Origin of the sequence: Frankia sp. Hr75.2 (genome assembly GCF_949319125.1) — a bacterium.
GTDB lineage: Bacteria > Actinomycetota > Actinomycetes > Frankiales > Frankiaceae > Parafrankia > Parafrankia soli.
Map to the genome: position 1 here is coordinate 1 of NZ_CASGGV010000110.1, position 57,671 is coordinate 57,671.

44 protein-coding genes (1 of these 44 running past the window's edge) are annotated in these 57,671 nt (G+C 71.7%); 19 read left to right on the forward strand and 25 right to left on the reverse strand.

Annotation, left to right across the window (positions count from 1 at the left end; genetic code table 11):
• Positions 1-258: 258 nt before the first annotated feature.
• Positions 259-870: a TetR/AcrR family transcriptional regulator gene (locus AC559T_RS09420; protein ID WP_306769299.1), complete on the reverse strand. Its 612-nt coding sequence runs from the start codon at positions 868-870 to the stop codon at positions 259-261.
• Positions 871-1,070: 200 nt separating this feature from the next.
• Between AC559T_RS09420 and AC559T_RS09425 the strand changes: the two genes are divergently transcribed.
• Positions 1,071-1,376, forward strand: a complete 306-nt coding sequence (locus tag AC559T_RS09425) for a hypothetical protein (RefSeq protein WP_112105945.1) — start codon at positions 1,071-1,073, stop codon at positions 1,374-1,376.
• A 388-nt stretch (positions 1,377-1,764) separates the two neighbouring features.
• Here the strand turns inward: AC559T_RS09425 and AC559T_RS09430 are convergent, their stop codons facing one another.
• From AC559T_RS09430 to AC559T_RS09440, 3 genes are read right to left on the reverse strand one after another with little or no spacing between them, the layout of a single operon-like run.
• Complete coding sequence (locus AC559T_RS09430) at positions 1,765-2,094, reverse strand: HepT-like ribonuclease domain-containing protein (protein WP_112105946.1); 330 nt, start codon at positions 2,092-2,094, stop codon at positions 1,765-1,767.
• Positions 2,091-2,372, reverse strand: coding sequence for a nucleotidyltransferase family protein (locus AC559T_RS09435; RefSeq protein WP_112105947.1), 282 nt, complete (start codon positions 2,370-2,372; stop codon positions 2,091-2,093). The genes AC559T_RS09430 and AC559T_RS09435 overlap by 4 nt, the downstream gene beginning before the upstream one ends.
• A gap of 32 nt (positions 2,373-2,404) precedes the next feature.
• Positions 2,405-2,620 (reverse strand): hypothetical protein, encoded by a 216-nt coding sequence (locus AC559T_RS09440; RefSeq protein ID WP_498868486.1) that lies wholly within the window; start codon positions 2,618-2,620, stop codon positions 2,405-2,407.
• Between the two features lie 862 nt (positions 2,621-3,482).
• Between AC559T_RS09440 and AC559T_RS09445 the strand changes: the two genes are divergently transcribed.
• From AC559T_RS09445 to AC559T_RS09475, 7 genes are all read left to right on the forward strand, one after another.
• Positions 3,483-3,950, forward strand: a complete 468-nt coding sequence (locus tag AC559T_RS09445) for a GNAT family N-acetyltransferase (RefSeq protein WP_112105948.1) — start codon at positions 3,483-3,485, stop codon at positions 3,948-3,950.
• Positions 3,951-4,121: 171 nt separating this feature from the next.
• The gene (locus tag AC559T_RS09450) at positions 4,122-6,146 is read left to right on the forward strand and encodes a prolyl oligopeptidase family serine peptidase (RefSeq protein WP_498868487.1); all 2,025 of its coding nucleotides are present in this window, start codon (positions 4,122-4,124) and stop codon (positions 6,144-6,146) included.
• Between the two features lie 47 nt (positions 6,147-6,193).
• Positions 6,194-6,373 carry a hypothetical protein gene (locus tag AC559T_RS09455; protein ID WP_071061112.1) on the forward strand — a complete coding sequence of 60 codons (180 nt, stop codon included), beginning with the start codon at positions 6,194-6,196 and terminating at the stop codon, positions 6,371-6,373.
• A gap of 84 nt (positions 6,374-6,457) precedes the next feature.
• Positions 6,458-7,138 carry a class I SAM-dependent methyltransferase gene (locus AC559T_RS09460; RefSeq protein WP_131627764.1) on the forward strand — a complete coding sequence of 227 codons (681 nt, stop codon included), beginning with the start codon at positions 6,458-6,460 and terminating at the stop codon, positions 7,136-7,138.
• Positions 7,139-7,725: 587 nt separating this feature from the next.
• Positions 7,726-8,574, forward strand: coding sequence for a YhjD/YihY/BrkB family envelope integrity protein (locus tag AC559T_RS09465; protein ID WP_243657752.1), 849 nt, complete (start codon positions 7,726-7,728; stop codon positions 8,572-8,574).
• Positions 8,571-10,223 (forward strand): MFS transporter, encoded by a 1,653-nt coding sequence (locus AC559T_RS09470; RefSeq protein WP_498868488.1) that lies wholly within the window; start codon positions 8,571-8,573, stop codon positions 10,221-10,223. Before AC559T_RS09465 ends, AC559T_RS09470 begins: the two co-directional genes overlap by 4 nt.
• A gap of 283 nt (positions 10,224-10,506) precedes the next feature.
• Positions 10,507-13,371, forward strand: a complete 2,865-nt coding sequence (locus AC559T_RS09475) for a patatin-like protein (protein ID WP_498868489.1) — start codon at positions 10,507-10,509, stop codon at positions 13,369-13,371.
• Between the two features lie 382 nt (positions 13,372-13,753).
• Here AC559T_RS09475 and AC559T_RS09480 read toward each other — a convergent pair whose 3' ends face one another.
• Positions 13,754-15,322 carry an ABC transporter substrate-binding protein gene (locus AC559T_RS09480; RefSeq protein ID WP_498868490.1) on the reverse strand — a complete coding sequence of 523 codons (1,569 nt, stop codon included), beginning with the start codon at positions 15,320-15,322 and terminating at the stop codon, positions 13,754-13,756.
• An 801-nt stretch (positions 15,323-16,123) separates the two neighbouring features.
• Between AC559T_RS09480 and AC559T_RS09485 the strand changes: the two genes are divergently transcribed.
• From AC559T_RS09485 to AC559T_RS09495, 3 genes are all read left to right on the forward strand, one after another.
• Positions 16,124-17,113 (forward strand): expansin EXLX1 family cellulose-binding protein, encoded by a 990-nt coding sequence (locus tag AC559T_RS09485; RefSeq protein ID WP_498868491.1) that lies wholly within the window; start codon positions 16,124-16,126, stop codon positions 17,111-17,113.
• 928 nt (positions 17,114-18,041) lie between these two features.
• Positions 18,042-19,454 (forward strand): family 2B encapsulin nanocompartment shell protein, encoded by a 1,413-nt coding sequence (locus tag AC559T_RS09490; RefSeq protein WP_498868492.1) that lies wholly within the window; start codon positions 18,042-18,044, stop codon positions 19,452-19,454.
• A 62-nt stretch (positions 19,455-19,516) separates the two neighbouring features.
• Positions 19,517-21,769: a family 2 encapsulin nanocompartment cargo protein terpene cyclase gene (locus AC559T_RS09495; RefSeq protein WP_112105958.1), complete on the forward strand. Its 2,253-nt coding sequence runs from the start codon at positions 19,517-19,519 to the stop codon at positions 21,767-21,769.
• A gap of 113 nt (positions 21,770-21,882) precedes the next feature.
• On the opposite strand, the gene AC559T_RS09500 is transcribed toward AC559T_RS09495, so the two are convergent.
• From AC559T_RS09500 to AC559T_RS09510, 3 genes are all read right to left on the reverse strand, one after another.
• Complete coding sequence (locus AC559T_RS09500) at positions 21,883-22,722, reverse strand: SDR family NAD(P)-dependent oxidoreductase (RefSeq protein ID WP_368951859.1); 840 nt, start codon at positions 22,720-22,722, stop codon at positions 21,883-21,885.
• Between the two features lie 60 nt (positions 22,723-22,782).
• A complete protein-coding gene (locus AC559T_RS09505) occupies positions 22,783-24,009 on the reverse strand; it encodes an ABC transporter substrate-binding protein (RefSeq protein WP_498868493.1) in 1,227 nt (408 codons plus the stop codon).
• A gap of 171 nt (positions 24,010-24,180) precedes the next feature.
• Positions 24,181-24,948, reverse strand: coding sequence for an ABC transporter ATP-binding protein (locus AC559T_RS09510; protein ID WP_112105960.1), 768 nt, complete (start codon positions 24,946-24,948; stop codon positions 24,181-24,183).
• Between the two features lie 224 nt (positions 24,949-25,172).
• On the opposite strand from AC559T_RS09510, the gene AC559T_RS09515 reads away from it, so the two are divergent.
• The gene (locus AC559T_RS09515; protein WP_498868494.1) at positions 25,173-27,848 is read left to right on the forward strand and encodes an ABC transporter permease subunit; all 2,676 of its coding nucleotides are present in this window, start codon (positions 25,173-25,175) and stop codon (positions 27,846-27,848) included.
• Between the two features lie 45 nt (positions 27,849-27,893).
• Here the strand turns inward: AC559T_RS09515 and AC559T_RS09520 are convergent, their stop codons facing one another.
• Positions 27,894-28,874 (reverse strand): hypothetical protein, encoded by a 981-nt coding sequence (locus AC559T_RS09520; RefSeq protein ID WP_498868495.1) that lies wholly within the window; start codon positions 28,872-28,874, stop codon positions 27,894-27,896.
• 184 nt (positions 28,875-29,058) lie between these two features.
• On the opposite strand from AC559T_RS09520, the gene AC559T_RS09525 reads away from it, so the two are divergent.
• A complete protein-coding gene (locus AC559T_RS09525) occupies positions 29,059-29,862 on the forward strand; it encodes a class I SAM-dependent methyltransferase (protein ID WP_498868496.1) in 804 nt (267 codons plus the stop codon).
• Between the two features lie 82 nt (positions 29,863-29,944).
• Here AC559T_RS09525 and AC559T_RS09530 read toward each other — a convergent pair whose 3' ends face one another.
• The 4 genes from AC559T_RS09530 to AC559T_RS09545 all read right to left on the reverse strand — a co-directional run bounded on the left by AC559T_RS09530 (position 29,945) and on the right by AC559T_RS09545 (position 34,381).
• On the reverse strand, positions 29,945-31,108 hold the full coding sequence (locus AC559T_RS09530; protein ID WP_498868497.1) for a glycosyltransferase: 1,164 nt from the start codon (positions 31,106-31,108) through the stop codon (positions 29,945-29,947).
• Positions 31,109-31,302: 194 nt separating this feature from the next.
• Positions 31,303-32,223 (reverse strand): NHL domain-containing protein, encoded by a 921-nt coding sequence (locus tag AC559T_RS09535; protein WP_498868498.1) that lies wholly within the window; start codon positions 32,221-32,223, stop codon positions 31,303-31,305.
• A gap of 308 nt (positions 32,224-32,531) precedes the next feature.
• Entirely contained in the window at positions 32,532-33,185 is a 654-nt protein-coding gene (locus AC559T_RS09540) for a serine/threonine-protein kinase (protein WP_498868499.1), read from the reverse strand.
• A 35-nt stretch (positions 33,186-33,220) separates the two neighbouring features.
• Complete coding sequence (locus tag AC559T_RS09545) at positions 33,221-34,381, reverse strand: alkaline phosphatase PhoX (RefSeq protein ID WP_198541218.1); 1,161 nt, start codon at positions 34,379-34,381, stop codon at positions 33,221-33,223.
• Positions 34,382-34,958: 577 nt separating this feature from the next.
• Here AC559T_RS09545 and idi point away from each other — a divergent pair.
• Positions 34,959-35,609: an isopentenyl-diphosphate Delta-isomerase gene (gene idi / locus AC559T_RS09550; RefSeq protein ID WP_071061146.1), complete on the forward strand. Its 651-nt coding sequence runs from the start codon at positions 34,959-34,961 to the stop codon at positions 35,607-35,609.
• Between the two features lie 54 nt (positions 35,610-35,663).
• Here idi and AC559T_RS09555 read toward each other — a convergent pair whose 3' ends face one another.
• Positions 35,664-35,957, reverse strand: a complete 294-nt coding sequence (locus tag AC559T_RS09555; protein ID WP_498868500.1) for a hypothetical protein — start codon at positions 35,955-35,957, stop codon at positions 35,664-35,666.
• A 440-nt stretch (positions 35,958-36,397) separates the two neighbouring features.
• On the opposite strand from AC559T_RS09555, the gene AC559T_RS09560 reads away from it, so the two are divergent.
• Positions 36,398-37,594, forward strand: coding sequence for an acyl-CoA dehydrogenase family protein (locus AC559T_RS09560; RefSeq protein ID WP_112105966.1), 1,197 nt, complete (start codon positions 36,398-36,400; stop codon positions 37,592-37,594).
• Between the two features lie 24 nt (positions 37,595-37,618).
• Positions 37,619-38,785: an acyl-CoA dehydrogenase family protein gene (locus AC559T_RS09565; RefSeq protein ID WP_071061152.1), complete on the forward strand. Its 1,167-nt coding sequence runs from the start codon at positions 37,619-37,621 to the stop codon at positions 38,783-38,785.
• A 60-nt stretch (positions 38,786-38,845) separates the two neighbouring features.
• On the opposite strand, the gene AC559T_RS09570 is transcribed toward AC559T_RS09565, so the two are convergent.
• On the reverse strand, positions 38,846-39,925 hold the full coding sequence (locus AC559T_RS09570) for an acetamidase/formamidase family protein (protein ID WP_498868501.1): 1,080 nt from the start codon (positions 39,923-39,925) through the stop codon (positions 38,846-38,848).
• 173 nt (positions 39,926-40,098) lie between these two features.
• Complete coding sequence (locus AC559T_RS09575; RefSeq protein WP_498868502.1) at positions 40,099-40,794, reverse strand: GOLPH3/VPS74 family protein; 696 nt, start codon at positions 40,792-40,794, stop codon at positions 40,099-40,101.
• A gap of 75 nt (positions 40,795-40,869) precedes the next feature.
• On the opposite strand from AC559T_RS09575, the gene AC559T_RS09580 reads away from it, so the two are divergent.
• Positions 40,870-41,700 (forward strand): hypothetical protein, encoded by an 831-nt coding sequence (locus AC559T_RS09580; RefSeq protein WP_112105968.1) that lies wholly within the window; start codon positions 40,870-40,872, stop codon positions 41,698-41,700.
• 44 nt (positions 41,701-41,744) lie between these two features.
• Here AC559T_RS09580 and AC559T_RS09585 read toward each other — a convergent pair whose 3' ends face one another.
• From AC559T_RS09585 to AC559T_RS09605, 5 genes are all read right to left on the reverse strand, one after another.
• Positions 41,745-42,530: an FAD-binding oxidoreductase gene (locus AC559T_RS09585; protein ID WP_498868503.1), complete on the reverse strand. Its 786-nt coding sequence runs from the start codon at positions 42,528-42,530 to the stop codon at positions 41,745-41,747.
• Positions 42,500-43,099 carry a sulfite oxidase-like oxidoreductase gene (locus tag AC559T_RS09590; protein WP_498868504.1) on the reverse strand — a complete coding sequence of 200 codons (600 nt, stop codon included), beginning with the start codon at positions 43,097-43,099 and terminating at the stop codon, positions 42,500-42,502. The genes AC559T_RS09585 and AC559T_RS09590 overlap by 31 nt, the downstream gene beginning before the upstream one ends.
• 63 nt (positions 43,100-43,162) lie before the next feature.
• Complete coding sequence (locus AC559T_RS09595; RefSeq protein ID WP_498868505.1) at positions 43,163-43,684, reverse strand: NUDIX hydrolase; 522 nt, start codon at positions 43,682-43,684, stop codon at positions 43,163-43,165.
• A 357-nt stretch (positions 43,685-44,041) separates the two neighbouring features.
• On the reverse strand, positions 44,042-45,406 hold the full coding sequence (locus AC559T_RS09600) for an ABC transporter substrate-binding protein (RefSeq protein WP_498868506.1): 1,365 nt from the start codon (positions 45,404-45,406) through the stop codon (positions 44,042-44,044).
• 71 nt (positions 45,407-45,477) lie between these two features.
• Positions 45,478-48,630, reverse strand: a complete 3,153-nt coding sequence (locus AC559T_RS09605; RefSeq protein ID WP_498868507.1) for an FAD-binding and (Fe-S)-binding domain-containing protein — start codon at positions 48,628-48,630, stop codon at positions 45,478-45,480.
• A 424-nt stretch (positions 48,631-49,054) separates the two neighbouring features.
• On the opposite strand from AC559T_RS09605, the gene AC559T_RS09610 reads away from it, so the two are divergent.
• Positions 49,055-51,145 carry an ABC transporter ATP-binding protein gene (locus AC559T_RS09610; protein ID WP_498868508.1) on the forward strand — a complete coding sequence of 697 codons (2,091 nt, stop codon included), beginning with the start codon at positions 49,055-49,057 and terminating at the stop codon, positions 51,143-51,145.
• Here AC559T_RS09610 and AC559T_RS09615 read toward each other — a convergent pair.
• From AC559T_RS09615 to AC559T_RS09630, 4 genes are all read right to left on the reverse strand, one after another.
• On the reverse strand, positions 51,129-53,735 hold the full coding sequence (locus AC559T_RS09615) for a HelD family protein (RefSeq protein WP_498868509.1): 2,607 nt from the start codon (positions 53,733-53,735) through the stop codon (positions 51,129-51,131). The two genes, AC559T_RS09610 and AC559T_RS09615, sit on opposite strands and share 17 nt — an antisense overlap.
• A 379-nt stretch (positions 53,736-54,114) precedes the next feature.
• Positions 54,115-54,702: a type 1 glutamine amidotransferase domain-containing protein gene (locus AC559T_RS09620; protein WP_112105993.1), complete on the reverse strand. Its 588-nt coding sequence runs from the start codon at positions 54,700-54,702 to the stop codon at positions 54,115-54,117.
• 78 nt (positions 54,703-54,780) lie between these two features.
• Positions 54,781-55,443 carry an HhH-GDP family DNA glycosylase gene (locus AC559T_RS09625; protein WP_071066595.1) on the reverse strand — a complete coding sequence of 221 codons (663 nt, stop codon included), beginning with the start codon at positions 55,441-55,443 and terminating at the stop codon, positions 54,781-54,783.
• Positions 55,444-55,561: 118 nt separating this feature from the next.
• A complete protein-coding gene (locus AC559T_RS09630; protein WP_112105975.1) occupies positions 55,562-56,542 on the reverse strand; it encodes an alpha/beta fold hydrolase in 981 nt (326 codons plus the stop codon).
• Positions 56,543-56,704: 162 nt separating this feature from the next.
• On the opposite strand from AC559T_RS09630, the gene AC559T_RS09635 reads away from it, so the two are divergent.
• Positions 56,705-57,671, forward strand: the 5' portion of a protein-coding gene (locus AC559T_RS09635; RefSeq protein ID WP_498868510.1) for an acyl-CoA dehydrogenase family protein. Its footprint extends 248 nt past the window's final position; only the first 967 of its 1,215 coding nucleotides appear in the window; it begins with the start codon at positions 56,705-56,707; its stop codon lies off the right edge, out of view.

A 57,671-nucleotide genomic window follows, 5' to 3' on the forward strand; every position in this document is an offset into this window, starting at 1 on the left:
GACCGGCCCCGCAAGACCCTCGGCTGGAAGACCCCCACCGAAGCGATGAACAACCAGCTACTCTCACTTCAACAACCCGGTGTTGCGAGGACCGGTTGAATTCGGTTCGACTCCTGCCATCGGACCGGTTGACCCCACTGCCGGGCCAACTAAACGGGCCTGGAGCCAATTCGATTGCCGGACAGGCAGGATCCCCGCGGCGGGGTGTGCGGGGTCTTGGAATACCTTCTGGTCGCGCTGGACGAGCGGCCGGCCGGTTCATCGAACGCGATCTCCGTCCGCTTCGACCTGATGGAGCCGTGCGAAGACCGACATGAGACGGAGCAGTCGGTCCGTCAGCTCCTCGGGATCGAGGGGGTCCTCGCCGTCGATCAACCAGTCGTTGATGACCGCGCCCGTCCCACCCGTGAAAAACGCCGCCAGGTCCGCAACCATGTCCTCGCCCAGCTCGCCGAACAGCGTCCGCACGGCCGGTCTTTGGAATGGGTTGAACAAGCTGTTCAGCGCACTGGTCATGGCGAACGCGCACGATCCGGTCAACATCGCACGGTAGAACGACCGGTGCCGCGCGAAATGTCGTGCCGCCGCCACCGCCCGCGTCCGGCCGGCCTCGGTGTGGTCCTCGAGCTGCGGAAAAAGTTCCTGTCTGACCAAATCGACCGCAGCTTCTACAAGAAGCGACTCGCGATCACCGAACTGCAGGTAGACCAGCTGCCGGCTGACGTTCGCGGCCTCGGCAAGCTCGGTGGCCGAGACGGCCGTCGTGCCGCGCTCGGTCACCAGGCGCACCGCTGCCGCGAACAGGGCTGAACGTGAGCGCAGCACCCTCCGGTCTCGGGGGCGGGGTTCCCGCGAGGGCTCGGACAGCACGTCGCGATGGTATACAGTTGTCAAAAATTGGACAAGTGTTAACCACTGACGCCCGCGGGAGTGTCCGACGATGCGGAGGGCAGCGCCCCTCCTCCCGGCCGTCGACCGGAAGGTGTCAAGTCAACTGAGCCAGTTGGCTGTTGCTTGGCTGGTCGGGCTGCCACTGTGGGGCGGTGGGGAACCGACCGTCGCGGAATCGGGTGCTTGGCGACCGGCTGTGGGATGACGAGGGGCGGGAGTGGCGCCATGCCACCGGTCAGTGGGCCGATGTCGACGAGGTGGAGCGGTGCCTTGCCGATGCGCGGGTTGTCCTGCTCCACGGTTTCGGGCGCCCCTTGCAGTGGCTCACTCGGGACGACGCGGTGCGTCGTTGGGAGCAGATGCGGCACCATTTCGAGACTCCGGGTCAGTACGGCGCGCGGGGCGACGACCAGGACCTCACCTACGCGGCCGTGGTGTGGCGCCGTGGCGATGAGCAGCTTCTGGGCTTCGAGTCGTTCTGCTGAGGGTCAACGCGTGGGAGGGTGCGGCAGCCAGGCTGGCAGCCAAGTCGGCGGACGACGACGGACGAGCGTGGACGTCCACGGAATCCGGACCGTGTGTGACCTGCACAAGTGGACGTCGGCGGACGTCCACGAACAAGCATCCGATGATCTCTTAAGCCGCGGGTTCGGGGTTCAAGTCCCTGGCGGCGCACCCGTAAGCCCTGGTCAGGGCGCCTTTCACAAGATCAATTATCTCGATTCTTTCGAGATCGTCCCGCACTTTGCGAACAGCCGTGAGCGTATTTTTCGTACCCCATCACGGTTGTCCCTTGCGCGGGGTCAGTGCTGGGCCGGCGGGCCAGATCCGAGGAAGGCTGCGAGGGAAGCGCCGCCGGAAGAGCTGCTCGAGTCAGTCGCCCAGCCAGGATTCTACGGTGACAGCAAGCCCGGGGATCTCGACGGTGACCGCGGTCCACAACAGGTCCGTGTCCACCGAGAAGTAGCCGTGTACGAGATGGTTGCGCATGCCGGCGATCGCAGCCCAGGGCACCTCGGGGTGGTGTGTGCGGAAGGAGTCCGACAGCCGCGCTGCGGCTTCCCCGATTATTCCTACCCATCTGATCAGAGCAGCGGACAGAACAACGTCCTTGTCGAGTTCCTCGCGTGAGGCGGGGAGGTGCGCGCTGATCAGTTCCGCATGTTCGACGATATCGCGGAGGCGCTCATCGTCGGACCTCACAGTGCGACGGCCTCGGCCAGGACCCGCGGACGGAGCCGGGGTCGTAGCCCAGCGACTGTCGTGACGTCGACGTGGACATTGAGCGTCGCCTCGGTGTCGCTGATGAAGCCACCCAGATCGAACAGACCTCGTCCTGGAGCGAGATCGACAAGGAGGTCGACGTCGCTCGCGTCGTCTGCTTCGGCGCGGGCGACGGAGCCGAAGACACGGATGTTGCTCACACCGTAGCGTCGCGCGATCGCGTAGACGTCCGCGCGACGACGACGCAGTTCGCTCATCGTCACCCTCCGGTGACGATCTACGTCTGGCGTCACGGCAACCTCCTCGAGGCGGGCGACAGCTGACTGGAACGGGCTGCGAGGTCGCCTTTGCCGCTGGACAGGGTGCCGACGAACTCCGGCAACGGCCACTCGTCGCTTCCGTCCACGGTTGGGGTGCGCTCTCGGAGGAGAGCCAGGACCGGTGCCACCTGGGACTCGGGCAGCCGGTCGATCAGCCGGTGCAACTCGTCTCGCAAGGCGCCCACAGAGCACAGGATACGGCCGTGGGCGGCAGTCGACCCACTAGATCCACTGGTGGAACTCTTTGTGGACTTGGCGGATGGACGCGGACGCCGCAGGAGATCTCGAACGACCCCGCAGCCAAGGAGCCTGGCATCAGGTCTCGGCTCACGTCGGCCGGGCACCGGTGTACCCACCGCTGTACCCGAGCAGACGGACGTCAGTGGACACCGGCGGGCACGGACCGGCGCTGAAGCCCAGGTTGTACCGACCAGGTAGACGTCGGTGGACGTCCGTGGACGAAGCGCCCGCTTCTCTTAATCCGCGGGTTCGGGGTTCAAGTCGCGGCGCACCCGTAGCTACCAGCGGTTTCATCTATTTGGATGGAGCCGCTGTTTTCATTGTGGCAGCCACGGGTGCGCAACGCATCAATCCCCTTCTACTTCCTCGTTCCGGTCATTGTTGCTGTCGGTGGCCGGCGCCGCGGTGCCCCACAGAGGGCCACGCCCATTCGGTCGGCCGCGTCGCAGGTAGGGGCCGCGCGACCGCCTGCGCGTGGCGCTGGTGCGCCATGCCCGCCAGCGAGTTGGTCGGCTACTTCACACCCGGCTCGGTCCGCTGGGCCAGATCCTGGGCGACGTGGACGAGCCGAGCCGACCCGCACGCAGGTCGTCGACACCGTACGCACCGCGTTCGGCGGGTACGTGCACGGCGCCGAGGTCCGCTTCACCGCGGCCTGCTGGCTGTTCAGCGCCCGAGCGTCGGTCGGGTCGGAGACGCCGACCACGCCAGTCGAGCTCGGCTGGCAGCGGGACGACGGCCTCGCGGAATACGGTCTCGCCGGAAATGAGGTGCGCTCTCGGCCCGGGAACTGGCAGTCTCGCGGTCATGGATGTGCCGGCCGGATTCGAGATCGACGACGACCCCGAGCGGATCGACCGCGACGCGGTGTGGGCCGCCCTGTCGACCGAGGTCTACTGGGACCTGTGGCGCGAGCGCTCGCATGTCGAGGCGCAGCTGGACAGTGCCTGGCGGGTCGTCGGTGCTTACGAGGTGGCCACCGGTCGGCAGGTCGGCTTCGCCAGGGCGATCTCCGACGGCGTCTCGTTCGCCTACCTCGCCGACGTGGTGGTGACCGGTAGCGCCCGTGGCCACGGGCTAGGGAAGGCCCTGGTCACGACCATGATCGAGGACGGTCCCGGGGTCGAGTTCGAATGGCTGCTGCACACCAAGGACGCCCACACGCTGTACGAGCGGTTCGGCTTCCGGATTCCCGAGCGCACCGTCATGGAGCGGGGGAGCCCCCGCGAGCCGGACTTCGAGGCGGCGCCGCCTCCCGATTCCGTGCGGCGATAAGTGGGGCCGTTCAAGACCCGTTCAACCAGATCGGGCCGCTCCGTCGTGGTACACGCACCGTGACGATCAGACCTGCGCTGACCGCGCTGCGGTTGCGGCACCTGGCGCCCCGCGGTGTGGAGTGCCGTCGGGCCCACCGAACTGTGCCCCGTGATCAGGCAGACTTGAGGGATGGCCGACGATGATCCGCACTGCTGGCTCGAGGACGTCGCCGGGGAGGCCGCCCTCGCCTGGGTGAGGGAACACAACGCCGAGACGTTCGCAGAGCTCACCCAGTCCGCCGAGTTCGCCGGGCTGCGCGCGGAGATCCGCGAGGTGCTCGACTCGGATGACCAGATTCCCTACCCGGTCACCAGGGGCGAGTACCTCTACAACTTCTGGCGCGACGCGGGTCATCCGCGTGGCCTGTGGCGACGCACCTCGCTGGCGTCGTATCGCGATGCCGCCCCGGACTGGGAGGTCGTGCTCGACGTCGACGCGCTCGCCGCCCGCGAGGGCGAGAACTGGGTGTGGCACGGCGCACGGGTGCTGCGACCCGAATACCGGCTGGCTCTGGTCGAGCTGTCCCGTGGCGGCGCGGACGCCTCCGTCATCCGTGAGTTCGACCTGGTCACCAAGTCCTTCGTGGAGGATGGCTTCTTCCTGCCCGAAGCCAAAAGCTCGGTCGGTTGGATCGATGAGGACCGGATCTATGTCGGTACCGATTTCGGCGAAGGATCGTTGACCACTTCCGGCTACCCCCGCGTGATCCGGGAATGGCGGCGCGGCACTCCGCTCGACGATGCCGTCACAGTCTTCGAGGGCGAGGTGGATGACGTCTCGGTCGACGCCTACCACGACCCGACCGAGGGTTTCGTGCGCGACTTCGTCGACCGAAGCATCGACTTCTACCGCACCGAGACGTTCCTGCGTATCCCGACGGGGCTGGTCCGCATCGACGTCCCGGACGACGCGCACACCTCGGTTCACCGGGAGTGGCTGCTCATCACCACCCGGTCGGAGTGGGTTGTCGACGAGAAGGTCTATCCGGCGGGCGCCCTGCTCGCCGCCAACTTCGAAGCATTTCTCGCCGGACGACGAGAGCTCGAGCTCCTCTTCGAGCCGGACAAGAACACCTCGCTCGCGTACCACGCGTGGACTCGCAATCATCTCATCGTCGCCACTTTGCGGGACGTGAGAAGCCAGTTCACCGTGCTCACGCCGACAGCCTCGGGCTGGACGAGGGCGCCGCTGGCCGACCTTCCGGACACCGGCTCCGCCTACATCAGCGACACCAACCCCGACGTCGACGACGAGTACTACCTCGGTGCCAGCGGCTACACCCAGCCAGCGACCTTGTACCGCGGCGAGATCGGCGTGGAACCCGAGATCCTCAAGCAGGCCCCGGCGTTCTTCCCGACCGATGGCCGCACCGTCAGCCAGTATTTCGCCGTGTCCGACGACGGTACCCGCGTCCCCTATTTCGTCGTCGGTACCGGAAAACCCGGGCCGACGCTGCTCTACGGGTACGGCGGCTTCGAGGTCTCGCTCACCCCCAGCTACAGCGGTACTGTCGGCCGGGCCTGGCTGGCGCGCGGCGGCACCTATGTCGTCGCCAACATCCGCGGTGGCGGCGAATACGGCCCGGACTGGCATCAGTCAGCCATCCGCGAGAACCGGCTGCGTGCCTACGAGGATTTCGCCGCCGTGGCCGGCGACCTCGTCGGCCGGGGGATCACGACGCCGGCCCAGCTCGGCATCGAGGGCGGTTCCAACGGCGGGCTGCTCATGGGCGTCATGCTCACCCGCTACCCGGAGCTGTTCGGAGCCGTCGTCTGCTCGGTGCCGCTGCTTGACATGCGCCGCTACCACCAGCTGCTGGCCGGAGCCTCGTGGATGGCCGAGTACGGCGACCCCGACGATCCAGCCGACTGGGCGTTCATCAAGGAATACTCGCCGTACCAGAATGTCCGGCCCGGCCGTCGCTACCCGCCGACGTTCATCACCACGTCAACCCGCGACGACCGCGTCCACCCCGGGCACGCCCGCAAGATGGTCGCGCGGCTGCGCGAACTCGGCTACGACGTCCGCTACTACGAGAACATCGAAGGCGGTCACAGCGGCGCCGCCGACAACGAGCAGCTTGCCCACAAATCAGCCCTGATCTACGAGTTCCTCTGGCGCACCCTCGGCACCGGCCCCGCGGCCGGCGAATAGCGCCGGCGGCCCTGCGGAGAGGGGCGCCGGCGCTCACCCACGGACCGGTGTCGACGGGGGCCTTCCGCCGCTTCTCCGCACCCGGCAAGATCCTCACGGTGCTCGGGGACAGCGGTTGGTCGGCCTCGGGCCTGTTCAGCGGCGAGGTCGATGCCGTCCTCGCCGACCCGACCGGATGGGTCGAGCACAGCGGCGTCACCTGGACGTCCGTGGGGTCAAGGACCTGACAGCCAGCGCCAGACCCGAGTATCTGTTTGCCAAATCAGCAAACAAATTTGGTGGCTGGCCACGTCCTGGGCAAGAGTGGCCCAATGATCGACGACCTCGCGACAGGCTCACCCGCGTCCGACACCCGCTCTGCTCTCGACGGATACGTCGGAGACCCGGCAGTGCAGGCGGAGTGGGACAAGCGGTACTCCGAACGAGAGCAGCTGTGGAGCGGCCAGCCCAATGGCGCGCTCGTGGCCGAGGTCGCCGCGCTCACGCCCGGGCGGGTGCTCGACGTCGGCTGCGGCGAGGGCGCGGACGCAGTCTGGCTCGCGCGCGGCGGCTGGGACGTGACCGCGCTCGAGGTCTCCGGCCTGGCACTGGAGCGGGCGGGCGGGCACGCGCGGGACGCCGGCGTCGCCGTCCGATGGGTCCACGCCGAACTGACCGAGGCCGCTCTCCCGCCGGCGTCCTTCGACCTGGTCTCCGCGCAGTACCCGGCCCTGCTACGCACCCCTGACGCCGTGGCCGAACGAGCACTGCTCGCCGCCGTCGCCCCCGGCGGCCTGCTCCTGCTCGTGCACCACGCGGGAATGGACACCCATCCGGTGCACGACAGCGGATTCGACCCGGCCGACTACGTCTGGCCCGCGATGGTCGCCGCACTGCTCGACGACGACTGGGAGGTGGAGCTCAACGAGCAGCGGCCACGCGTCGCACCCGACAGCGGAGCCGGCGCACACCACGTCGACGACCTGGTACTACGCGCACGCCGGCTACGCTGAGCCCCCCACGTTCATCGGCCGTTCCCGTTTATCAGCCGCGAGCTCCAGCACTATCTCCCCGTCTCCGGAAGCGATCAAATCCACCGGGAGAAATTCGACCGAACGTTTCAAATATTCAGCCGGAAACGCCCGGAGTTAATTTTTATGCCGTTGGTACCGCAGCGACAGTGATCTTTGTGCGGCTACTGCCACTCTGGCCGCTGCTTGGGCGGGTGCTGGACCCAGCAGGAACGAACGGACGAGGCCAATTCCGCTCTGATCGGTTTTCTCCGCGACCTACGGCGATCCGGACCCTTTTCGTGTCTTCGCCGTGAGGAGTATGTTCCGCCGTTTCGGACCCCGGAGATGCGAGGACACTCGCGCGCCGCGATGCTGAGGTGCACGGCCCGGTCGGCGGTCAGCCGGATGGGCGAGAATACCGTGGTCGGAGGGGAGTTATGCCCGGGAGCCCACGCGCGCCCGGTGACCGGCGCACATCTCGACCATCCGGCGGATCCATCGGCTCCGTCGCGGACCGGCTGCGGCGACGGTTCGGACATCTGGCGGAAAAGGCCCGGCTGATCCGGGCACGGCTCCGGAACGCCGCGGTGGAGGATCTGACATCCAGATTGCGGCAGGGCGATCTGATCAACAGTTCGATGAGTCTCGCCGCGCTCATTCTGATGATGTTCTTCCCCTTTATTATCGCGTTGGCGGCGTTGTCGCCGCTGCGCCCCGGAGGCGCGGCAGAAATAATCATCAGGCGGATGGGCCTGAACCAGGATGCCGCGGAGGCCGTCGAACGGCTGTTCACGCCGCAGGACGGAACGGTCCACAGCGGCTGGACGGTGGTGGGCGCGCTCTGGCTGATTCTCGGCGGCCTCACCCTGGCCGCGACCGTGCAGTCCGTGTATGTCCAGGTTTTCAGGGTCCAGCCGCTCGGGCTTCGGGGCATCCCGGCCCAGGTCGTCTGGCTCTGCGAGCTCATCGTCTTTCTCGCCGGCGCCACCGGTGCCGGGGCGCTGCTCACCAGCACCACTACCGGCCAGATCTGCTACGGCCTGCTCAGTACCACGGGTATGTTGTTCCTTCTCTGGATCGGCATCAGGGTCCTCACCCTCGGACGGCTCGGGTGGCGCGAGGCATGGCCGGCCGCCGCGTTCACGACGGTCGGGCTGACCGGTCTTGGCGTGGTGAGCAGGTTTACTTTCTCCGCGTCCATCGTCACGAACGAGCGGAGCTACGGGAGCATCGGCGTCGTTTTCACGATCCTTTCCTGGCTGATCGGTTTTGGCGTTGTTCTCACCGGAGGGGCGATCGTCGGAATGTGGTACAACGAGACGCGCAAAGCAGCCGCTCGCGCCAAGGTGGGAATGCGGGCCAAAAAGGGAACCGGCGATGCGGCCGGATGCGGAGATCCTGACACCACCAGGCGTCGGCCCGAGCGCGAACGATGACACCCCGGGCAGCGGGGATTCAGGGCCCCGGGGCCGGGCCGGAGGCCGCTTCGGCCGGCCTGGTCGTTCTTCCCACGCTGGCGGCGGCGCAGTTCCTCATGACCCTGGACAGCTCGGTCATGAACGTGTCGATCGCCACCGTGGCCGCGGACATCGGTACCACGGTGACCGGAATTCAGACCGCCATCACCTTCTACACCCTGGTGATGGCCGCGTTCATGATTACCGGCGGCAGGCTGGGGCAGCTCTTCGGGCATCGGCGTGTGTTCACCATCGGCTGCGTCGTCTACGGCTGTGGGTCGCTGACGACGTCCGTCGCCGGGAATCTCGCCGTGCTCATGTTCGGCTGGTCGTTCCTCGAAGGAGTCGGCGCCGCGCTGATCATGCCCGCGGTCGTCGCTCTGGTCGCGTCGAACTTCGCCTCGGCGCAGCGACCGCGTGCCTACGGGCTGGTCGCCGCCGCCGGCGCGATCGCGGTCGCGGCGGGTCCGCTCGTCGGCGGCCTGTTCACCACCTACCTGTCCTGGCGCTGGGTCTTCGCGGGCGAGGTCCTCGTGGTAGGCGTCATCCTGTGGCTGACCCGGGGGATGGCGGACACGCCTCCGACCGCGCAGGGACGTCTCGACATCGTGGGCACCGTGCTGTCCGCGGCCGGCCTGGCGCTGATCGTGTACGGCGTCCTCCGCGCGGGGAGCTGGGGCCTGGTCCGGCCGGCGCCCGGCGCGCCCGTCTGGTTGGGGCTCTCACCCGTGATCTGGCTGGCCCTCGCGGGCGGAACCATCCTGTTGCTCTTCGTCCGGTGGCAGGATCACCGGCTGGCCCGCGGCGCCGCCGCGCTGCTCGATCCGGTGCTGCTGCGGAACCGGACGTTCCGGGCCGGGCTCACGTCGTTCTTCTTCCAGTATCTGCTCCAGGCGGGGCTCTTCTTCGTGGTACCGCTGTATCTGTCGGTGGCGCTCGGGCTCTCGGCGGTCGCGACCGGCGTGCGTCTGCTGCCGTTGTCCATCGCCCTTCTGGTGGCTGCCGTCGGCATTCCCAAAGCCCTCCCGCACGTCTCACCGCGACGCATCGTCCGTGGTGGTTTCCTCTCCCTGTTCGCCGGGACAACGATCCTGATCGCCGCGCTTGACGCCGGCGCCGGACCGGAGATCGTGACCTGGCCGATGCTGCTCGCCGGCCTCGGGGTGGGCGCGCTCGCGTCCCAGCTCGGCAGCGTCACCGTGTCCGCGGTCGCCGACGAGCACACCGGCGAGGTCGGTGGGGTGCAGAACACGGTGACAAACCTGGGCGCGTCGATCGGTACCGCGGCAGCTGGGGCGGTTCTCATCTCCGCGCTGACCTCGTCGTTCCTCACCGGCGTACGGCACGACCCCGCCGTACCGGCGGAGCTGAGCACGCAGGCCGAGGTGCGCCTGGCCGAGGGCGTCCCCTTCCTGTCCGACCGGGACCTGAAGATCCGGCTTGACGAGGCCGGCGTCCCGCCGGACACCGCCAAGGCGATCACTGCCACCAACGCGGACGCCCGCCTCGACGGTCTGCGTGCGGCTCTGTCGCTGCTCGCCGCCATCGCCCTGGCCGCGATGTTCCTCACCCGCCAGATCCCGGACCGGCAATCCGCTCCGGCGCCGGCTTCCGGCCGGGTCACCTGACCGCTCAGAGCCGACGGCCAGATGTACATCACGGTCACCGAAAGCAGGATTCGGCTGTGGGACACCACCGGCCCTCGTCTGCTGGTTACGGGCCGCCGTGCGGCTGACCGGCGGGCCCGCCGACGCCGGCGCGGCACGACTCCCAGCGGCCCGGCGCAATGATTGGATGCGCGGCATGGTGGCGGCCCACCCGCGACGAGGCGGACGTGGGTGAGGATTGCCGGTAAATCCCACGAACACCCGGCCCCGTTCCCGGCACACGGGATTCTCGTCAAGGAGAGCGATGAGCCGCAGCGGCAACCAGCTCAATGTCGACCATGACGACCTGGAGGACATTCGAATCGCGGTCGTTCTCAATGGCGGGATAAGCCTCGCGGTGTGGATGAGCGGGGTGGTCAACGAGATCAACAGCCTTACCCGGCGCCGTCCGAGTGATCCGGCCCCGGGTAAGGCGGATCTGCGCTTTTCGGAAGCGGCGACGGTCTACGGCGGACTTCTTGATCTCGTCCACGGGAGGGCGCGGGCAGATGTGATCGCGGGGACGTCGGCCGGTGGCATCAACGGGGCGTTGCTGGCGTATGCCCAGGCCTACGGGGCCGATCTGCGCCCGCTCGGCGAGTTGTGGGCCGAGCTGGGCTCGTTCGACGCGCTGCTGCGCGACCCGCGTGAGCCGCACCCGGCGTCCCTGCTGCGCGGCGATGACTATTTCCTGCCCCAGCTGGTCAGTGCCTTCGAACGCATCGTGCCCGCGGGCGAACGATCCCAGCGGTATGTGCCGGCGAGCGAGCGGCCGATCGACCTGATCATCAACACGACGCTGATGCGCGGCCAGCCGAAACAGCGCGTCGACGACTTCGGGACGGAGATCATCGAATCGGCCCATACCGGAGCGCTGCGATTCACCCGCGCCGCGGACGCGTCACCCGTACTTGACCCCTTCTGGGACGCGAGGATTACCCACCGGCTGGCGCTGGCGAGCCGGAGCACCGCGTCGTTTCCGGTCGCCTTCGAACCGAGTTTCATTCCGGTGGGGGAAGCGGGGAGGGATTCCTACCATCCGGACATGGGCGCCGGCGCGGGCCTGCCGGCGGTGGCGCAGTTCGACCGGAGCCGGTACGTCATGGACGGCGGAGTGCTGCTGAACCAGCCGGTGAAACCGGCGCTCGCCGCGATCTACGCCCAGCCGGCGGAGCAACAGGTACGGCGGCTCCTGGTGCATGTGAACCCCGACCCGAGCAGTCCCGCCCCGGCCGAGGTCGCCGGTCTCGGCGACGTCTACAGCCTCGGCAGCGATACCGACGACCGGCCGCCGACGCCGGCCGCGGTGCTGCGGACGCTGGCCACGTTGCCCTACGCGCAGTCGGTCGACGCCGAGCTCACCGAGATCCAGGCGACGAACGGCCGGGTCCGCCGTTACCGCCCTGACCGCGCGAGGATCGTCCACCACCTCAACGAGAAGCTCGCCGAGAAGCTGATGGACGGCTACCGGAGCACGCGCTCGTACCAGGAGGCCGATCGCATCGGTGCGCTGCTGGCGGCGGCCGCCCCGCGGCCCCGGATCTGGTGGAGCCGTCCCGAGCTCGCAGCGGTGCTACGGGACGTCGGCACGCGCGCCGGCGGCGTCTCCTACATACCGCCGGACGACCATCTGCCAGCCGCTGACGCCGACCCCGCGCTCTGGGCCTGGGGGGTCGAGCCGGTTGAGCGCATCGGCGCCCTCGCGGTCGACGTCTTCAAGCGCGCCATGTGGCTCGCCGATCCGACCGACCCCGCCGAGGTGACTACCCGCCGGCGGCTGCGCGGGCACCGCCGGCGCCTCCACGAAGCGCTGGCCGAGCTTCGTGAATGCCGCCGCGACGACGAGGTGTTCTGGCGGAGCTGGGCCACCCGGCCGCCGGCTCCCCCGGCGCGGGGCTCGGACGCGACGGAGCGTCAGGAGTGCCTTCGCTCCTGGGTTCAGGCCGCGCTGTCACGCTGGCCGCTGCCGCCGGGGGCCAAGGAGGCCCCGGCCGCCTCCCTGCCTGACCGGCTGGGCGCCGTCGCGGAGCGGATCGCGCGCGTCCTGGCCGAGGCGGGCGGCGACCTGCGGCATGTCGCCGCGCGCGCCCGGCCGGGCGGTCCGCCGGCCGGCCCGCCCGGCGTTCGGCACGCGGCCGGTCCTCCCGACGCGGCTGGCGACTCCGATGCGGCGGACGAGGCCGAGTTGCTGCACAACCTGGTCGAGGCGTTGTTTCCCGACGGCGCGCAGCCGTCCCCGGCGTCGTTGCTGCGCAGGCTGCTGGCGGTAGAGGTGTGCCAGATCGCGATCTCCGGCGCGCCGCCCGAGGTGGAGCAGGAGGTGCTGCTCCAGCAGATCAGCGGGTTCACCCCCAACTCGTTCGGCGGGCCCACCATCCCGGCCAAGATCGCCGGAACGGAACTGTTCTGGTTCGGCGGGTTCGCCAGCAGATCCTGGCGGGTCAACGACTGGATCTGGGGCCGGCTGGACGGCGCCACGCGCATGGTCCAGGCCGTCCTCGACCCGGGCCGGCTGCGCCAGCTCGGCCTGTCGGCCAAGGACACTCACGACCAGCTGCGCCGGCTCGCCGTCGGGGGCAGCTATCAGACCCGGTTGGGCGAGCACTTCGACGCGCAGAGCGAGGCGATCCTCGCGGAGCTGTCCTTCCTCGACGATCCGGAGGCAGGAGCAGAGCCCCTCGTGGCCACTGCGCTCGCGGTCGCCCGGCGGCTGCACGCCGACATCCTCACCGAGGAGCTGCCCCGCCTCGCCGTCGCGATCGAGGAGGATCGGAAGGAAGGCGGCCTTCCCACCGCGGGGGCACGTTTCCTGCGGGTGTGGACGGCCACGCCCGACCCCAGCCTGGACGAGCTCTTCGCCATGTTCGCCGACGCCGAGATCGCCACGGAGTCATTCGCCGAGGCGGTCTCGGCGGGGCTCCTCTGGAGATCGGCTGCCGTCGCCACACGGTTTGCCGCGGGCCTGTTCGCCCCGGTCCCGCCGGCCTACACCCCGATGCTGCAGACACTGGAACTGGCCTTCGACGTCGTCCGGAAGGAGGCCGGTGGCGTGCTGATGCTGCCCGCCGCGGTGATGAGATGGGCCGGCCGGCAGACCACCGCGAGGATCCGGGAAAGTATCGGCGGATGACCCGGGAATGAGGGGACCGCCCATGTGGGCGTACCCGACATGGCCAGCGCATCAGGGACGAGACGGCGACGGGACGCCGCCGCCACCGCCAGCCGCGTCCGTGGCACGCTGAACCGATGAGATCTCCGCTTCGCCAATGGGTGCGGCGGCGGGCGAAGGCGCCTCGCCCCGTGTTGCCGGTTCCGCCGACGGTTCCCTGGCGCGGCCCCGTGGTCTTCCACTGCCCGGGGTGTCGGCACGCGGCGTCAGACGCTCCCGGATGCCCGTCGTGCGGACCTGGTGTCACGGTGCAGGACGGCCACCACCGTGGCCGGCGTCCGCGGACACGCTGACGCCCCGGGGCCGTGAGATGCACGGCGGTCCCGGGGCGCCACCGCGGGGGCTACTTCTCGATCCACAGCTCCTCGGGCAGCAGGGAGCCGGCGCCGTACTGCCTGAGGCCGTTGACGTTCTTGGCCGCGATCGCGCCGGGGGCCGATCGCATGAGGAAGATGACCGGCGTCATCGCTGTCAGTCGCGCCTGGACCTTGTCGTAGGCCGCCTTACGATCGGCCACCGAGGTCGCGGTCCGGCCGGCCAGCAGGGCCGCATCCAGTTCCGGGTCCGCGAGACCGGACATGTTGGCCGGTGAGTTCCCGGTGAAGTTCGCCAGCAGCCGCGGCTCGGGGTCCTGGAAGGCCGCCGACGAGATGACCATGTCGAAGTCGTGGGTCGAGCGCAGCGCGGCGCCCTTCGCGAAATCGATGATCGCGACCTCGGCCTTGACGTTCTTGAAGCTGCTGAGCTGGGCCTGGACGTTCTCCGCGATCGCCTTGTTCTCACTGGTCGGATAGCTGGAGAAGGTGAACGACACCGGCTTTCCCTCGGCCGCCAGCTCGTCGAAGAGCTGCTGTGCCTTCGCCCGGTCGGTGGACCTCAGCTGCGTCTTCGAGTAGAAGGGTGAGGCATCGGTGAACAGCGTCTCCGCGACACTGCCCTTCCCGTTGTAGGCGGCCAGGTTCAGCGCGTCGATGTCCAGCGCCGCGGACACGGCCTGCCGCGCCCGAATGTCGTCGAACGGGGCTCGGCGCGTGTTGAGCGCCAGGAAGTTGCCACCGCTGAGCGGCAGCAGGTCGGACGGGAGGCCAGCGGCCTCGGCTTTCCCGAGGTTGATCCAGTTTGTTTCGATGGAAACATCAGCGCCGCCGCTGGTCAGAGTGTTGTAACGCTGGTTGGATTCGAGCACCGTGCGCAGCGTGATCCCGTCGAGATAGGGCTTGGGCGCGTCCCAGTAGCGTGGGTTCTTCGTGAGCTTGATCTCGGCCTGACGGGTCCAGCTCTGCAGGGTGAAGGGTCCCGCGCCGATCGGCTTCTCGTCGAAGGACTGCTTGCCCTTCTGCAGGGCTGCCGGCGAGGCCACCCAGTTCAGAACCGTGCCGACAACCGCCTGCGCGAACGCCGCGATGGGCGTGGTCATCGTGACCTTCATCGTGCGGTCGTCGATCACTTCGGTCGAGGCGACCATTGCCGCTTCCGGCAGGCTCGACGACGCGGTGGCCGGGTCCTTGATGCGGTCCCAGTTGAACTTCACAGCCGCGGCGTTGAGGGGCGTACCGTCGGAGAAGACCAGGTCAGGGCGCAGCTTCAGCTCGAAGGTGGCGCCGCCGTCGGTCGTGGTGAAGGACTCGGCCATCGAGTAGCCGACCTTGCTGGTCTCGTCCGTGGTCAGCAACGTGCCGTACAGGGCGTTGCCCAGCACCGCCGTGATCGGTGCCTGGTTGGCCAGCGATGCCGGGTCCAGGCTGGTCGGGTCACTCGTCATGATGATTCGCGCGATGCCACCCGAAACGGGTTTGCTGGAGGCATCGCTGGCCGGGCTGGCCGTGGTGGAATCACCGCCCCCGCAGGCTCCCAGGACAAGGGTAGCGACGCAGACCACGGCCGCGCCGAGTAATCGCTTCTTACGCGCCATCAGTGACCTCTCGTTATGTACGTGGCGGAATCAGAGAATCGATCGGTCAACGCCCTTCAGGGCGCGCCGGGACGACGGATCAGCCGACCGGAGAGGGTCCGGACGGCCGCGGAGAAGGCGGTGCTTCGCGGGCGGACGACCCGCCATCGCGACGCATTCCGTCAAGTTCCGTCGAGCCGGAAAGTCAGGCTCTCCGTGCGCACGGAGAGCCATCGACCGGTCTGTACGGGTTATTTAGCGGGGCTTACTTCCGTGAACCGGGTGGGCCGTGGCTCATGCCGGGCCTCGGCCATGGTGACTTTGGAACACCGCCGAGGGTGAGGTACTCGCCGGTAACCGCATCCGCATATCGGGAACCAACTCGCCCCGTCGCGGCGCCCCCGGCTATACCAGAATCCACCTCGTCCTCCCCAGGGCGCCGGCTAAGTGTCGGTAGGATGCCACCAATATCTGTGTTTCGGCAATACCCGGCGACGACAGAAACGGGTCGGCCTGACCACGGCACCCTCCGGGCCACCTGGGCCGGAGCCCCCGCGGCGACAGGCGGCAGGGGGCGCGAGCCGATCCTGTACGGCCGACCCGGACGCCACCCGACGGCGGTTGCACAGTACACGGACCTCCGAACAGTTGGACATACCAGAACCAACGCGACACAACATGCGACCTCGAGATCGCCACAGTGTTCTCGTAGCTACCCTGGGCGCTCGACGGCTGATCGCGACACCCGCTAGCGTGCGAGGTCCGGGGAGGGGTAGAGCGGCGCCGGCTGTCGTCGGCGCTCCGGCCACGGAGGTAGTTCCGATGTCCCCCGCCCCAGGTTTCGTCTCGCCGGCTCGGCGTGCCCTGCTCGGCGTGGCGGCGGCGGCCGTCGTCGTCCTCGCCACCGGCTGCCAACCGGCGGTCGGCGGTGGTCCGCCGGAGCCCGACCCGGTCAGCACCGCGACCGCGGCGTCTGCGCCCGGTCCGTCGTCCACGCCCACCTCGGTGCCCACGGCCAGCTCAGCGCCCTCGGTCACCCCAGTGCCCTCGATCGGCCCCGCTCCTTCTGCCGGGCCGACGATCGGCGGCACCGCCGGGCCGGGTACCGGTGCCTCGACCGCGCCCACCGGTCCGTCGGCGCCGCCCGGCCAGCCTTCGGTGACAGGCGCGCCGGCAGGGCCGACAACCGTGCCGGTCACACCCGGCCGGATCCAGCCGGGTGTGGTCCGCACCGGTCCGGCGACGCACTACGGCGCGGACGGCGGCGGCAACTGCATGTTCGACCGGCTGACCGACCCGGCCATGCCGGTAGTGGCGATGAACGAGCTCGACTACGAGACGGCCCGCGCCTGCGGCGCGTACATCGAGGTCACCGGACCCGGTGGCACCACGGTCGTGAAGGTCACCGACCGGTGCCCGGAGTGCGGTCCTGGTCATCTCGACCTGAGCCAGCAGGCCTTCGCCCGGATCGCCGGCGGCGTGCCCGGGCTGGTCGACGTCACCTGGCGGCTGGTGAGCCCGGCTGACATCGGATCCGTCCAGTTCCGGGTCAAGGAGGGGTCGTCGGCCTACTGGCTGGCCATTCAGGTCCGTAACCACCGCAATCCGGTCGTCTCGCTCGAGGTTCGGGTGAACGGCGCCTGGACGGCGCTGCCGCGGGAGATGTGGAACTACTTCGTGGCACCGCAGGGTCTCGGCCCGGGGCCGTTCACCGTGCGGATCACCGACGTTTACGGCGAGCAGCTTGTCGAGACCGTGAACCTGGCACCCGCCTCGGTGCAGACGACGGGCACCCAGTTCGCCCGGCGCTGACCAACCGCCGCCGGAACCGTGGCGCGGCGGGCGGGGGGCCGCCGCGCCACGGCAGGCCGGCGGACGGACAGGCGAACAGCTCGGCGGGCAGGCGGGCGTCGGTCGGCTGGTGGCCGGCGCATGGTCCGTCGCTGGCCCGCGGGGGCCGGAAGCGCCGGATGTGGCCCGCCGTTGTGACCATCTGTCAGCACGATTGCTAGTGGTTACAGCTCACCATCGGCCGACATCAATAAGCAGATACGGCTAGTACACCGCCGGGGACCATTACCCAGCGTGCACCGAAAACTGCACTGAGGATTTGACGGGTACGAATCGTAGACACCCGGAAATTTCTGGATATATGCCGACGGCTACTGGCAAAAACGGGCCGGGCAGGGGACGTCCGCCGGATCACCTCCGTGACACCGCGTGATCGGTAGGACAATTTCGAGGGACCAGGGAGGACAATCACCAGGGACCAGATTCGATTGGTTCCGTGGAGTGCTTGCCATCGGGACGATCGATACGAAAGGCTTCCACTGCGCGCCGCACCGCGGCGGAAACTGCATCGCGGGCTGAAAACGGTCCCGGGCGCGCCGGGTTTCACACCTGGGGATGATCACCGAAGTATTCATCGTACGCGCAGCTTCACAACAAAGACCGATCGCGCCTCCGGGCGCGCCGCCACAAGCCTTCGCGTTCTTTCGATGTTCCGCCTGCACTTCGTCATGTAGTTCTGCCTGCAATTCTGTCCGTGGCGCCGGTCCGCGCCGGGATCCGGCCTCGACCGAGCGCCGGGATCTCAGTAAAGGACGCCGACCGCGCACGTCGCGGTTCCCGGGGGGATTCACCGTGCTGAGGAGCTCCCCCGCGCGCGCCGGTGTCGGAGTCCCGCCCTCGTCCCCTGAATGACCAGAGTCCCCTGAATGACCAGAGATAGGTGGCTAGTATGACCACGCCCGCGCAGGCCAGCTCCGACGTCCAGGACGGTGCCGCCGGCCAGCCGCTGTCGAGCCTTGGTACGGCCGCGGCGCGCAACCTCGCGACGACGACGAAGTCCGTCCCCCAGATGCAGGGGATCTCGTCCCGTTGGCTGCTGCGTGTCCTCCCCTGGGTGCAGGCCGCCGGCGGCGTGTACCGGGTCAACCGGCGGCTGAGCTACGTCGTCGGGGACGGCCTCATCACCGTCGTCAACACCGGTTCGGACGTGCGGGTCGTCCCGGCGGAGCTCCGTGAGCTGCCGGTGCTGCGCGGCTTCGAGGGTGACGTGCTCGACGCGCTCGCCGAGCGGTTCACCCAGCGCGAGTTCGCCGCCGGCGACACGCTGGTGACCGCCGGTGACGCCGCCGACGAGCTGTTCGTCATCGCCCACGGCAAGGTGGACAAGGTCGCGCCGGGGCACTACGACGACCCGCGATCGCTCGGGATTCTCGCCGACGGCGCGTACTTCGGCGACGACGTGCTCGTCGAGGACTCCGTCACCTGGGAGTTCTCGGTGCGCGCAGTGACCAGCACGACGGCCCTGGTGCTGCCGCGCCAGCGGTTCGCCGAGCTTCTCGACCAGTCGCCGGAGCTGCGCCAGCACGTGGACGACTACCTTGCCCGCCCGCGCCCGCCGCACAACCGGGCCGGCGAGGCGGAGATCGCGATCTCGTCCGGGCACTCCGGCGAGCCCGCCCTGCCCGGGACGTTCGTCGACTACGAGCTGGCGCCGCGGGAGTACGAGCTCAGCGTCGCCCAGACGGTGCTGCGGGTCCACACCCGGGTCGCCGACCTCTACAACGAGCCGATGAACCAGATCGAGCAGCAGTTGCGGCTCACCGTCGAGGCGCTGCGCGAGCGGCAGGAGAACGAGCTGGTCAACAACCGGGACTTCGGCCTGCTGAACAACGCCGACTTCCGCCAGCGCATCCACACCCGTGACGGGGCCCCCACCCCGGACGACCTGGACGAGCTGCTGAGCCGCCGGCGCAGCACGCACGTCCTGCTCGCCCACCCGCGGGCGATCGCCGCGTTCGGGCGGGAGTGCACCCGCCGCGGGATCTACCCGGCCACCGCGCTGTTCCACGACCAGCACGTGCCGGCCTGGCGCGGGGTTCCGCTGCTGCCCGTGAACAAGATCCCGGTCAGTGCCGCCGGGACGACGTCGATCATCGCCATGCGGACCGGCGAGGAGAACCAGGGCGTGATCGGCCTGCACCACGTCGGGCTGCCCGACGAGCTGGAGCCCGGCCTGTCCGTGCGGTTCATGGGCATCAGCGAGCAGGCCATCATCTCCTACCTGGTGACCACCTACTTCTCCGCGGCCGTCCTCGTGCCGGATGCGCTCGGTGTCCTCGAGAACGTCGAGATCGGGCATTAGAAAGCGGCGTCACTCCCTCGGGACACCGGAAATCTCTGGCAGAGGAAGGTTCTGACCGGCGCATGCAGCCTTTCACGCTCCCGGAGTTCTACCTGCCCTATCCACCCCGGCTGAATCCGAACCTGGAGCACGCCCGCGTGCACAGCCGGGCGTGGGCCGGGGAGATGGAGATGATCGACGTACCGCAGGACGGTGTGGCGATCTGGAGCGGGCAGGACTTCGACTCCCACGACTACGCGCTGCTGTGCGCGTACACCCATCCGGACGCGGACGAGGCGCGGCTGGATCTCATCACGGACTGGTACGTCTGGGTTTTCTACTTCGACGACCACTTCCTCGAGGTCTACAAGCGCGGCCGGGACGTCGCCGGGGCCCGCCGGTATCTCGACCGGCTGCGCCTGTTCATGCCGGTCGAGGGCGCAGTCACCGCGGAGCCGGCCAACCCGGTCGAGCGTGGCCTCGCCGACCTGTGGTCCCGCACTGTCCCGGACCGCACGCCGGCCTGGCGGCGGCGGTTCGCGACGAGCACCCGTCATCTGCTGGACGAGTCCCTGTGGGAGCTGGCCAACATCGACGAGAACCGGCTGGCCAACCCGGTCGAGTACATCGAGATGCGGCGCAAGGTCGGCGGCGCGCCCTGGTCGGCGAACCTGGTCGAGCACGCCGCGGACGCCGAGGTGCCCGACGCGATCGCCGCGACCCGGCCGGCGCAGGTGCTGCGGGACACCTTCTCCGACGCCGTCCACCTGCGTAACGACCTGTTCTCCTACCAGCGGGAGGTGCAGGAGGAGGGCGAGCTCAGCAACGGCGTCCTGGTGCTCGAGCGGTTCCTCGGGTGTCCGACCCAGCAGGCGGCCGACGCCGTGAACGACCTGCTGACCTCGCGGCTGCACCAGTTCGAGCACACCGCGGTGACCGAGCTGCCGCCGGTGCTCGACGAGCACGGCGTCACCCCGACCGCCCGGCGGGACGTCCTGGCGTACGTCAAGGGGCTGCAGGACTGGCAGGCCGGCGGCCATGAATGGCACATGCGGTCCAGCCGCTACATGAACGCGGAGTCCGGGGCGACCGGGCCCGTTCCCGGCAACCTTCCCGGGGATGCCACCGGGCTCGGCACGTCGGCGGTGCGTATCGCGGCGTCGCTGCTGGCCACCGCGCCCGCCCGGATGCGCGCTTTCACCCACGTCCCGCACCAGGTCGTGGGGCCGGTGAAGCTCCCTGCCTTCTACATGCCGTTCACGACCGGTGAGAGCCGGCATCTGGCGGCAGCCCGTCACAACATCGTCGAATGGTCGGCGGCGGTCGGGCTTCTCGACCCGGTACCCGGCATCTGGGACGAGCACAAGCTCCGGGCGGCCGACTTCGCGCTGTGCTCCGCGGCCATCCATCCGGACGCGACAGCCGCGGAGCTGGACCTGACGACGGGATGGCTCACCTGGGGGACCTACGCCGACGACCTCTACCCGGTCCTGTACGGACGGACCCGCGACCTGGCCGGCGCGCGGGCCTGCACCGAGCGGCTGAAGGAGCTCATGCCGGTGGAGCCCGGCCCGCTGCCCGTCCCGGTCGGCGGGCTGGAGCGCGGCCTCGCCGACCTGTGGCCGCGCACCACCCGGGACATGACGCCCGACTCCCGGCGCACGTTCCGCCGGACGGTCTGCATCATGCTCGACAGCTGGCTGTGGGAGCTGGCGAACCAGGCGCAGAACCGGATCCCCGACCCGGTCGACTACATCGAGATGCGGCGCCGGACCTTCGGTTCCGAACTGACGATGAGCCTCTCCCGGCTCGGGCACGGGCGGGTCGTCCCGGCCGAGATCTACCGCGCACGGCCGGTCAGGGCGCTCGAGAACTCGGCCGCCGACTACTCCTGCCTGCTCAACGACATCTTCTCGTACCAGAAGGAGATCCAGTTCGAGGGCGAGATCCACAACGGTGTCCTCGTGGTCCAGAACTTCCTCGGCTGCGGCGCCGAACGCGCGATCGGCGTGGTCAACGATCTGATGACCGCGCGGCTGCGCGAGTTCGAGCACGTCGTCGACGTCGAGCTGCCCGCCCTCTTCGACACCTACGAGCTGACGGAGGAGGCACGGGACGTCCTGCGGGGGTACGTGGGCGAGCTGAAGAGCTGGCTGGCCGGGGTGCTCCGCTGGCACCAGGGGACGCGGCGTTACGACGAGGCGGAGCTGCGCCACCACCCGGCGGCCGGGGTGCGGCCCTTCGGGGGGCCGGTCGGTCTCGGCACGTCGGCGGCCGACATCCGACGGACGATATCGAGAAAATCGGGGCAACCGACCGCCTTGACCGGCTCCTGAAGGCGGACGTCACACCGCCGGCCGCTGGACCGGCGGCCGGCGGTGCACGGGGGACGGGCTGTCGAGCTGGCCGGCAGGATGGGCCGGCAGGATGGGCTGGCCGGCGGCGTGGGTCAGGCCGACGGGGCCGGGACGGCCCGCAGGCGGTCGGCCATGATCAGCGGGGTGACGCCCGTGACGCCGCCGTCGACGGGGAGGACCACCCCGGTGATCCAGCGGGCGGCGTCGCTGGCCAGGAAGGCGGCGGCGTGGGCGACGTCCCAGCCGGTGCCCTCCGTCCCGAGCATCGTGGACTCGGCGGCGAGCCGCTGCCGGTACTCGGTCTCGGGGGTCTCCCCGAGGACGGAGTACATCAGCGGGGTGGTGATGTGGCCCGGGGCGACCGCGTTGACCCGGATGCCCTGGCGGCCGTGCGAGTACGCCATGTCGACGGTGAGCCCGTGCATCCCGCCCTTGGCCGCCGAGTAGCCGGCGTTGCCGGTTCCGCGGAACCCCGCGATCGACCCGATGTTCACGATCGACCCCCCGCCCTGCGCCGCCATCACCGGGACGGCGTGCTTCGAGACGAGGAAGGCCGTGCGGAGGCTGAGGGCCAGCGACCTGTCCCAGTCCGCCTCGGACGTGTCGGCGACCGTCCCGGCGATCGCCACGCCGATGTTGTTGACGAGGATGTCCACCGAGCCGAAGCGGTCGGCCGCCGCGCGCACCGCCCCTTCGGCGTCGGTGGAGCTGGTCATGTCACCGGCGAAGACAGCCGCGGTGCCGCCGTCCTTCTCGATGACCTCGAGGGTCTCGGCGGCCCGCTCGGGGTGGATGTCGACAAGCAGGACGCTCGCGCCGGCCTGGGCCAGGACGATCGCCGTCGCCTTCCCGGTCCCGACACCGGGCCCGGGAGTGGACCCGGCGCCCGTGACGATCGCGGCCTTGCCGTCGAGGCGGCCCGGGAATGTCATGGCGCGTTTCTCCTATGTCCACGACGGGTGTGACGCCGTCGATCGTCCTGGCTGGTCGGACTACGAGGCGGTGGTGAGCTCCTTGCCCGTCCCGAACTCGTAGAACTTGCCCGTCCAGTCCACCTTGCCGTCCTTCACGTGCACCGTGGTGTACGCCGGGTTGTAGATGGCGGCGTAGGGCAGCGAGCTGGGCTTCGAGAAATCGATGGCCGGGGTCAGGCCGCCGGTTTCCACATCGGACATCTTCTGGATCCCGGCGAGGACCGACGCTCTGTCCACCGTCGGCAGCGTAGCCGCCAACTGAGCGAAGATCTTGATGCCGAGCCAGCTGTTCATGCTCAGCTCGTCGATCTTGCCATCGGGCTCGTACGCCTTCATGTCCTCGTTGAACTGCTTCCCATACGGAGTGGAAGTGTCCCAGGCCGGCGGGAGAACGAGACCGACCGTGAGCGGGCCACCGGCGCCCATCTCCTCGATCTGGCTCTTCTCGAACGCGCTGCCGGCGAAGGCGACCGTCCCCTCATAGCCCGTCGACCGCAGTGCCTTGACAGCAACGCTGGTCTGCGCCGCGAAGGTCAACCACACTACCGCGTCGGGGTCGCCCTGCGTGACCTGCTGGGCCGGCGCGCTGAGGTCAGCCGTGGAGGGCGCGAGCTGGACATTGTTCACGACCTCGATACCGGCCTCGGTGAAGACGTCACCGACGGTCTTGCGGATGACGTCCGCGGTCGGGATGTCGAGGGTGACGAGCCCGATACGCTTGGCACCGCTGGAGACCACATCCCGCGCCAAGCCGTGGAACCCGACGACGACAGCGCCGTTGACATTGAACGCGAGCGGGTTGGTGAGGTCGAATTTCGACACCGGGTACTGGCCGATGAGCGGCATCTTGGCCGCCTCGATCTGCGCCTTCGATGCGTCGTGGTAGTTGTCCGACGCGCCCGCGATCGCGACGATGCTGTCATCGCCGAGAATCTCACGGAAGCAGTTGGCCGAGTCGGTCCCGTTCTGGTGGTTGTCACAGAGCTTCAATTCAAGCGGCCGACCGTCGATCCCACCGGCCTCGTTGACTCCCCGTACCGCCGCCCTGGCCCCCGCCGCGTACTCGGGGTTGCTGCTCACCCCACCGCTCATACCCGCGATCGAGGCGATTCTGATCGGCTCACCGGTCAGGCCACTCGCTAAATCAGCGGACCCGCCGTCATCACTACCCCCACTGCCGCACGCGGCAAGTGCCATCGCGAGCGACAGCATCACCGCTAGAATTCTTGCAATTTTTTTCAGCATTACCAGCCCCCAGCTTTCAATTGATAAACCAGAACGACAGCAGGACGGGATGAACAGTCTGACGACCAGCGATCAGATATCAGCGCGTGATCGGGCCACCTCACGGGCCGGGCGTTCCCAGGAGCCCCGACGCCGGACGCGCAGCGCTGTTTTCAGGAGAGGTCGCCGTTGTCAGGAGAGGTAGAGCGCCGCGAGGCCGTCGAGATCGTCAAGCCACCTCTGCGCTGGACCCTCGTCCACGATTTCGCCGCGCCGCATGACGTAGGCCCGGTCGGCGCGGCTCAGCACCGATCTCGCGTTCTGTTCCACGACGAGCACGCCGACGCCGCGGTCGGCGGTCGCCCGCACGGTGTCGAGCAGGCGTTCACGTACCAGCGGGGCGAGGCCGAGTGACAGCTCGTCGATGAGCAGTAGTCGCGGGTCCCGGGCGAGCGCGAGGGTCAGGGCCAGCATCTGCTGCTCACCGCCCGACAGCAGGGCCGCGCGGTGACCGATGCGCCGGTCGAGGGACGGGAACAGCTCCTGGTGGCCGCTTTTGCCGCGGACGAGACGAAGCGACTGCCGAACGGTCAAACCGGGGAAGATATGCCGCTCTTCGCCCATAAAGGACACGCCCTGGCGACAGCGCTTGTACACCGGAACCCGGTTACAAGGAGCGCCGAACAGGAAAACGTCGCCGCCCGTAGGGCGCCGGTACCCGGCGAGCGTCCGCAGCAGCGTGGTTTTCCCGGCACCGTTCGGCCCGAGCAGGGCGACGACCTCACCCGGCCGCACCTTGATGTCGATGTCCCGCAACACCGGAACCCGCCCATAGCCGGCGGCCAGCCCGCGCGCCTCGATCGCGGCCGGCGGGCCGGCACCCGTCGAGGCGGCGGCCGTCGACTTCACCGGGCCGCCGCCCGGGATCGCCGACGAGGCAATCTGATCCGCTTCGGCCATCCGTGATCCTCCGTACCCTGAGGGTGAGCGTCGCCTGCCGCTACCGAAAGACTGCGGAACGCAACTTCACCATCAGACGATTCCGCCGCACACCCTTGCGAGTGAGCGCTCACGAGCTTACGCTCTTGCGCAAGGGTCCGCAATAGCCCTCGTCGGGACGGGCGGGGCGATTACGCGGCACGAATCGCTTCGCTACTAATTCAGGCATTAGCCAAGGGGGTTCCATGGATCTGCGGGCCGTCTTACAGTTCGCGTTGTTAGGGCTCGGTGTCGGCGGTGTCTACGCCGTAAGCGCGGTCGGCATCGTGGCGATCCACCGTGGGTCACGGACAATCAACTTCGCGCACGGCGGCATCGCGCTGTGGGGCGCGCTGGTGTTCTACTGGCTGCGCGACGACCAGGGGATGGCGGCCGGTCTGGCCGCGGTGCTGACGCTGCTGAGCGCCGCCGTCTTCGGTGCCGCCGTCTACCTGCTGGTCATCAGGATCATCCGGCACCGCACCCAGCTCTCGCGAATGGTGGCGACCCTGGGAATCCTTGGCACCCTGATCGGTCTGGCGCACTCGGTGTTCGGGAGCGCCCAGCGGGTGCCCGACACATCCTTCCCGTCCTCGGGCGTGGACGTGTTCGGCCAGACGATCCCCTCCGAGCGAATCATCATCTTCGCGCTCGCGGTCGTGGTCGTGGTGGCCCTGTCAGCCTGGTCGGCGTGGGCGCGGCTGCCGCTGATGACGAGGGCGATGGCGGAGCACGAGTCCGCCGCCCAGGCCCTCGGCGCCTCGCCGCACATGCTCGGAAGCCTGAACTGGGCTCTCGGATCCGTGCTGGCCGCCGCCTCCGGCATCCTCGTCGCCCCCATCGTGGGGCAGTTCGACACCGCGATGATGACGGTGATGGCCTTCGCGCTGGCCGCCGCCCTGCTCGGCCGGTTCGACAGCTACCTGCTCGCGCTGGCCGGCGGCATCGCCCTCGGTGTCGGCGAGAGCGTGGTCACCCACCTGGTGGCCGAGCACGTCCCGAGCCGCTTCCAGCTCGGCTGGCCGCAGACGGTTCCCTTCGTGGCCGTGATGGCCATCCTCACCCTGCGCCGGGACAGGGCGAGCAACCGGCTGCCGGCCGTCCCCGCCGCACCCGTCGCCGCGGGACTGTTCCGGCCCATCCCGGTCGGCCTCGCGCTGGTCGGGATAGTCGTCGTCCTGCTCGTCGGTGACGCCCAGTGGCGCGACGCCGCGATCCTGTCGATCGTCTTCGGCATCCTGGTGCTGTCGCTGGTGGTCCTCATCGGGTACGCCAACCAGATCAGCCTGGCGCAGATGACCGTGGCCGGGCTCGGCGCCTACGCCGCCGTGCGGCTCGATCTCGACTACTCGCTGCCGTTCGTGCTGGCGCCGGTGGCCGGTGCGGCCGTCGGCGCGATCGCCGGGCTGCTCGTCGGCCTGCCCGCGCTACGGGTGCGGGGCATCAACCTCGGCATCCTCACCATGGGAATGGCCGTCGCCGTCTCCGGGGTCCTCTTCGAGAGCACCCACTACACCGGCGGCATCACCGGCTCCCAGCCGCATCTGCCGACGGTGTTCGGCCTGGACGTCGATGCCGCCCGGTATCCCGACAGGTACGGGTTCGTCGCCCTGTTCTGGCTGGTGGTCGCCGGTGTGGTGGTGGCCGTCGTGCGGCGGTCCAGGCTGGGGCGCCGGCTGCTCGTGGTGCGGACGAACGAGCGGGCCGCTGCGTCGGTCGGCATCAACATCGCGCGGGCGAAGCTGTCCGCGTTCGTGATCTCGTCGTCCCTGGCGGGCGCGGCGGGCGTGCTGCTGGGCTTCCGCAGCTCCTCGGTCACCTTCACCCAGTTCTCCTTCATGGAGTCGATCAACCTGGTCAGCCTCGCCGTGATCGCCGGGGTCACGTCGATCACAGGCGGTCTGCTCGGCGGGGTGTTGGCCTTCGGTGGCCTCGTCTACCTGCTGATCTCCCAGCTCCACATCGGCTTCGTCGCGGAGAACTACGCCACCATCTTCGGCGCCGCGCTGGTCCTGACCGTTCTCGTGCACGAGAACGGCGTCGCGTGGCACAAGCGGTTCCAGAACGACCCGGCCCCGCTCCCGCAGGGGACCCAGCCCGCGCGGGAGGGCGGCGCGCTGGTCGCGGACGACGTGACCGTGCGGTTCGGCGGAGTGACCGCGGTGTCCGCCGCCACGCTGCGCGCGCTGCCCGGGATCGTCACCGGGCTGGTCGGCCCCAACGGGGCAGGCAAGACCACCCTGCTCGACGCGATCGGCGGCTTCGCACCGACGACCAGCGGGAGCGTGCACCTCGGCGAGAGATCACTCAACGGCGACGGGCCGGACGTCCGCGCCCGCTCCGGGCTGGGCCGGGTCTTCCAGGCGGGTGAGCTGTTCGAGGACCTGACGGTCGCGCAGAACCTGCGCGTCGCGGCGGAGAACGCCGGCCACACCGACGGACGGCTGCCCGCCCCGGCTCACACGGCGGTCGAGCGCTTCCGGCTGGCCGAGGACCTCCCCCGGCTGCCCACCGAGCTGCCGATGGCCAGGCGGCGGCTGGTGGGCATCGTCCGCGCGCTGGCCGCCAACCCCGCCGTCCTGCTGCTGGACGAGCCCGGCGCCGGCCTGTCGATGACGGAGATCGGCGAGCTCTCCGCGAACCTGCGCGATCTCGCGCACGAGGAGGGCCTCGCCGTCCTGGTGGTGGACCACGACATGGCGCTGGTGATGTCCGCCTGCGACCGCATCGTCGTCCTGCACCAGGGGCAGGTCCTCGCCGACGGGACGCCGGAGGAGGTCCGGGCCGATCCCGCTGTCCGGGAGGCCTACCTCGGCGAGGCCACGGAAGCCGTCGTGGCCGCGCCGGACGCTGTGCTGAGTGAGGCTGCGATGCCGGACTGAACTGATCCGACGCGGGTGACGCCGGCCGGCTGCCCGCGGTCGGCGTCACCCGGCGGGGAAGGCTCTCGGGGGCACGTCGGTGGTCGAGGCGGTGCCGCCGATGACGCCGTACAGCGTGAGCGTGTAGGTCGTGTACTCGATCGAGCCGGGCCGGTTCGTCGTGCTGAAGGTGACCGGCTGGTCGAACCGGCTGAAGGCGCAGTCGCGGGTGAAGCGGTGGTTGGCGTCGTCCCAGTCCGTGCCCTCGGTGTAGAACACGTCGAACGTGCCGTTGGGAATCCCGTCCACCTTCGCCGAGGCGCCTGCCTGGACGTACACGTTGCGGATGACGTCGGCGCCCTGGAGGACCTTGACGACCGCGTCCGTGCCGCCGGACGCGGTGACGGTCAGTTCGCCGTAGCCGCCGCGCCGCCCGCCGGGGAGACTGCCGTTGGCCGGGCGGCGGGTCTGGTCCGGCGCGCCCGGCGGCAGGAACGACCCGGCCGTGTAGTGGTGCGCCGGATCCGCGGTGGCCAGCCCCAGCACGGCCAGCCGGAGCAGATGACCGCCGCCACCGCTGGCCGCCCGGGGCAGCCCGGAGCCACCGGTGCACAAATCCCGGTCGCGGGCGTCGCCCGCCAGGGAGGTGAGTTCGCTGGCCAGCGTGCCGAGCGCGTCCGACAGGCCGGTGTGCGCGGCCGCGACCGCCGCCGGGGGCCGGACGTCGTCGAGGCCGTCCGCCTGGATGGTCAGGTTCAGCGCGACGGCCGACAGCGCGGCCGCGAGATCCTCGGGGGTCTGGGCCGAACCGATGGCGCCGAACCCGGGGCCGAGCGCGGTGTCCAGATCCGTCAGAACCCGCTGGTAGGCCTCGGGCGTGGCCCTGGCCGGGGTCGGTGACGCGACCGGGGCGCGGGGCGGGGCGGCCGACCGCGTGACGAAGCTCCCCGTCTCGCTGCCGGCCGGGACCTGCGGGAAGAAATCTCCGCCACCGCCGCAGGCCGCAAGGCTGGTGACAAGGACGACGGGTACAGCCAGGGACAACATCAAGCGACGCTTCGGCGCCATGCCAGACCCCCGCGCCTCGGATGACCTTCGACACCGAAAGAATAAGATCTGTCGCATAGCGCATCATTTCCTGTCAGAAATGCGACATGTTCCTGCCACGCGCCATACCTGTCGATCTCACGCGACGGGGCTCCGCCGGTGCCGGGACGGGGAGCTGGACACGATGAACGACGCCTGGCCCCGTCGGTACGCGGACGAGGTTCTCGGCGGCGCGGCGGACGGCGAACGGCGCCGGCTCGCCGCCATGGCCGCGGTATGCGACCCGGTGACGACCCGTCTCCTCGACGAGCTCGGCGTCGCCGCCGGGTGGCGATGCCTCGAGGTGGGCGCCGGCGCGGGGTCGGTGGCGGCCTGGCTGGCCGACCGCGTCACCGCCGCCGGCCAGGTCACCGCGACCGACATCGACCTCAGCCACCTGGCCGGCCTCAGCGCGCCCGGCCTGTCCGTCCTGCGCCACGACGTGACCCGCGACCCGGCGCCGCCCGGCGCGCCGTTCGACCTCGTGCACGCCCGCTTCGTGCTCGAACACCTTCCCGAGCGCGAACAGGTCCTCGACCGGCTGGTGTCCTGGCTGCGGCCGGGCGGCACGATCGTCGTCGAGTCGATCGCGAGCTTCCCGGTGGCCTCCTCCCCCAACCCGACGTTCCGCCAGGCGATGACCGCCATCGAACAGGTCCTCGCGCGGACGATCGGCACGGACTCGACGTGGGCGCGCGGGTTCCCCGGCCCGCTGCGCAGCCGGCACCTGGTCGACGTGGGCACCTCCAGCCACCTGCCGACCACCGGCGGGGCGAACGCGTCCGCGTACTGCTGGGCGCTCACCCTCAGCCGGCTCCGCCCGCACATCCTCAGCCTCGGGCTGGCCACCGCCGACACCGTGGACCGCGCCCTCGACCTGCTCACCGACCCGGCCTTCTTCGACCTCTCCTTCGCGACAGCCATCGCCTGGGGCCGCGCACCGGCATAGCCCCCTGCGCCGCCGGCCCGGCCCGGGAGCCCGGCGGCCTCGCGGCGCGGCGGCGCGGCGCCCGGTCAGTCCTCCGGTGCCGTCATCGCCGGGTTTTCGCGGCGGCCTCGGCGATCGCGGCGATTGCCGCCACGACGTCGGCGGGAGTCGGGCTCGCGGCGATCTGCGCGGCGAGCGTGGCGGTGGCACGGCGCTCGGGCGCGTCACCAAGCAGATCGCGGACGGCCGCGGCGACGTCACCCGGCCGCCGTGCCTCGTTGTGGAACACCCGGGCGGCGCCGCGCTCGGCGAGCAGCTGCGCGTTGTGGAAGTGGTCCGCACCCTGCGGCAGCAGCACCTGGGGGACGCCGTTCGCCAGCGCGCCGAGCACCGTGCCCGAGCCTCCGTGGTGGACGGCGACGTCCACCAGGCCGAGCACGCGGCTCTGGGCCACGAACCGCTCGACCCGCACCCGCTCGGGCAGCGCGCCCAGGGCCGCCGGGTCGCCCTCCGGGCCGGCCGCGACGAGCACGTCGACGTCCAGCGCGGCGAGGTCGTCGACGACCGCCCGGATCACCTCGACGGCGCCGAACGAGACGGTGCCGAGCGTGACGTACACCCGGGGCCGCTCGGCGGGAGCGGTCAGCCACCCGGGCAGCGGCGCCCGCTCGTCGGCCCAGGCCGTGCTGCGGATCGACAGCACCGGCACACCGTCGGGGCCGGGCCCCTGGCGCAGGCCCGGCGGGAACGGCTCGAGGTAGGCGGCGATCACCTCGCCCGGCCCGGCCGGAGCGGCGCGCCCCGCCGCGGTCCAGCGGGTGCGGTGCGCCTCCAGCGCCGCGGGGAAGGTCACCTCACCGAAGGGGCTCCACTGCCCGATACCGAAGGCCACGGCGGGGATACCGGCGAGGTGCGCGGCCAGCACGGCTCCGACGTTGGCGCTCTCGGCGACGACCACGTCCGGCGGGTCCGCGGTGAGCAGGGGGGTGAGCGCGTCCAGCACGCCCTGCGCCGTCACGTCGGCGAACATGGCGACGGGAAACTCGAACCCGGTCGCCTCCGGGTGCCGCCGGGCGGTCTCCCGCTCCACGTACTGCAACGTCCACCCGGCCGGGATGCCCTGGACGGTCGGCACGGGCAGCGCCCCGAGGAAGGGCTCGCCGGTGGCCAGGCGGACCCGGTGCCCCGCGTCCTGGCAGGCCACCACGAGGGGGATCAGCGGGTAGAGGTGCCCGTATGCCGGCAACGACGCGAAGAGGACGTCCACGCGGGTCAGTCTGGCACCGTAGGCGGCGTCATCCGGCCGCCGGAGACAACATCGTCCGGACGATCCCGTCCGCCGGGTCGACCCGGACGAGAGTCGAGCCGCGCAGAAGGACCACGTAGAGCGCGCCGGTGGGATCGGCGACCAGACCGGCGGGATCCTCCAGGTCGGCGCCGGTGGCCAGGGCGCCGTCCGGATCACCGTCCGTCCCGCCGGAACCGGCGACCGTCGTGGCCGGCCTTCCCCGGGGTCCCGGCGACGTGGCTGATCGTCCCGTCCGGGGCGATCTTCCGGACGGTGTGTGCCTGGAAGTCGGCGACGTAGAGCGTTCCGTCGGGGGCCACGGTGAGGCCGTTCGTGTCCGAGAGCAGTGCGTCCCGGGCCGGGCCGTCGTCGCCCGAGGTGCCCGGCCGGTCACGTCTGCCGGCCACGGTGGAGATCTTCCCGTCGGGCGTGACCCGCCGGATCCGCGGGCCGTCGCCGATGTAGACGCTCCCGTCGGGCGCCAGTGCCAGGCCCAGGGGGGTGATCGCGGCCTCCGCCGCCAGCCCGTCGTCGCCGGTGAAGCCCTCGTCGTCGGATCCGGTGCCCGCGACGACGAAGGCGCGCCCCTCGGGGGTGATGCGGTAGACCCGGCCGCCGAAGTTGTCCGCGACGTAGACCGTGTCGTCCGGTCCGACGGCGACGCCGTGCGGCCCGAGCAGGGCCAGGTCGGCCGCCGGGACGCCCTCGGGCGGGACGGCCGGCGCCTGCCCACCGTCCTCCGCACCGCCGGCGGCCGCGCTGCCGGCGGCCGCACCGCCGGCGGGTTTCCGCGCCGCCGTGCCCACGAGCTGGGAGACGGTGCCGTCCGGGTGCAGCCGGAGGATCTCACCGACGTTCTTGCGCCGGGCGGTGACGTAGAGGGAGCCGTCCCGGCCGAGCGCGATCCGGGAGAGGTAGTCCTGGTCGGGGATCGTCAGGCCCGGCCCGGAGTACGCGGGCCGATCCGGCGAGGCCGGCCGGGCGGCATCCGCACGGCCGGTGCCGGCGACCGCGGCGCCGTCGCTCCCGGTACCGCGCAGCACCATCACCAGGCCGATGGTCAGCACGCCGACACAGACCGCCGTCGCCGCCACCGCGGCGGCTGTGAGGGAACCGGCCCGCGGCCGGCCCCGCCCCCTCGTCGGTCCGCGACCGCCCGCCGGAGCACGACCAGGAGACGGGCCGGGGCCGGGACGCGGGCCTGGGCCTGGGCTCGGACTCGGACTCGGACTCGGACTCGGGCTCGGGCTCGGGCTCGGGCTCGGGCTCGGAATGCTGCCGGGGTTCCTGCCGAAGGCCGGCCCCGGGCCGGCGCCGGGGGCGGAACCGTGACCCGCGGCCGCGCCGGGAAGGGGGTCACCGAGCCGGTGTCCGGCCGCGCCGAGCACGTCGTCGGGCAGCTTCACGGGGATCCCGGCGGCAGCGAGCCATCCGTGGCCGGGCCGAGCGGCGCGCCGGTGATCTGCTCCGGAGCCATGTATCTCGGGGTTCCGACCATGCCGGTCGTGGACGCCGCCGTGGCCTCCACGATCTTGGCGATGCCGAAGTCGGTGACCCGCGGTACGCCGTCCGCGGTGAAGAGCAGATTGTCCGGCTTGACGTCACGGTGCAGCACCCCGCGGCCGTGCGCCACGTCCAGTGCCGCCGCGGCGGCGAGCGCGATGGCACAGGTCGCCCGCGGCGGGAGCCCGGCGGCGGCCCGGGCGCGCAGGGTGCCGCCGGTGAGCTGTTCCATCACCAGCAGGCACAGCCCGTCCCGCTCGACGTAGTCGAAGACGCGCACGATGTGCGGATGGTCCAGACCTGCCAGGACCCGCGCCTCCGCGAGGAAGCGGGAACGGAGGTTCTGGCTCTCCCCGGTGCCGGCCGAGGCCCCGGGACCGCCGGACGGGTCGGCCTCAGGCGACGGGTCCAGGAACACCTTCACCGCCACATGCCGGCCGATCAGGCGGTGCCGGGCGGCCAGGACTGTGCCGAAGCCGCCGCGGCCGAGCTCCGCGCCGATGTCGTACCCGGGAAGGACCGCCGCGACGTGATCAAGGTCAAGCGTCCGCATTGCCCGGATAATAGGGGGATCGCGGCGCAGCCGGGTCAGGTGCGGAAGGGGCCGCGGACCTCGAAGGTGATGCCGCCGGAGGACGATCCGGTGGTGCCCCGCTGGGAGGAGAAGTACAGCCGGGAGCCGTCCGGGGAGAACGCCGGCCCGGTGATCTCCGACGAGTTGTGCCCGGTCAGGCGCAGGATCGGCGCCACGACCGCGGCCGGCGTGATGACGCAGATCTCGAGGTTGCCGCCGTCCTCGGCGACGTAGAGGTCGCCGTAGCTGGAGCCGGTGATGTTGTCGACGCCGGTCAGCGGCGCGGTCCCGCTCACCAGGGAGTCGTCGTAGGCGAGCTCGAAGGCGTTGGTGGCGCAGTTCAGCTTCCAGACCCGGTTGTCGCCCTTGGTGGTCCACCAGACCGTGTCGTTCGCGTAGTAGACGCCCTCGCCGCCGTTGAAGTGCTTCGCCGCGGAGACCTGGGTGCGGGTCGAGGTCGGCGAGCCGTCCGGGTCGGGGACGGTCTGCCAGGTGGCGGTGCCCGAGGTGGCCGACGCCGACGCGCACAGGACCTCGAGGGTTCCCGTCGCCAGGTTGCCCCAGGTCGTTGGCCGGAAGCGGTAGAAGCAGCCGTCCGTCCGGTCCTCGGTCAGGTAGATCACCTGGCGGACCGGGTCGCAGGCGGCGGCCTCGTGGGTGAACCGGCCCATCGCGGGCCGGGCGACGGCCGCGGCGCCGGTGGCCGGGTAGGTCTCCCAGACCCGGCCGGTGGACGTCTCCTCGCAGGACAGCCAGCTCCCCCACGGGGTGGCGCCGCCGGCGCAGTTGGAGCTCGTGCCGGAGAGCAGCCGCTGCGCGGAGGTGACGGTGCCCGCCGAGTCGAAGCGCAGCACGGACGCCCCGCCGCTGCCGCTCACCTCCGAGTTCGAGACGTACATCCAGCCCGAGCCGTTCGGGTAGCAGGCGCCGCCGTCCGGCGCGGCATGCCAGACATAGCTCGTTCCGGGCACTGTCTGCCCGGAACGGGCGACAATTCTGCTGGTGAATCCGGTCGGCAGCGCCACTCCGTTCGCATCGGCCGCCAGAAGGGATCCGTACGGGCTGGCCCCGGGCTGCGCCGGAACCGCCGAGGCGGCCTCCAGAACGACGCCGGAAAGAGTCGCGACACCCACGCCGACAAATGCGGACCGCAGAAACAGGCGCCTGTCCACCATTACTCCTCCAGAAGTTCGTGCTGCTTTCCCGGCGCATCGCCGGGCGCACTGGCGAACGATAGCGAGCCGAATGCGACCGGACCACCCACAGATCGGTGAACGTTGGAGGACCGCCGACGACGGGAACCGGAACATCGCGCTAATTCGCCCCGCCTCCCGGACACGCGGGCACCGGCGGTGGAAAGCCGGTCGGGGCCGGGCCGCCGGCAGGTGCCAGGTCACCGGCAGGTGCCAGCGACCGGCTGGCCACGGGCCCGTGTCGGGAATCTGACGCTCACACGGCGCGCGCCTCCCCCACCGAGCCCAGGCCACGCAGTGCCACCTTCCTGCACTCAGCGCGATACCTTCGCTGACTCTCCGCGCAACACCTGCCACGGTCCGCCGCGTGACCGGACACATCGGGCACATCCGCGGTTCCCGTGGGTGGAAACATCGACCTTCGGCGTCCGAGGCGAAGGAGGAAGCCTATTTGCCGCCACCCCTCGGACGGCCTCGGTGCGGAATGTCACGCGGCTCCACAGCACGGCCTGGATAAAATGCGTGCATGGCTACCGCGAATCATCCTGGGCCCCAGGACATGATTTCTCGTCCACGTGATTCACACAGGTCGGGCGGGGCGGCAGTAAAGGCGCCGGAGCTCGTCATACTACTCAGCCCGTCCGGTGACATCACAGGCACCACCCCGAAGGCTACCGTCCACGGACCGCAAACCCCCCTGCACCTGGCATTCTCCTCGTACGTCTTCGATGACATGGACCGGATCCTCGTTACGCGCCGCGCGTTGGAGAAGCCGACCTGGCCCGGCGTGCTGACCAACACCTGCTGCGGCCACCCGGCCCCCGGGGAGGATTTCCGGGAAGCCATCTCGAGGCGACTCCAGGAGGAGCTGGGTCTGCAGGTCCAGCGAATCGACCTGGCCCTGCCGGCGTTCCGCTACCGCTGCGTCATGGACGACGGAATGGTGGAGAACGAGATCTGCCCGGTCTTTTTCACCCGGGCGTCGGGGCCGTTCCGAATCAATCCGGACGAGGTGGCCGAGGCGTTCTGGCTCCCGTGGTCGAAGTTCGTCGACGACGTGATGAGCGGTGCCCTCGCGATCTCACCCTGGTGCCGGCTCCAGGTGGAGCAGCTGCGCAAGCTCGGGCCGTCGCCCCGACACTGGCCTTCGGCGCCGGATGACCAGCTTCCCCCGGCAGCCCGGCAGAACCGCGCAGACTACGCCGGCTGACCCGGCGCGGGCCGGCGCGCGATGAGGAAGGCCTGCGGCGTCCGTTCCGACCCGTCATCCACCGGCTCGCGCAGGAACCGCGCGGACCGGCAGATCCGCCACCGCCAGCAGGCCGGCGACCCGCTCGGGCCGCCGGCGGTGGCAGTCCAGCGAGATCGCCTGACCGAACGCCTCGGTCAGGCGCATGGGCTCGTCACCGACCTGGAAGGCCAGCAGCAGGTGGCCGCCCGGTGCGAGGACCCGCCGGAACTCCGCGAACACCCCGGGCAACTGGTCGTCGGGATGTGGATCGTCGAGTAGGTCGACGCCGAGGACGGGCAGCCCCAGCGCGTGCAGGTGCGCCGCCACCCGGCAGAGTGTAGGTGCCGGGATTGTTCAGCCCGACGCGACAGTTCTGGAACTGGACGTTTCCACCGATGGCCACCGGGCCCTCGGTCTCGTTCGAAAACAGCCCGCTGTCACCTTCGGCGAGCACGAGACAGCCGTGGCCGGGGTCGGCGTTCAGATTGCCGGGAGACGCCGTAAGGACTGGATTGACCGCCGTCACCTGCGCGCTCGCGGGTATCGCCGGCGCCAGAGCCGCCAAGGCGATTATTGCGAGTGTTAGAAACCCGGACGAGACCAACGATTACACAGCGTAGTCACAGAAATGGAGAGGACGACCGCCGCGTGTCGCCGCGCGCACCGCTGTGCCTGATGTGCCTGATGTGCCGCTCAGTGGCCGGATGACATCCCATTGCCGCACCGGGCGGTGTCGGTTACGTTCCGGCTGGCGAGAGGAGCGTGAGATGTCCCGAACCGTCACCGCCGCGGGGCTGACCACCCTCGTCGACGACCTGCTGCGGAGCCATCCGCCGGCCGCGACGGACCCGCACGAGTTCCTCGGCGCGCGGTTCGACGCCGGGCTCGCCTGGGTCTGGGCCGGGCCGGGCGACGGCGGCCTCGGCGCCGACCCGGCGCTGCAGCCGCTGATCGAACAGCGGCTCGCCGCCGCGGGTGCGCCGGCGCCGTTCCGGTACAACCCGATCGGCATCGGCATGACCGGGCCGACGCTGCTCACCCACGGCACACCCGAGCAGCGCGGGGCCTATCTGCGCCCGCTCTTCGCCGGCACCGAGGTCTGGAGCCAGCTGTTCAGCGAGCCCGGCGCCGGCTCGGACGTCGCCGGCCTCGCCACCCGGGCCCGCCGCGACGGCGACGAGTGGATCGTGGACGGGCAGAAGGTGTGGACCTCCTATGCGCATATCGCCCGCCGGGGCCTGCTGATCGCCCGCACCGATCCGGACGTGCCCAAGCACGCCGGGCTGACCGCGTTCGTGGTGGATCTGACCGCGCCCGGGGTGGAGGTGCGCCCGCTGCGGCAGCTGACCGGTGAGGCCGAGTTCAACGAGGTCTTCTTCACCGCGGCCCGCATCCCCGACACCCAGCGCCTCGGCCCGGTCGGCGCGGGATGGCGGGTCGCCACCACCACGCTGATGAACGAGCGGGTCTCCCTCGGCGGGGGGCTGAGCGGCGGCGTCGATCCGGGCGCGGCGCTCCTCGCCGCCTACCAGGAGGCCGCCGACCGCGGCGACGGGAACCCGGTGCGCCGCGACCAGGCGATCCGGCTGTGGATCGAGGCGAACGTCAACGCCCTGACCGCGGCGCGCGCGGCGGCGGGCGGCAACCGCGGCCGGCCCGGGCCCGAGGGCTCGGTGCTCAAGCTGGCCGGCGCCGAGCACAGCCGCCGCGCGGCGGCGTACCTGGTGGACCTGATGGGCCCGGCGGGCACCCTCATCCCGGACTACCGGATGACCCGCCCGGGCCTGCCCCTCGGCGGCGGGGGTCCCCGGGACACCGCGGCCGCCTTCCTGCGATCACGCGCCAACACGATCGAAGGCGGGACGTCGGAGATCCTGCGCAACATACTCGGCGAACGGGTGCTCGGCCTGCCCGGCGACATCCGCGTCGACAAGGATGTGTCCTGGCGTGACATACCGCGCTGACCGCCCGTCGCCGAGAGGAGCTCCGTGAGTCTGGTGTTCTCCGACGAGCAGGAAGAGCTGCGCCGCACGGTGCGGTCGTTCCTCGAGCACGCCTCCCCCGAGTCGGAGGTGCGCCGCCTGATGGAGTCCGACGACGGGTACGACCCGGCCATCTGGCGGCAGATGGCCACCCAGCTCGGGCTGCAGGGGCTGCACGTCCCCGAGGAGTACGGCGGCGCCGGCTTCGGGTACGTGGAGCTCGGCATCGTGCTGGAGGAAATGGGCGCACGGCTGCTGTGCGCGCCCTTCCTCGCCTCCGCCGTGCTCGCCACCGGCGCGCTGCTCGCGGTGGACGACGCCCTGGCCCGCAAGGAGCTGCTCCCCGGGCTCGTCAGCGGGACGACCATCGGGACACTGGCGTTCGCCGGCCCCACGGGCCGTCCGGAACCCGCCGGTTCCGGTGGGCTCGGGCCGCAGGGTGGAACCGGCGCCGAAGGCGGGCACCACGGGCTGCTCGCGGCCCGGGCCGCCAGCGGGTACACGTTGCGCGGCACCCGGCATTTCGTCCTGGACGGGGCGCTGGCCGATCTCATCCTCGTCACGGCGTGGGCCGAGGGCGGGCTCTCCCTGTTCGCCGTCCCCGGTGACGCGGCGGGTCTGACCCGGTCCCGGTTGCCCGTGATGGACCTGACCCGCAAACAGGCCGATCTCACGTTCAGTGACACCCCGGCCCGGTTGATCGGCGCCGAGGGCGACGCCGGCCCGGTGATCGACCAGGTGCTCCGGCTCGCCTGCGTCGCGCTGGCGAACGAGAGCGCCGGCGGCGCCCGGACCGTCCTCGAGCAGGCCGTGCGGCACGCGAAGGACCGCCTGCAGTTCGGCCGTCCGATCGGGTCGTTCCAGGCCGTGAAGCACAGGTGCGCCGACATGCTGGTCGCGGTCGAGGGCTCGAAGTCGGTCGCCTATCACGCGGCCCAGGTCGCCGCCGCCGGGGACAGCGACCGGCTGGCCCGCGCCGCCTCCATGGCAAAGGCGTACGTCGGGGAGGCGTACTTCTCGGCCGCGGCGGACAACATCCAGATCCACGGCGGGATCGGATTCACCTGGGAGCACTCCGCGCACCTGTACTTCAAGCGCGCGAAGACGTCCGAGCTGCTCTTCGGTGACCCGGTACACCACCGCGGCCTGCTGGCCGACCGCCTCCGGGTCTGAAATGCCGCCGGTCGGCCCGCCGGGCCGACCTGAATTTCAGCCGCTACGACCGCGCCGCGGCTACCAGACCGGGAAGTCGCGCTTGCGGATCAGGCAGTGCACGCCCTTCACGTCGTCGACGACCTGGCTGACCACGAAGTCGGCGGCGGCCGACAGGTAGCTGTACGCGACCATCACCGGGACATCCCGGACCTGGCGCAGCACCCGCAGCGCCTCGCGGACGGCCAGCCGCATGGCCTCGTCGAGGTCGTTGTGCAGGCCGATGGCGATCCAGTGCTCCGGGGTCTCGCCGAAGGGGCCGCCGGAACCCGCGCCGAAGGGCAGCGCCGCGGCGGCCGGAAGCGGGGTGAGCCGGACGGTCGTGCGCAGCGAGGCCTCCAGGGCGGTCAGCGACACCTCGCCGTGCCCCTGGGCGAAATGCGGATCACCGGTGTAGAAGCCCGCGCCCGGGATCTGGACCGGCAGGTAGAGCGTCGACCCGGCGACGAGGTCGCGCACGTCGAGGTTCCCGCCGAATGCCCCGGGCGGGGTCGTGTTGAGGGCCTTTTCCCCGGCCGGGGTGAGGCCGGTGAGACCCATGAACGGCGCGACCGGGAAGCTGATCCGCCGGCCCTCGCCGTAACGCATCACGGCCCGCCCGGCGGCGACGTCCACCTCGCAGAACTGGCTGTAACGGTCGGCGAGCACGCCGTCGGGGCCGACGGGAAGCTCGCCGGGCAGCGCGCCCCGGCCGTGCCGGCTGGAGACGAGCCCGTAGGGCACCCGCGGGCGCAGCTCGAGGAACTCGACCTTGAGGATGTCGCCGGGGCGCGCGCCGTCGACCCGCACCGGACCGGTGACCACGTGCGGGCCGTCGAGCCCGCGGTAGTGGGAGACGTCCCGGGCGATGTCGATCGCGTCGAGGAGGACCGACTCCGCCGGGACGGCGTGCTCCGCCCAGAAGGCGACCGGGTCGCGGCCCTGGTCCTCCATGAGGCCCTCGTGCGAGACGGTGTCGATGGTGACGGTGGCGCCCGCCGCCACCTCCAGCACCGGGTCGGTCGCCGCGCTGGGCAGCCGGCCCCAGGTGACCGTCTTGGGCGACGAGGGCAGGTAGTGCTCCCCCGGTACCTCGCCGGACCCGCACTGCAGGACGGACATGTCGCACTCCTCGTTGTTCCGCCCGCCCCGGGACCGTCCGTGCCGACGGCGGCCGTCGCAGCTCATCTCACCAGGAAATAGCTGGTCACGCCCAACCCGGGCGCGCTGTCTCACACCTTGGGGGACTTGTGGCCACCGACGCGCGCGCATCGCGCCAGGCCGACTGCGTCGCGCTAGCCCACAGCGGCGCGACGGCGGCCCGCGAGCGCGGCGGCGGCGGGGCCGGTCCGCGCGACGAGATCCGCCAGCCGGTCGGGGAACGCCCTGCGCTGGCCCGCGCTCACCAGAGTGATCACCTGCCCGGCGGCGGCGAGGGCCACCAGCGCGACGAGGTCCGGCGCGGCGTCATCGGGCCTGGCCTCCCCCCGCAGGACCCGCCCGGCCGCCCGGTTGAGCTCCCGGACCCTGGGCCGCTCGAGCAGCGCGACGGCGGTTGTCGGGATCACGGCGAGGACCTGCCCACGGGCGACCCGCACCCACCGGGCCGCCTCGAGGTCGTCACGGGTCTCGACCACGGCCGCCCGGTGGTCGAGGTCGATCCAGGCCGCCCAGGTACGCGGCTCGGCCGCGGCGGTGATCTGCCGGTGCACCGCCGCGACCACCGGGTCGGCCCGCCCCACCCCGCCGCGCGGCGTCGGCGCCGCCCGGCCGGACGGGCCGCCAGCTGGCCCACCGTCGGGGGTCGGCCCGTCGGTCAGCCGGGCCAGGCCGTGATCGTCGGCGAGCCAGCCGCCCGCCCACAGCTCGGTGAGGGCGGCGGCCCGCAGCGCCTGGCCGAGGCGCCGGTTCGGGTACATCCGGTCCTTCTCGAGGTTGTAGGCGAGGAGGTACAGCTTGGCGGGCAGTGATGTCGGCAGGTCCGGTTCCACACCACCTGTCTACCGAGCGGAGCGGACATGCGACGGACGTGAACGCGACAGGCCGCCGGGAGAGACAATGAGGCGGTGGACGAACGTGAGGTCGTCGCCCGGCGATACGGGGAACACCTGACGGACCAGGACCTGCTGGCGCTCACCGGCGGCCGGGCGGATCAGGTCGGGGCGCTGCGCCGCGAGCCCACCCTCATCCTCGACCTGCTCGACCGGCCCGCGGTGGCGGACGGGCTGCTCCTCACCGCGGGTACGGCCGGCCGCGACGAACCGGACAGGTTCACCTTCATCTCGCCGTTCCTGGTCTTCGCCGCCGCGGTACACCGCACGGCGCGTGGCCTCGTCGGTTCCACCTATGTCGCCGAGCGCGCCGGGCCGCGCTCCCGGGTGCCCGTCTTCGACGCGCCCGAGCTGGCGGCGTTCGCCTCCGTGCCCGCCCATCAGCTCTACCTTGCCGAGCTGCTGGCCTCCTACTCCCGCCTCACCGGCGGCGAGGTGTGGCGGCGCACCGACCGGGGCTGGCGGCGCCAGCGCTGGGACGAGCTCGACCTCCCCCGGCTGGCGGCGCTGCTCGACGCCGTCCCCGCCGCGCAGCGCCCGGCGGTCTGGCGGCGGCTCGGCGACGGCGCCGTCTTCCTGGCCGGCGTCTTCCCCGATCACGCGGAGCGAACGCTCGGCCTGCTCGCGGTGAGCCGGCTGCGCGAGGCCACCGGGCTGCGGCTGACCCGCGACGACGTCCCGCGGATGTTGGAGTCCGTCGCGCGGCGGGCGTACGAGCAGGTGGGGCCGGGTGTTCCGGTGGGTGCGGCGAAGGCGCCCGGCTCGACCCGCCGGCTGCTGACCGTCATCGCGGACAGGTATCTCTTCCCCTTTGCCGCGGACTGGCTCCCCGGCCCCGCTCACTGACCACCCGGGGCCAGGCAGCCCGGGGCCAGGCCGCCGTCCAGGGATCAGACGGTGCCGGCGGGGTGGCTCGAGCCGCTGGGACCGAAGCGCTCGGTGCGGATTCGTTCGGGCTCGTGGCCGATCTCGACCAGCGCGTCCGCGACGGCCTCGACGAAGCCGGTCGGGCCGCAGACGTAGCAGGTCGGCGTGAAGTCGGGCGGCCAGCCGGCCTCGGCCAGGTCGGCGGGGCGCAGCCGGCGCGGCGGCGACGTCCAGTGATCCGGGACGACCCGGGTGTAGCAGCGGGTGACGTCCAGCCCGGGATCGGCGCGCGCGGCCTCGCGCAGCTCGTCCGCGTAGTAGAGGTCGGCCGGAGAGCGCACCGAGCAGATCAGGCGGAACGGCACCCGGCTGGCGGCGGACCGCCGGGCGCGCACCATCGCCATCAGTGGGACGATGCCCGACCCGCCGGCGACCAGCAGCACCGGCTCGGGGTCGGCGGGACGCCAGACGAACCAGCCGCCGATCGGCCCGCGGATCTCCACCGGGTCGCCGACCGAGAAGATCTCCGTCAGATACGGGGAGACCTCTCCGCCCGGCACCCGCTGGACCGTCAGCTCGACCCGGTCACCCGCCGCCGGTGCCGCGAGCGAGTAGCTGCGGCGGGTGCTGTAGCCGTCGGCGGCGGTGAGGCGGACATCCACCCGCTGGCCCGACAGATGCCCGGGCCAGCCGGGGACGTCGAGGACGAGGGTGCGCGAGGTCGGCGTCTCGTCGCGGACCTCGGCGAGGCGGGCGACGCGCCACGCGAGACGTTCCCTCAGTCGCCCTGGTAGCGCTGCTCCAGCCACGGATCACCCCGGTCGTGATAGCCGCCGGCCTCCCAGAACCCCTGCTCGTCCCGCTCGAGGAGGCGGATGCCGCGCACCCATTTGGCCGACTTCCAGAAGTACAGGTGCGGGACGAGCAGCCGGGCCGGGCCCCCGTGTTCGGGCTCCAGGGCGGCCCCGTCGTAGCCGTGCACCACCCAGGCCTGGCCGTCGAGAAGGTCGGTGAGGGGCAGGTTGGTGGTGTAGCCGCCGTAGGAGTGCACCAGCGCGTACTCGGCTGTGGTGTCGACGTCACCGAGCAGGACGTCGAGGCTGACCCCCTCCCAGCGGGTGCCGAGCTTCGACCACTGGGTTACACAGTGGATGTCCACCGTCGGCGACTCGCCGGGCAGCGCACGGAAGGCCGGCCAGTCCCAGCGGTGCTCGACGCCGGCCTCGGTCGTGATCGTGAACTCCCAGGTCTCCAGCGGGACCCGCGGGGTGGGGCCGGCGGAGAGGACCGGGAAGTCCTCGGTGAGGTACTGCCCTGGAGGCAGGTCGGACCCGGCGGATCGCGGTCTGCCCTGGAAGCCCGGCGACACGATGCCCACTGGAGACTCTTACCACGAATCGCGTCTACCGAGAATCGCGTCGGCGAGCTTCCGTCACCGAGATCAGCCGCCCACCACCCGGGCCAGCCGCCCGTCTCCGAGGTCGGCCCCGCCACCGGGCGCGGCGGGAATCCGGCCGGCGCCGCGGGCGAGGTCGAGGGCGATGTCGACGAGCCCGATCCGGTCGAGCGCCGGCACGTCGGCCAGGGGGATCCAGGCGGCCAGGTCGGTGGAGCCGCCGATCTCGTGGCGCAGCGTGCCGCCGACGACCCGCGCCGAGTACAGCACCCGCAGGCCGTGGAAGTCGGTGCCGTCCCGCTGCAGGTAATGGATCGAGTCGATGCCGAGCAGGCCGGTGAGCTCCACGTCGTGCCCGGTCTCCTCGCGGACCTCGCGGATGGCGCCCTGCTCGGGGTGCTCGCCGTGGTCCAGGCCACCGCCCGGCAGCGTCCACCGGGCCCCCGCCGGGTCACCGGGGCTGAAGCGCGCGAGCAGGAGGTGGTCGTCCCGGACGCAGACCGCGTACGCGCCCACGCGGAGGAATCGGGGGGCGGCGCCGCCGCCGGTGTCGCCGGGGCTCTGCACGTTTCCTCCTTCGTGCCGAGCCACGGCCCGCCCACGGCTGACCGGTCGGCGCTGGCCGCTGGCGCGGCGGGGCTGCGGCGTGGGCGTGGATGGGGGCGTCGCGTATGGGGGCAAAACGTCGCCCGGGGTCGGGGGGTCCCCGGGCGACAGGAGGATCTTTCCACCGCTGACCGCGCATGGGCAATGACGGACGGGCGTGGTCCCGTCACATTAGGACATTGGTCCTGGGTCGAAGGTCCCAGGGTGGCCCGTCACGCGTCCCTTGCTTACTGGTCAGACGGACTCTTTCACAACGGCCGGCCGCCAGAAGGCCGATTGTCGGGATGTTGATGCCGGCGCCGCCGGCCGGGCCGCGGGTCAGTGCTCGAGCCGGCCGCAGCGCGGTGCCGGCCGGAGCACGTCGAAGCGGCTCGCGTCGGGAGCCACCTGAAGGAAGGTGTAGCACCGGCCGAGCTGACCGAAGGAGGCCGTGAAGTCGATGGGCGCCGGCAGCAGCCCGTCGGCGGCGTAGTCGCGGACGGCGCGCAGCCCCTCGATGAAGCGCTCCCGGGTCGGGCACCGGCCGGCCTCGGCCAGCCCGCGCAGGAACATGTCGGTCGAGATCCAGCCGGAGAGCGCGGCCTGCCTGTTCGGCGGCTGCAGGTACGGGGCGTACCGCGTCATCGCGTCGAGGAAGGCGCGGTGGCCCGGCGTGTCGAGTTCGAACGGCTGGTAGTCGACGAAGATGTAGACGCCGCTCAGCACCCGGCCGAAGACGTCCAGCAGGCTCTGGTCGTACCCGGACGGCGAGAGGATCACCCGCAGGTTGGCCCCGGCCCCCCGGGCGCCCAGCACGACCTGGCCGAACGCGGCCCCCGTGACCGCCCCGACGAGCGTGTCGACACCGCTGTCACGCACCTGCGCGCCGACGTCGGCGAAGTCGATCGGCCCGGTCGCGTCGAGGGTGCCGACGACCCGCACCCCGGCTGCCTCCAGGCTGGCGGCCAGCTCCTCGCCGAAGGCGCCCGAGGCGGCCGAGAAGCTCGACGCGGCGATCAGCGCCGTCGTCCCCCCGCGCTCGGCGACGAAGTCACCCCAGGTCGACACCGAGGCACCGTCCGCGATCATGTTCGAGTAGCTGAACATGTTGTCGAAGGTGGTCCAGGACGCCTCCAGCGACGTTCCGGTGACCGGGATGCCGCGGCTGTGCAGGAACTCCGCCGAGCCGGACGCGGCCGTGGTGGACTCGACGATCCCGAACACCTGGTGCTGGTCGACGAGCATGCGGGCCGCGGTCTCGTTGACGCTGGGCTGCGATTCGTCGTCGCGCCACGAGTACTCGATGCTCCGCCCCTGGACGCCACCGGCCGCGTTCGCCACCCCGAGCCGGGCGTCGACCCCGGCCCGGAACGGGTCGAACAGCGACGCCGCGTTGCCGGTGTTCGGGAACAGCAGGCCGAGCCGGACCTCGTCCGCCGTGACCCCCGGCACGGGCGGGCACGAGGCACCCGAACCGTGCGAGTCCGTGGCATCGGACGAGTCGTTCCAGGACACGCACGAGACACACCCGGCGGCCACGAGCAGCGCCGCGAGCACGATCGGCAGGGTCCGGAGGCGAGTCCGCAGGCGCGTGAACAGGTGCGTCCGTTGACGGCTCGCCAGGTGAGGCCGGCGCCGTGTGCGCCGGCGGCGGACGGCGGCGGACGATCCGCCTGCCGTCTCCGTGACCGGTGAGATGCGCACAGCACCACAGTGACCCAGGACGGTCACCGCACCACAGCTATCCGTTGTTTCTGTGAAATTCGACCGTTGGGTCAGCCGGGACGCAACTTTTTGGCAAGTAGCTCGGCGAGGTGATAAGCAGTCCGGCCACCGAGCTGGGCGGCCTGCGTGCGGCACGAGAAGCCGTCCGCGAGCAGCACCGTGTCCTCCCCCGCCGCGCGCAGGGCGGGCAGCAGCGCCCGCTCGGCGACGGCGACCGAGATGTCGTGGTGCCCACGCCGCATCCCGAAGTCACCGGCCAGGCCGCAGCACCCCGCCAGGGTCTCGACCTCCGCGCCGGCGGCCCGCAGCAGCGCGCTGTCGGTCTCGAAGCCCATGACCGCGTGCTGGTGGCAGTGCGGCTGCGCGAGCACCCGCACGCCGTCCAGCCGCGGAAGCCGCCACCCGCCCGCGGGGTTCCTTCCACCGGCCGGGTTTCCGCCGCCGGCGGGGCTCCTGGCCGGGCGCCGTTCGGGGCCGCCATCCTGGGTCAGCAGCTCGGCGAGCGTCCGCACGCCCGCCGCGAGCGCCTCGGCCCGCCGGTCTCCGGGGAACAGCTCGACGAGGTCGTCCCGCAGAACAGCCGTGCACGACGGCTCCAGCCCCACGATCGGGATCCCGCTGAGCGCGTAGGGGGCGAGCTGGTCGAGGGCCCGGCGCAGGCGGCGCCGCGCCCCGTCCAGTTGGCCGGTGGTGATCCAGGTGAGGCCGCAGCAGGCGGGCCGTCCGCTCGGGATCAGTACCCGGTGGCCGGCGGCGGTGAGGACCTCGACCGCCGCCCGCGCGGCGCCGGGCGCGAACGCGTCGGTGAAGGTGTCGACCCACAGCAGCACCGGTGGGTCCGTCCGGTCGCCGGTGGCGGCCGGCGCGTTCCGGCTGGTTCGCCGCCACCAGCGGTGGAACGGCTCCGCGGCGAACTCCGGCGCGGCGCGGCGGGCGTCCAGACCGCCGAGCCGGAACAGTGGACGGCGGATCGCGCCGGTGCGCAGCGCCGCGTTGACCACCCGGGGCGCGCGCCCGGCGAGACGCGTCCACCGGGGCAGCCAGCCGAGGGCGTAGTGCGCCGCCGGTCGCGGGCGACGGCGGTAGGCCCGGTGCAGCACCTCGGACTTGTACCGGGCGACGTCGACACCGGCCGGGCAGTCCCGGGCGCAGGCACGGCACGACAGGCAGAGGTCGAGCGACTCGCGCACCGCCGGATCGCGCCACTCCCGCCGCGCGGGCGCGGGGATGGCCGGCGCACCACCCGGGCCACCCGGGCCGGCGGGGCCACCGGCGGCAAGCTCCTGCAGGACCCGCGCGCGGCCCCGGGTCGAGTCCTTCTCGTCCCGGGTGGCCAGGAAGGACGGGCACATGAAGCCCCCGGACGTGGACGTGTCCGCCCGGCACTTCGCCAGGCCGACGCAGCGGTGCACGGCCTGAGTGAGGTCCCCCGCGTCCGCGGTGAGCGCGAAGCTCCCTTCCACCCGCGGCAGCGGACGGGCCCGCGGGCGGCGCAGGTCGGCGTCGAGCGGCCGTGGGCGCACGACGACCCCGGGGTTCATCAGGTCGTCCGGGTCGAAGATGTGTTTGAAGGCGGCGAAGGCCGCCAGAGCGTCCGGCGAGTACATGATCGGAAGCAGCTCGCCGCGGGCCCGCCCGTCCCCGTGCTCGCCGGTCAGCGAGCCGCCGTGCGCGACGACCAGGTGCGCCGCCGCGGTGAGGAAGGTCCGCAGCCGGCCGGGATGCTCGGCGAGCGGGAAGTCGATCCGCACGTGCACGCAACCGTCACCGAAGTGACCGTAGGCGACGCCGTCCAGCTGGTGGGCCCGCATCAGCTTGCCGAACTCACGCAGGTAGGAACCCAGGTTGGCGGGCGGGACGGCGGCGTCCTCCCAGCCCGGCCAGGCCGGGGCCCCGTCCGGGGTGCGCCCCGCCAGGCCCGCCCCGTCCTCCCGCAGGCGCCAGAGCGCCGCGGCCACAGGCCCGGCCGGCAGCACCATGGACGCCCCCGCTCCCGCGTCGGCCACGACCGCCGCCGCCGCGGCCGCGGCGTCCGACCCGGTCGGCCCGCCGACCTCGACGAACAGCCAGCCGCCGCCATCGGGCAGCGTGGGGACGGTGCCGCTCCCCCGGTGGCGGCGCACCCCGTCGACGAGGCGGGCGTCCATGCCCTCGACGGCGAGCGGGCGGTGGCCGAGCAGGCCGGGGACGGCGTCGGCGGCGGTCGCCATGTCCGGGTATCCGAGCACCGCGAGCGCGGTCGCGGCCGGTACCTCGACGAGCCCGACCGTCGCGCCGAGCACGACGGCGCAGGTGCCCTCGGTACCGACGAGAGCGCGCCCGAGATGGGCACCGCGCTCGGGCAGCAGATGTTCCAGCGAGTAGCCCGAGATCTGCCGGTCGAACCGCCCCAGCTCCGTCCGGATCACTCCGAGGTTCGCGTGGACGAAGGTGTCGAGCCCCGGCACCACCGGCCCGGCAGGCGATCCGTTGCCGGACGGTGGCGTGCCTGTCGCCGCGGCGGTGGCGGCGAAACGGCGGCCCGTGCCGTCCACGACGTCGAGGGCGACGACGTTGTCGGCGGTCCGCCCGTAGGCCACCGCGCGCGCCCCGCAGGCGTTGTTCCCGATCATGCCGCCAAGGGTGGCGCGACCGTGGGTGGACGGGTCGGGGCCGAACCGCAGCCGGTGCGGGCGCGCGGCGGCCTGCAGGTCGTCCAGCACCAGACCGGGGGCGACCTTGGCGGTTCTGGAATCCGGGTCGATGTCCGGAGTTCCGGTGAGATGCCGACTGAGGTCCATGACGACCCCGGGGCCGACCGCGTTGCCGGCGATGGACGTCCCCGCGCCGCGCACCGTCAGCGCGGTGCCCGTCTCCCGGCAGACCGCGGCGACAGCGAGGACCTCGTCGACGTCGCGCGGCAGGACGACGACCTCGGGGGTGACCCGGTAGTTGGAGGCGTCCGAGGAGTACTCGGCGCGCCGCCGCGCCGAATGATCGACCACCGGTGCCGTGCCACCCGCGGTGCGGACCACGGCGGATCCGGTGGCCGCGCGCAGCCGCGCGACCAGCTCCCGGGCCTCAGCCTCGCCCCGTGCCGCTGCGCTCCCGCTCCCGGCCGGCCGGGAGCGGCCCAGGCCCCGGCCCCGGTTCCGGCCCAGGGCGGGCTGGGCGCGGGTCGTCCGCTCCGCCCGGGAGCCCCCGGGCAGATCACCGTCGCGCATCGCGCCTCCCGTCCGCACCGAACCACACCGAGGGCCGGCCCGACACCGAGACGGCCCGTTATCGGGGCGGCCCGGCCCTCGGTAGCTCTATCCCCTGTACGCCCAGGTCGTCCCCGCCCCCGGTCGAGTCCTTCGAGTGGTGCCGCGGGCGAGGGGACGTGTCCAGGTGTTGTCGTCTCGCTGGTGAGCCGAGATCTGTCGTAGGTCTGGGAGACGATCCCGACGTACCACCGGATCATGCCGGCCCAACCAGGCGATCATCGAGTGTCTACGGGAGGTGCACATGTCGTCCAAAGCTCCGCCCCCGACCGGCCTGGCGGCCGGCCCTGGCGCCGCCGGAGCTGGCGCCGACCACGGTGATGGCTCCGGTGCTGCCGGTGGCCGCCGCGGGGCGGATCGCGGCGCCCCACTGGTCCCCACTCTCATGGCGCTCCTTCTGGCCCGTCTCACCGCGAGCCGCACGGCGCGGCGCGGGGTCCGCTTCTTCGACGACCAGGGCGGCCGGCTGGTGGCCATCGTCGCGCTGGATCTCGTCGGCGCCGTGTCCGTGGCCGTCACGCCGTTCGTGCTGCGCGCGGTCGTCGACGACGGGCTGATCGACCAGTCCGCCACCCAGGACAGAACCGCGCTGGTCGGCCAGGTCACGCTGCTCCTGGCCGCCTTCCTTCTCCAGGCGTTGCTGGGCGCCGTCTCGACCCTCGTCGGTTCGGGTGTCGGTGAACGGGTGCACATGCGCGCGACCGTCGCGATCCACGACCAGTTGCTCCGGCTGCCGTTCTCGTTCTTCCCCGGCCAGCGGCACGGCGACGTCCTGACCCTGTTCGGCGGGGACATCGCCGAGGTCCGCAGCGCGGTGTCGCTCTCCGTCCCGCGCGCGATCAGCGCCGGGGTCACCGCGGTGGTGGGCGTGGTGAGCATCGTCCTGCTGGACTGGCGGCTCGCGCTGGTCGCCGTGCTCCTGTCTCCGCTGGTCTTCGGCCTGATGACGCTGGGCCGGCGCCGCGGACGCGAGCTGACCAGGGAGCACATCAAGCTGCGCTCGGCGCACTTCGCCCTGATCACCGACACGACGAGCGTGTCGGGAGCCCTGCACGTACGGCTGTTCGGGCGCAGCATGTACGAGTCCGGCCGGCTGGCCACGATCGCCGACCAGACCCGCCGGATCTCCCTGAAGCGGATCAGGGTGTCCGCGCTGGCGCAGCTCATGTCATCGGCTGGTGCAGCGCTCGCCATCGTCGCCGTGATGAGCGTCGGCATCTGGCTCGTCAGCACCCAGCGCGCGACCGTCGGAACGCTGGTCGCGTTCGCGAGCGCGCTGCTGTTCGCCTACCGCCCGGTCACCGGCCTGGCCGAGAGCCGGGCCGACCTGATCGAGGCCGGTGTCGCCTTCGACCGGATCTTCGGGCTGCTCGACCTGGTGCCCGACCCACGGGACCTCCCCACCACCACCGCCGGGCCGGCGGGCCGGCCGGCCCCGGGCAGGTCCGCGGCGGCCGGGGCGGCGGAGTCGAGCACCGGGCTGGTCGGGGTTCCGGCTCCCCGTGGGGCCACCGGGCCGGGCGCGGGCGCGCCGGCCGCGGGGAGCGGCACGGCACCGGCCGAGGCGAGCGCGCCCACCGTCCGCGCGCCCGAGATCGTGGTGGACGGAGTGTGGTTCCGCTATGCCGGAGGCCGGCAGAACGCCTGGTCCGCCGCCGGCCGAGACGTGCGCCGCCGGTGGTGGTACGTCGCGGACGATGAGGAGGACGAGGACCAGGAACCCGAGCAGGCGGCCTCGGGTGAGGCCGCCCAGGCCGGGGAGGCCGGCCCCGCGGGCCGCTGGGCCCTGCGCGATGTCCGGCTCATCGCCGGGGCCGGCGAGAAGACGGCGATCGTCGGAGCGAGCGGCGCGGGCAAGACGACGCTCGGCTACCTCCTGTCCGGGGTGCACCGCCCCGACCGCGGCCGCCTCCTGCGCGACGACACGGACTTCGCCGACCTCACCTGGAGCGCATTGCGGGCGACGATCGGAGTCGTCCCGCAGGACCCGCACCTGTTCAACGACACGATCGCCGCGAACGTCCGCTACGGACAGCTCGACGCCACCGACGAGGCGATCACCGCGGCGGTGGTCGACTCGGGCCTCGGCCCGATGCTGGAGCGGCTACCCAAGGGCATCCGGACGAAGGTCGGTGCCCGGGGCTACCAGCTCTCGGGCGGGGAGCGCCAGCGCCTCGCGCTCGCCCGGGTCCTGATCTCCGACCCGCCGGTACTCATCCTGGACGAGGCGACCTCCCAGCTTGACGCGGCGACCGAGCACACCGTCCAGGAGGCGCTGACCCGCCTCGGGGCGGGGCGGACCCGCATAGTCATCGCGCACCGGCTGTCCACGATCGTCGACGCCGACCGCATCTACGTGATGGGCGACGGCTCCGTGGTCGAGCACGGCACCCATGCCGAGCTGATCCAGGCCGACGGCGCCTACGCGCGCCTGTACCACCGCCAGCTCCGGAAGGAGGTCACCACAGCAGGTTGAGCTGGCGGCCTCCGACCACCGGGTCACCGAGAGCGGCATCGGTGTCGGCATCGTCGGTGTCGGTGTCATCGGTGTGGGCGTGGGCGGTGTGGGCCTCGGCTTCGGTGCGACTGGTCGCCCTCGGGGCAGCGCCGGCCTCGGGTGTCGCCGGGCCACCGCGCACCGGCATCCGATGCAGGACGCCCGGGAGCTCCCCGGTGTGCACCACGGTGAGCACGCGGGTGGCCCGGGTCAGCGCCACGTAGAGATCCGCCAGGCCCCGGGTCGGGCCGGCCAGGATCTCGGCCGGTTCGACGAGGACCACCGCGTCGAACTCGAGGCCCTTGGACTCCGCGACGGTGAGGACGGCGACGGGCGCGTCCAGCAGCAGGTCCGCCTCCGCCGGCTCCCGGGTCCCGGTCGGGCGGTCGTCCGGGTCGTCGGGCTGCCTCGGCAGCGCGAGCTGGGGCACGGCAGCGCGCAGGGCGGCCCGGATCGCCGCGGTCCGCCCCGGCGGGCAGATCACGGCGACCCGCCCCCCGGCCGCCTCGCCCGCGGCCCGCACGGACTCGTCGACCACGCCCCGCAGGAGCGCCTCGTCGGCGGACGGTATCCGGACGGCGTCCGGGCGCCGGCCGGCGGAGCGGACCGACAGGGGCGGCGCGGCCGTGGGATCGGCCGCCGTCAGCACGTCGGCCGCGACGTCCATGATCTCGCTGGGGGTACGGTAGTTCACGGTGAGCCGCTCGACGGTGTAGTGGGCGCCGACAGCCGGACCCAGCAGTTCGCCCCAGCTCTCCGGCGGCCGCGGGCGGGCCGCCTGGGCGAGATCCCCGACGAGCGTCGCGGTGCGCCCCGGGCAGCGCCGCCAAAGCAGGCGCCACAGCATCGGCGAGACCTCCTGGGCCTCGTCGACGATGAGGTGGCCGAACGTCCAGGTCCGGTCCCCGGTCGCGTACTCGGCGGCGCCGCGGCGCTGGCGGGGTGCGGTCCAGCGCTCGGCGACCGTGTCGGCGTCGAGCCGGTCGTCGAGGCCGAGCATCTCCAGCACGCCGCGGGCGTACTCCCGCTCGGCCGCGCGCTCGGCGGCGGCGCGGCGCGCCTCGTCGAGGCGGGCGGCCTCCTCCGGGTCACCGAGCAGCTCCGCGGCCTCGTCCAGCAGTGCGACATCCGCCGGAGTCCAGCGGATCCGGCCGGTTTCGGCGGAGCGGGTTTCGCCGGAGCGCCGCGCCGGCGCGTCCGCCGGGCCCTCGCGCCGCAGCAGGGCGCGTTCCTCGGCGGTGAGCCGGGTACCGGCGGCCCGGGCGAGGAGCTCCGGCGAGGCGTACAGGTCGGCCAGCAGGCGGGCCGGGGTGAGCAGCGGCCACAGGTCGTTCAGGGCCCGCCGCACGCCGGGGTCCGCCCACAGATCTGAAGTGATCTCCGAGCGCTCCTCGGGCTCGAAGAGGCCACCGGGCAACCGGGAGACCACCTGGTTCGTCAACGCGCCGAGCAGCTCGCGGATGAACACGCGGCGCGCGGAGTTGTGCGGGCGGCGGCTGCGGCGGGCCCGGGTCCTGGCCCGGACAATGGTGTCGCGGTCCAGGTGCAGGTCGTGCTCGTCGTGGCGGATCCGCACCCCTCGGCCGGGTGCCCGCTGGCGGTCCCGGACCGCGCCGGCGATGACGTCGGCCATCCGTGCGTCGCCCTTGAGGGACGCGGCGGCGACCTGGTCCTCACCGGTCGCGTCCACACCGGGGAAGAGCCGTCCCGGGGTCGCGAACACCACTCCGGTCTCGCCGAGGGAGGGCAGGACCTGCTCGATGTAGCGGAGGAAGACGGGGCTGGGGCCGACCACGAGCACCCCGGACCGGACGAGCCGGTCGCGATCGGTGTAGAGGAGATATGCGGCACGGTGCAGCGCGACGGCGGTCTTGCCGGTGCCCGGCCCACCGTCGACCACCAGCACCGCGTTCGCCGCCGCCCGGATGATCCTGTCCTGTTCGGCCTGCAGCGTCGAGACGATGTCGTGCATCCGGCCCGTGCGCGGGGCGGACAGCGCCTCGAGGAGCATCGTGTCCCCGGTCGCGCCGAACCCGGCCTCGGCGCCCGCGCCGGCTTCGGGGGCAGCATCGCCCTCGGCGGCCCCCGAAGCCCCGTCGGCGGCGCCGGCCTGCGCGAGGTAGGCGCGGGGGTCGAGCGGGTCGTCGGCGAGGCCGGTGACCCGCCGACCGCGGGTGCGCAGGTGGCGGCGGCGGGTCAGGCCACGCGGATCGGCGATGGTCGCCTGGTAGAACGCGGTGGCCACGGGCGCCCGCCAGTCGACCAGGATCGGCTCCTGCTCCTGGTCGGTCAGCCCGATCCGGCCGATGTAGGTGCGCCCCCCGGCCGCGTGGTCCATCGCGCCGAAGCACAGCCGCCCCTCGGCGGCGTCGAGCCGGGCCAGCCGGTCGGCATGCGTCGCGGCGAACACGTCGCGTTCCACGATCGACTGCGGCGTGCCGGTGCCAGCCTCGAGCAGCACCTGTCGGAGTTGTCCTTTGGTGGTCTCCCGGACCTCGTCCAGCCGGCCGTAGAGGGTGTCGACGTAGGCCTGCTCACGGGCGAGCTCTCCGTCACGTGTCGTCGGCACCGGATGTCCCTTCGGGTCGGGTGGCGGGAGGCGGGTCGGGAGGAGGTCCCGGTGCGGGTACACGGGCGCCAACAGCCCACCACACCCGGATCATCCCGCCCGCCGAAGCGCACACCACGACGTGTCCCGCTGTCGACCTGCCGCGTCTCCCGGATGGGCGCCTTCGCCGGCCACGGCGCCGGCCGCTCCCCGGGAGGTCGCCGGGCCAACGCTGGCCCGGCACCAGCCGACCCCGAAGGACGGCACGCGGCTGCCGGTGGACGGATCGAGCGCGGATTCTCCTCGGCCACCCAGGCTACGTCCAGCTCGGCGCCGCGCGGCCGACGGCCGGGGTGACGGTCGCCGTGCCCGCCGTGCGGCGGAGCCCGCCGGGCCGCGTTCAGACGTGCGCCGGTGCCAGCTCACCGACGAGCGCGGACTCGAAAGCCGGCAGATCACCCGGCCGCCGGCTGCTGATCAGCGGATTGGGCCCCGACCGGCAGATCACGACCTCGTCGTCGACCCAGGTGGCACCGGCGTTGCGCAGGTCCGTCCGCAGACTCGGCCAGCTCGTGACCCGCCGGCCCCGGACGACGTCGGCCTCGATCAACGTCCACGGGCCGTGGCAGATCACGGCCACTGGAAGACCACGGTCGAAGAAGGTCCGGACGAACGGCACGACGCCCGGCTGCCAGCGCAGGGTGTCCGGATTGGCCACCCCGCCGGGAAGCACCAACGCGTCGAAGTCACCCGGGTCGGCGCCGGTGACCGTCGCGTCCACCGGGAAGGTGTCGGCACGGTCGAGATGGTGGAACGCCTGGACCGTCCCCTCCTCCGTCGAGACCAGGACCGGGGTGAACCCGGCGTCGCGCACGGCCCGCCAGGGTCCGGTCAGCTCGACCTGCTCAACGCCTTCCTTCGCGGTGAGGAACGCGACCTGGCGCGCGGTGTCCGCACGGCGGCCCGCGTCATGACCGAGATTCGTCATGCTGTTCACTCCCTCGCTGAGGTCCGTTCAGCGGCCTGGGCCCCGGTCCCGGGCAGCCTGTCCGTGGTGCCGAGGCCGTCACCCGCCGGGGGCCGCCGCCTGCCGCACGTCGTCGGCGTCGTGCTCGAGCCGGGTGCGCACCAGCGCCGCGACGAGGCGCGGTACGTCCTCGCGTTCGACGAGGTCGCTCAGGTCCCGCGGGTCGGTCGGCAGGCCCAGCTCGGCCGCCGCCGCCAGCGCCCGCTGGTCCGCGTAGGGCACCAGCTCGTCCCAGGCGGCCTGGGCCTCGCGCAGGAAGATGTCCGCGCCGACCGGCCCTATCCCCTTGATCTTCTGGAGCAGGACCCGCTCACGGTCCGGGGTGCGCTCCGCCGCGTCGCGCAGGCGCCGGATGTCGCCGTCGTAGGTGTCGAGCAGGTAGGCGCAGGCGTCGCCGAACGTGCGCGAGGTGCTCTCGTCGTAGCGGGCGTACCCGCTGCGGTTGAGCACGCGGGCCCGGTCCGCCCACGACGCCTCACCCAGGGCGGCCGCGGACGTCCACCCCTGCTCACGCAGCGCACGGAACGCGCCGACGGCGATCGGCGTGCGGATGCGGGCGCTCGCGAGCAGCGCGAACACCAGCAGTCCGAACATCGACTCAGCCGTGTCGGCGGGGACGTCGACGTCGATCTCCTCGGCGTACGTGCGGCCGTGCCGGGCGAGCAGCTCACGCACGATCGCACCGGTGTCAGTTCCAGCCATGAGACTGGGCTACCCGCGACGGTCCCCCGCACTCCCGGGCCGCCTGCCGGCGCCGCGCCAGCGCAAGGGCCGGCACCGCGGCGGCCCGCGGCGGCCCGCGGTCGGAATCACCGGCGTGCTAGGCGAAGGCGAACTCCCGGATCAGGCGGACGAGCTCGTGCGGGCGATCGCTCTGCACCGCGTGGCCGGCGCCGTCCACCACGACGGAGCGCAGCGCCGGCAGACGGCGGTGGAACTGCTCGACGTCGTCATCATGGACGAACCGGGACAGCGCCCCGCGCACGAGCAGTAGCGGGACAGTGATCGTGTCCACCTCCTCCCACAGGCTGTCCATGCCGGTCACCTCGGTCGTCGCGCCGGGGCCGCCCAGGTCGTAGCGCCACGCCCACCGGCCGTCGGCGCGCTGGTAGGCGTTGTGCCGCACACCGCGGCGGACGCCCGAGGCCGGCCGGTTCGGGCTGAGCCGGACCGCCGCGTCGGCCATCTGCTCGAACGAGTCGTAGGTGGGCTGGCCGCCGACCAGTGCCACCGCGCCGCGCTCCGCGGTGTTCATCGCCCGGCTCCGGTCGGCCGACTGGGGGGTGACGTCCACGATGACCGCGCGCCGGCACAGGTCGGGCCGGGTCGCGGCGAGGTGGATGGTGGTGGCGCCCCCGAGGGACATGCCGACGATGACCGCCGCGTTCGGCGCCAGCTCACCCAGCGCCGTCGCCACCGCCGCGCCGCTCGCCCACGGACCGTAGTTCCGGTCCGGACGCCGGAACGACCGGCCGTGACCGGGCAGGTCGAAGGCGATCGCGGGCCGGCCGAGGGCCAGCGCGACCGAGTCCCAGGTATGGGCGTTCTGACCGCCGCCGTGCAGGAACACGATCTCCGGGTCGGCCGTCCCCCATCGGATGTGGCTCAACCGCCGCCCGGGTTCGACCTCCACGTGGCCGCGGGTGACCTCCGGCCGGCCCTGACGGGGGATGCCCAGCTCCTCGGCGTTCTCGTGGAGCAGCCCGAACTCGTCGTAGTCGTCGCGCTCGTAAGCCTGGTCGTGGTTGTGGTCGTGCTCTTCGGCGTCCAGCGTGCTGTTGATGTTCGGCAGATCGGCCATGATCCCGCCTCGCTCTCGTCACCGCCTGTTCGACCGCCCGGCACCGCCCGACGCGGCGGCCGACGGATCGTCAGGGGAGAATGTAGGACCCATCGGCGCGACACGTACCGGTCCGGACGGCCGGGGCAACGATCCGGACGGCCGGGGCAACGAGAGGAACCCATGAGCGGCTTCAGCCTCGACCTCACCGACGAGCAGACTGAGCTGCGGCGGTGGGTGCACGGCTTCGCCGCGGACGTCGTCCGCCCGGCGGCGGCCGAGTGGGACGAGCGGGAGGAGACTCCCTGGCCGGTGATCCAGGAGGCCGCCAAGATCGGCCTCTACAACTTCGACACGCTGGCCACGCTGTGGGCCGAGGAGACCGGCCTGGGCCTGCCACTCCTCTCCGAGGAGCTGTTCTGGGGCGACGCGGGCATCGGAATGTCGATCATGGGAACGTCGCTGGCGGTCGCCGGGATCGCGTCGGCCGGCACGTTCGACCAGCTCGGCGAATGGGTGCCCCAGTGCTTCGGTGACGCCGCCGACCCGAAGGTGGCCGCGTACTGCGTGTCCGAGCCCGAGGCCGGCTCGGACGTCTCGTCGATGCGGGTCCGTGCCCGCTACGACGAGGCGACCGACGAATGGGTGATCAACGGCCAGAAGGCGTGGATCACGAACGGCGGCATCGCGAACGTCCACGTGGTCGTCGCCTCGATCGACCCGACGCTGCGCGGCCGCGGCCAGGCCGCGTTCGTCGTCCCGCCCGGCACCCCCGGGCTGAGCGGGAACAGGAAGATCAAGAAACTCGGCCTGCGGGCCTCGCACACCGCCGACGTCTTCCTCGACGACGTCCGGGTGCCCGGCCGGTGCCTGCTCGGCGGCAAGGAGAAACTGGACGAGCGGCTCGCCCGCGCTCGCGAGGGCTCCCGCTCCGCCGGCCAGGGCGCCCTGCAGACCTTCGAGATGACCCGCCCCACGGTCGGCGCGCAGGCGGTGGGCATCGCCCGGGCCGCCTACGAGTACGCGCTGGACTATGCCCGCCACCGCGAGCAGTTCGGACGTCCGATCATCACCAACCAGGCCGTCGCGTTCGCGCTGGCCGACATGCGGATGGAGATCGACGCGGCCCGCCTGCTCATCTGGCGCGCCG

Excerpts from the sequence above, each read along its gene's own strand:
- AC559T_RS09435 (WP_112105947.1), bottom strand. The coding sequence starts at position 2,372 with ATGAGCGAACTGCGTCGTCGTCGCGCGGACGTCTACGCGATCGCGCGA.
- AC559T_RS09445 (WP_112105948.1), top strand. The coding sequence starts at position 3,483 with ATGGATGTGCCGGCCGGATTCGAGATCGACGACGACCCCGAGCGGATC.
- AC559T_RS09450 (WP_498868487.1), top strand. The coding sequence starts at position 4,122 with ATGGCCGACGATGATCCGCACTGCTGGCTCGAGGACGTCGCCGGGGAG.
- AC559T_RS09460 (WP_131627764.1), top strand. The coding sequence starts at position 6,458 with ATGATCGACGACCTCGCGACAGGCTCACCCGCGTCCGACACCCGCTCT.
- AC559T_RS09470 (WP_498868488.1), top strand. The coding sequence starts at position 8,571 with ATGACACCCCGGGCAGCGGGGATTCAGGGCCCCGGGGCCGGGCCGGAG.
- AC559T_RS09475 (WP_498868489.1), top strand. The coding sequence starts at position 10,507 with ATGAGCCGCAGCGGCAACCAGCTCAATGTCGACCATGACGACCTGGAG.
- AC559T_RS09480 (WP_498868490.1), bottom strand. The coding sequence starts at position 15,322 with ATGGCGCGTAAGAAGCGATTACTCGGCGCGGCCGTGGTCTGCGTCGCT.
- AC559T_RS09485 (WP_498868491.1), top strand. The coding sequence starts at position 16,124 with ATGTCCCCCGCCCCAGGTTTCGTCTCGCCGGCTCGGCGTGCCCTGCTC.
- AC559T_RS09490 (WP_498868492.1), top strand. The coding sequence starts at position 18,042 with ATGACCACGCCCGCGCAGGCCAGCTCCGACGTCCAGGACGGTGCCGCC.
- AC559T_RS09495 (WP_112105958.1), top strand. The coding sequence starts at position 19,517 with ATGCAGCCTTTCACGCTCCCGGAGTTCTACCTGCCCTATCCACCCCGG.
- AC559T_RS09500 (WP_368951859.1), bottom strand. The coding sequence starts at position 22,722 with ATGACATTCCCGGGCCGCCTCGACGGCAAGGCCGCGATCGTCACGGGC.
- AC559T_RS09505 (WP_498868493.1), bottom strand. The coding sequence starts at position 24,009 with ATGCTGAAAAAAATTGCAAGAATTCTAGCGGTGATGCTGTCGCTCGCG.
- AC559T_RS09510 (WP_112105960.1), bottom strand. The coding sequence starts at position 24,948 with ATGGCCGAAGCGGATCAGATTGCCTCGTCGGCGATCCCGGGCGGCGGC.
- AC559T_RS09515 (WP_498868494.1), top strand. The coding sequence starts at position 25,173 with ATGGATCTGCGGGCCGTCTTACAGTTCGCGTTGTTAGGGCTCGGTGTC.
- AC559T_RS09520 (WP_498868495.1), bottom strand. The coding sequence starts at position 28,874 with ATGTTGTCCCTGGCTGTACCCGTCGTCCTTGTCACCAGCCTTGCGGCC.
- AC559T_RS09525 (WP_498868496.1), top strand. The coding sequence starts at position 29,059 with ATGAACGACGCCTGGCCCCGTCGGTACGCGGACGAGGTTCTCGGCGGC.
- AC559T_RS09540 (WP_498868499.1), bottom strand. The coding sequence starts at position 33,185 with ATGCGGACGCTTGACCTTGATCACGTCGCGGCGGTCCTTCCCGGGTAC.
- AC559T_RS09545 (WP_198541218.1), bottom strand. The coding sequence starts at position 34,381 with ATGGTGGACAGGCGCCTGTTTCTGCGGTCCGCATTTGTCGGCGTGGGT.
- idi (WP_071061146.1), top strand. The coding sequence starts at position 34,959 with ATGATTTCTCGTCCACGTGATTCACACAGGTCGGGCGGGGCGGCAGTA.
- AC559T_RS09560 (WP_112105966.1), top strand. The coding sequence starts at position 36,398 with ATGTCCCGAACCGTCACCGCCGCGGGGCTGACCACCCTCGTCGACGAC.
- AC559T_RS09570 (WP_498868501.1), bottom strand. The coding sequence starts at position 39,925 with ATGTCCGTCCTGCAGTGCGGGTCCGGCGAGGTACCGGGGGAGCACTAC.
- AC559T_RS09605 (WP_498868507.1), bottom strand. The coding sequence starts at position 48,630 with ATGCGCGACGGTGATCTGCCCGGGGGCTCCCGGGCGGAGCGGACGACC.
- AC559T_RS09610 (WP_498868508.1), top strand. The coding sequence starts at position 49,055 with ATGGCGCTCCTTCTGGCCCGTCTCACCGCGAGCCGCACGGCGCGGCGC.
- AC559T_RS09620 (WP_112105993.1), bottom strand. The coding sequence starts at position 54,702 with ATGACGAATCTCGGTCATGACGCGGGCCGCCGTGCGGACACCGCGCGC.
- AC559T_RS09625 (WP_071066595.1), bottom strand. The coding sequence starts at position 55,443 with ATGGCTGGAACTGACACCGGTGCGATCGTGCGTGAGCTGCTCGCCCGG.
- AC559T_RS09630 (WP_112105975.1), bottom strand. The coding sequence starts at position 56,542 with ATGGCCGATCTGCCGAACATCAACAGCACGCTGGACGCCGAAGAGCAC.